Source organism: Streptomyces sp. SAI-135 (assembly GCF_029893805.1).
GTDB lineage: Bacteria > Actinomycetota > Actinomycetes > Streptomycetales > Streptomycetaceae > Streptomyces.
Genome location: NZ_JARXYP010000001.1, coordinates 979,270 through 1,036,224, shown reverse-complemented (window position 1 = coordinate 1,036,224; position 56,955 = coordinate 979,270). Strand labels below are relative to the sequence as shown.

The 56,955-nt window shown below is 67.2% G+C and carries 55 protein-coding genes and 2 pseudogenes (1 of these 57 only partly in view); 31 read left to right on the top strand and 26 right to left on the bottom strand.

Annotated elements, in window-relative coordinates:
• The 5 genes from M2163_RS04575 to M2163_RS04555 all read right to left on the bottom strand — a co-directional run.
• Positions 1-802, bottom strand: partial view of an IS5 family transposase gene (locus M2163_RS04575; RefSeq protein WP_280892845.1) — the 5' portion only. 68 nt of this gene lie to the left of the window's left edge; the window shows 802 of its 870 coding nt (coding positions 1-802); the start codon lies at positions 800-802; its stop codon lies off the left edge, out of view.
• Between the two features lie 258 nt (positions 803-1,060).
• On the bottom strand, positions 1,061-1,912 hold the full coding sequence (locus M2163_RS04570) for an IS5 family transposase (protein WP_280854369.1): 852 nt from the start codon (positions 1,910-1,912) through the stop codon (positions 1,061-1,063).
• 117 nt (positions 1,913-2,029) lie between these two features.
• On the bottom strand, positions 2,030-2,803 hold the full coding sequence (locus tag M2163_RS04565) for an N-acetyltransferase (protein WP_280854370.1): 774 nt from the start codon (positions 2,801-2,803) through the stop codon (positions 2,030-2,032).
• A gap of 276 nt (positions 2,804-3,079) precedes the next feature.
• Positions 3,080-3,196, bottom strand: coding sequence for a WD40 repeat domain-containing protein (locus tag M2163_RS04560; protein WP_280854371.1), 117 nt, complete (start codon positions 3,194-3,196; stop codon positions 3,080-3,082).
• Positions 3,197-3,955: 759 nt separating this feature from the next.
• A complete protein-coding gene (locus M2163_RS04555; RefSeq protein ID WP_280854372.1) occupies positions 3,956-4,510 on the bottom strand; it encodes an RICIN domain-containing protein in 555 nt (184 codons plus the stop codon).
• A gap of 749 nt (positions 4,511-5,259) precedes the next feature.
• Between M2163_RS04555 and M2163_RS04550 the strand changes: the two genes are divergently transcribed.
• A complete protein-coding gene (locus tag M2163_RS04550; protein WP_280854373.1) occupies positions 5,260-6,009 on the top strand; it encodes a transposase in 750 nt (249 codons plus the stop codon).
• Positions 6,010-6,065: 56 nt separating this feature from the next.
• Here the strand turns inward: M2163_RS04550 and M2163_RS04545 are convergent, their stop codons facing one another.
• The 4 genes from M2163_RS04545 to M2163_RS04530 all read right to left on the bottom strand — a co-directional run bounded on the left by M2163_RS04545 (position 6,066) and on the right by M2163_RS04530 (position 9,362).
• Positions 6,066-7,268, bottom strand: a complete 1,203-nt coding sequence (locus M2163_RS04545) for an acyltransferase (RefSeq protein ID WP_280855113.1) — start codon at positions 7,266-7,268, stop codon at positions 6,066-6,068.
• A gap of 322 nt (positions 7,269-7,590) precedes the next feature.
• On the bottom strand, positions 7,591-8,130 hold the full coding sequence (locus M2163_RS04540; protein WP_280893116.1) for an RICIN domain-containing protein: 540 nt from the start codon (positions 8,128-8,130) through the stop codon (positions 7,591-7,593).
• 322 nt (positions 8,131-8,452) lie between these two features.
• Complete coding sequence (locus tag M2163_RS04535) at positions 8,453-9,040, bottom strand: RICIN domain-containing protein (RefSeq protein ID WP_280854375.1); 588 nt, start codon at positions 9,038-9,040, stop codon at positions 8,453-8,455.
• A 145-nt stretch (positions 9,041-9,185) separates the two neighbouring features.
• Positions 9,186-9,362, bottom strand: coding sequence for a hypothetical protein (locus M2163_RS04530; RefSeq protein ID WP_280854376.1), 177 nt, complete (start codon positions 9,360-9,362; stop codon positions 9,186-9,188).
• Positions 9,363-9,695: 333 nt separating this feature from the next.
• On the opposite strand from M2163_RS04530, the pseudogene M2163_RS04525 reads away from it, so the two are divergent.
• Positions 9,696-10,609: pseudogene (locus M2163_RS04525) on the top strand (transposase family protein).
• 242 nt (positions 10,610-10,851) lie between these two features.
• On the opposite strand, the gene M2163_RS04520 reads toward M2163_RS04525, so the two are convergent.
• Entirely contained in the window at positions 10,852-11,322 is a 471-nt protein-coding gene (locus tag M2163_RS04520; protein WP_280854377.1) for an SMI1/KNR4 family protein, read from the bottom strand.
• Between the two features lie 212 nt (positions 11,323-11,534).
• Positions 11,535-11,930, bottom strand: coding sequence for a hypothetical protein (locus M2163_RS04515; protein ID WP_280854378.1), 396 nt, complete (start codon positions 11,928-11,930; stop codon positions 11,535-11,537).
• 933 nt (positions 11,931-12,863) lie between these two features.
• Here M2163_RS04515 and M2163_RS04510 point away from each other — a divergent pair.
• The gene (locus M2163_RS04510; protein WP_280854379.1) at positions 12,864-12,998 is read left to right on the top strand and encodes a hypothetical protein; all 135 of its coding nucleotides are present in this window, start codon (positions 12,864-12,866) and stop codon (positions 12,996-12,998) included.
• A gap of 313 nt (positions 12,999-13,311) precedes the next feature.
• Here M2163_RS04510 and M2163_RS04505 read toward each other — a convergent pair whose 3' ends face one another.
• Entirely contained in the window at positions 13,312-13,644 is a 333-nt protein-coding gene (locus M2163_RS04505; protein ID WP_280854380.1) for a hypothetical protein, read from the bottom strand.
• A gap of 122 nt (positions 13,645-13,766) precedes the next feature.
• The gene (locus tag M2163_RS04500) at positions 13,767-13,910 is read right to left on the bottom strand and encodes a hypothetical protein (protein WP_280855114.1); all 144 of its coding nucleotides are present in this window, start codon (positions 13,908-13,910) and stop codon (positions 13,767-13,769) included.
• A 364-nt stretch (positions 13,911-14,274) separates the two neighbouring features.
• Here M2163_RS04500 and M2163_RS04495 point away from each other — a divergent pair, with 364 nt between their 5' ends.
• The 8 genes from M2163_RS04495 to M2163_RS04460 all read left to right on the top strand — a co-directional run bounded on the left by M2163_RS04495 (position 14,275) and on the right by M2163_RS04460 (position 23,940).
• The gene (locus M2163_RS04495; protein WP_280854381.1) at positions 14,275-14,592 is read left to right on the top strand and encodes a hypothetical protein; all 318 of its coding nucleotides are present in this window, start codon (positions 14,275-14,277) and stop codon (positions 14,590-14,592) included.
• 798 nt (positions 14,593-15,390) lie between these two features.
• Entirely contained in the window at positions 15,391-15,888 is a 498-nt protein-coding gene (locus M2163_RS04490) for a GNAT family N-acetyltransferase (RefSeq protein ID WP_280854382.1), read from the top strand.
• 1,670 nt (positions 15,889-17,558) lie between these two features.
• A complete protein-coding gene (locus tag M2163_RS04485) occupies positions 17,559-18,851 on the top strand; it encodes a helix-turn-helix transcriptional regulator (protein WP_280893115.1) in 1,293 nt (430 codons plus the stop codon).
• Positions 18,852-18,863: 12 nt separating this feature from the next.
• Positions 18,864-19,619, top strand: a complete 756-nt coding sequence (locus tag M2163_RS04480; protein ID WP_280854383.1) for a toll/interleukin-1 receptor domain-containing protein — start codon at positions 18,864-18,866, stop codon at positions 19,617-19,619.
• Positions 19,616-21,613: a hypothetical protein gene (locus tag M2163_RS04475; protein ID WP_280854384.1), complete on the top strand. Its 1,998-nt coding sequence runs from the start codon at positions 19,616-19,618 to the stop codon at positions 21,611-21,613. Before M2163_RS04480 ends, M2163_RS04475 begins: the two co-directional genes overlap by 4 nt.
• Positions 21,610-22,644 carry a hypothetical protein gene (locus tag M2163_RS04470; protein WP_280854385.1) on the top strand — a complete coding sequence of 345 codons (1,035 nt, stop codon included), beginning with the start codon at positions 21,610-21,612 and terminating at the stop codon, positions 22,642-22,644. Before M2163_RS04475 ends, M2163_RS04470 begins: the two co-directional genes overlap by 4 nt.
• A 48-nt stretch (positions 22,645-22,692) precedes the next feature.
• Complete coding sequence (locus M2163_RS04465; RefSeq protein WP_280854386.1) at positions 22,693-23,136, top strand: hypothetical protein; 444 nt, start codon at positions 22,693-22,695, stop codon at positions 23,134-23,136.
• A 246-nt stretch (positions 23,137-23,382) separates the two neighbouring features.
• A complete protein-coding gene (locus tag M2163_RS04460; RefSeq protein ID WP_280854387.1) occupies positions 23,383-23,940 on the top strand; it encodes a hypothetical protein in 558 nt (185 codons plus the stop codon).
• A 342-nt stretch (positions 23,941-24,282) separates the two neighbouring features.
• Here M2163_RS04460 and M2163_RS04455 read toward each other — a convergent pair whose 3' ends face one another.
• Positions 24,283-25,686 (bottom strand): alpha-amylase family glycosyl hydrolase, encoded by a 1,404-nt coding sequence (locus tag M2163_RS04455; RefSeq protein ID WP_280854388.1) that lies wholly within the window; start codon positions 25,684-25,686, stop codon positions 24,283-24,285.
• A gap of 456 nt (positions 25,687-26,142) precedes the next feature.
• On the opposite strand from M2163_RS04455, the gene M2163_RS04450 reads away from it, so the two are divergent.
• Together M2163_RS04450 and M2163_RS04445 are read left to right on the top strand one after the other, a co-directional pair.
• The gene (locus M2163_RS04450) at positions 26,143-27,501 is read left to right on the top strand and encodes a hypothetical protein (protein ID WP_348540993.1); all 1,359 of its coding nucleotides are present in this window, start codon (positions 26,143-26,145) and stop codon (positions 27,499-27,501) included.
• Positions 27,502-27,509: 8 nt separating this feature from the next.
• Positions 27,510-28,118 carry a DUF6262 family protein gene (locus M2163_RS04445; protein ID WP_280855115.1) on the top strand — a complete coding sequence of 203 codons (609 nt, stop codon included), beginning with the start codon at positions 27,510-27,512 and terminating at the stop codon, positions 28,116-28,118.
• 68 nt (positions 28,119-28,186) lie between these two features.
• On the opposite strand, the gene M2163_RS04440 is transcribed toward M2163_RS04445, so the two are convergent.
• Positions 28,187-28,621 carry a MarR family transcriptional regulator gene (locus M2163_RS04440; protein WP_280855117.1) on the bottom strand — a complete coding sequence of 145 codons (435 nt, stop codon included), beginning with the start codon at positions 28,619-28,621 and terminating at the stop codon, positions 28,187-28,189.
• An 87-nt stretch (positions 28,622-28,708) separates the two neighbouring features.
• Here M2163_RS04440 and M2163_RS04435 point away from each other — a divergent pair, with 87 nt between their 5' ends.
• The gene (locus tag M2163_RS04435) at positions 28,709-29,644 is read left to right on the top strand and encodes an alpha/beta hydrolase (protein ID WP_280855118.1); all 936 of its coding nucleotides are present in this window, start codon (positions 28,709-28,711) and stop codon (positions 29,642-29,644) included.
• Between the two features lie 70 nt (positions 29,645-29,714).
• Here M2163_RS04435 and M2163_RS04430 read toward each other — a convergent pair whose 3' ends face one another.
• Complete coding sequence (locus M2163_RS04430; protein ID WP_280855119.1) at positions 29,715-31,121, bottom strand: CRISPR-associated endonuclease Cas3''; 1,407 nt, start codon at positions 31,119-31,121, stop codon at positions 29,715-29,717.
• A 1,593-nt stretch (positions 31,122-32,714) separates the two neighbouring features.
• Here M2163_RS04430 and M2163_RS04425 point away from each other — a divergent pair.
• Positions 32,715-33,455: a class I SAM-dependent methyltransferase gene (locus tag M2163_RS04425; RefSeq protein WP_280893114.1), complete on the top strand. Its 741-nt coding sequence runs from the start codon at positions 32,715-32,717 to the stop codon at positions 33,453-33,455.
• 669 nt (positions 33,456-34,124) lie between these two features.
• Here M2163_RS04425 and M2163_RS04420 read toward each other — a convergent pair.
• Complete coding sequence (locus M2163_RS04420; protein WP_280893112.1) at positions 34,125-34,955, bottom strand: oxidoreductase; 831 nt, start codon at positions 34,953-34,955, stop codon at positions 34,125-34,127.
• A gap of 93 nt (positions 34,956-35,048) precedes the next feature.
• Between M2163_RS04420 and M2163_RS04415 the strand changes: the two genes are divergently transcribed.
• Positions 35,049-35,630: a TetR family transcriptional regulator gene (locus M2163_RS04415; RefSeq protein ID WP_280893111.1), complete on the top strand. Its 582-nt coding sequence runs from the start codon at positions 35,049-35,051 to the stop codon at positions 35,628-35,630.
• A 199-nt stretch (positions 35,631-35,829) separates the two neighbouring features.
• Here M2163_RS04415 and M2163_RS04410 read toward each other — a convergent pair whose 3' ends face one another.
• Positions 35,830-36,186, bottom strand: a complete 357-nt coding sequence (locus M2163_RS04410) for a hypothetical protein (protein ID WP_280893110.1) — start codon at positions 36,184-36,186, stop codon at positions 35,830-35,832.
• A 608-nt stretch (positions 36,187-36,794) separates the two neighbouring features.
• Here M2163_RS04410 and M2163_RS04405 point away from each other — a divergent pair.
• Positions 36,795-36,998, top strand: a complete 204-nt coding sequence (locus M2163_RS04405; protein WP_280854394.1) for a hypothetical protein — start codon at positions 36,795-36,797, stop codon at positions 36,996-36,998.
• A 421-nt stretch (positions 36,999-37,419) separates the two neighbouring features.
• Positions 37,420-38,406 (top strand): hypothetical protein, encoded by a 987-nt coding sequence (locus M2163_RS04400; protein ID WP_280893109.1) that lies wholly within the window; start codon positions 37,420-37,422, stop codon positions 38,404-38,406.
• A 296-nt stretch (positions 38,407-38,702) separates the two neighbouring features.
• Here M2163_RS04400 and M2163_RS04395 read toward each other — a convergent pair whose 3' ends face one another.
• The gene (locus tag M2163_RS04395; RefSeq protein WP_280893147.1) at positions 38,703-39,077 is read right to left on the bottom strand and encodes an FKBP-type peptidyl-prolyl cis-trans isomerase; all 375 of its coding nucleotides are present in this window, start codon (positions 39,075-39,077) and stop codon (positions 38,703-38,705) included.
• A 1,093-nt stretch (positions 39,078-40,170) separates the two neighbouring features.
• On the opposite strand from M2163_RS04395, the gene M2163_RS04390 reads away from it, so the two are divergent.
• The 7 genes from M2163_RS04390 (at position 40,171) to M2163_RS04360 (ending at position 44,469) form a co-directional block, all read left to right on the top strand.
• Positions 40,171-41,349: a serine/threonine-protein kinase gene (locus M2163_RS04390; protein WP_280893108.1), complete on the top strand. Its 1,179-nt coding sequence runs from the start codon at positions 40,171-40,173 to the stop codon at positions 41,347-41,349.
• A gap of 202 nt (positions 41,350-41,551) precedes the next feature.
• The gene (locus M2163_RS04385; protein ID WP_280854397.1) at positions 41,552-41,716 is read left to right on the top strand and encodes a hypothetical protein; all 165 of its coding nucleotides are present in this window, start codon (positions 41,552-41,554) and stop codon (positions 41,714-41,716) included.
• 338 nt (positions 41,717-42,054) lie between these two features.
• Positions 42,055-42,528: an ATP-binding protein gene (locus M2163_RS04380; RefSeq protein WP_280893107.1), complete on the top strand. Its 474-nt coding sequence runs from the start codon at positions 42,055-42,057 to the stop codon at positions 42,526-42,528.
• A 134-nt stretch (positions 42,529-42,662) separates the two neighbouring features.
• Complete coding sequence (locus M2163_RS04375; protein ID WP_280893106.1) at positions 42,663-43,037, top strand: STAS domain-containing protein; 375 nt, start codon at positions 42,663-42,665, stop codon at positions 43,035-43,037.
• Between the two features lie 391 nt (positions 43,038-43,428).
• Entirely contained in the window at positions 43,429-43,719 is a 291-nt protein-coding gene (locus M2163_RS04370) for a hypothetical protein (protein ID WP_280854400.1), read from the top strand.
• Positions 43,720-43,903: 184 nt separating this feature from the next.
• Entirely contained in the window at positions 43,904-44,230 is a 327-nt protein-coding gene (locus tag M2163_RS04365) for an ANTAR domain-containing protein (protein ID WP_280854401.1), read from the top strand.
• Between the two features lie 38 nt (positions 44,231-44,268).
• Positions 44,269-44,469, top strand: a complete 201-nt coding sequence (locus M2163_RS04360; RefSeq protein WP_280854402.1) for a hypothetical protein — start codon at positions 44,269-44,271, stop codon at positions 44,467-44,469.
• Positions 44,470-45,224: 755 nt separating this feature from the next.
• On the opposite strand, the gene M2163_RS04355 is transcribed toward M2163_RS04360, so the two are convergent.
• The 3 genes from M2163_RS04355 to M2163_RS04345 all read right to left on the bottom strand — a co-directional run bounded on the left by M2163_RS04355 (position 45,225) and on the right by M2163_RS04345 (position 47,082).
• On the bottom strand, positions 45,225-45,626 hold the full coding sequence (locus M2163_RS04355) for a hypothetical protein (RefSeq protein WP_280893105.1): 402 nt from the start codon (positions 45,624-45,626) through the stop codon (positions 45,225-45,227).
• Between the two features lie 100 nt (positions 45,627-45,726).
• Complete coding sequence (locus tag M2163_RS04350) at positions 45,727-46,845, bottom strand: hypothetical protein (protein ID WP_280893104.1); 1,119 nt, start codon at positions 46,843-46,845, stop codon at positions 45,727-45,729.
• 54 nt (positions 46,846-46,899) lie between these two features.
• Positions 46,900-47,082 (bottom strand): hypothetical protein, encoded by a 183-nt coding sequence (locus M2163_RS04345; protein ID WP_280893103.1) that lies wholly within the window; start codon positions 47,080-47,082, stop codon positions 46,900-46,902.
• 393 nt (positions 47,083-47,475) lie between these two features.
• Here M2163_RS04345 and M2163_RS04340 point away from each other — a divergent pair, with 393 nt between their 5' ends.
• Complete coding sequence (locus M2163_RS04340) at positions 47,476-48,021, top strand: hypothetical protein (protein WP_280893102.1); 546 nt, start codon at positions 47,476-47,478, stop codon at positions 48,019-48,021.
• On the opposite strand, the gene M2163_RS04335 is transcribed toward M2163_RS04340, so the two are convergent.
• Complete coding sequence (locus tag M2163_RS04335; RefSeq protein ID WP_280855169.1) at positions 48,018-48,176, bottom strand: hypothetical protein; 159 nt, start codon at positions 48,174-48,176, stop codon at positions 48,018-48,020. The two genes, M2163_RS04340 and M2163_RS04335, sit on opposite strands and share 4 nt — an antisense overlap.
• Before the next feature lie 850 nt (positions 48,177-49,026).
• Here M2163_RS04335 and M2163_RS46565 point away from each other — a divergent pair.
• Positions 49,027-49,277, top strand: a pseudogene (locus tag M2163_RS46565) (IS5/IS1182 family transposase); the annotation flags it as partial.
• Between the two features lie 85 nt (positions 49,278-49,362).
• Here M2163_RS46565 and M2163_RS04330 read toward each other — a convergent pair.
• Positions 49,363-50,247: an NAD(P)-binding domain-containing protein gene (locus M2163_RS04330; RefSeq protein ID WP_280893101.1), complete on the bottom strand. Its 885-nt coding sequence runs from the start codon at positions 50,245-50,247 to the stop codon at positions 49,363-49,365.
• Positions 50,248-50,498: 251 nt separating this feature from the next.
• Positions 50,499-51,968, bottom strand: a complete 1,470-nt coding sequence (locus M2163_RS04325; protein WP_280854408.1) for an aldehyde dehydrogenase family protein — start codon at positions 51,966-51,968, stop codon at positions 50,499-50,501.
• 221 nt (positions 51,969-52,189) lie between these two features.
• On the opposite strand from M2163_RS04325, the gene M2163_RS04320 reads away from it, so the two are divergent.
• From M2163_RS04320 to M2163_RS04305, 4 genes are all read left to right on the top strand, one after another.
• On the top strand, positions 52,190-52,681 hold the full coding sequence (locus tag M2163_RS04320; RefSeq protein ID WP_280855121.1) for a carboxymuconolactone decarboxylase family protein: 492 nt from the start codon (positions 52,190-52,192) through the stop codon (positions 52,679-52,681).
• Between the two features lie 29 nt (positions 52,682-52,710).
• A complete protein-coding gene (locus tag M2163_RS04315) occupies positions 52,711-53,511 on the top strand; it encodes an SDR family NAD(P)-dependent oxidoreductase (protein ID WP_280854409.1) in 801 nt (266 codons plus the stop codon).
• Positions 53,502-54,407 carry an amidohydrolase family protein gene (locus tag M2163_RS04310; protein ID WP_280854410.1) on the top strand — a complete coding sequence of 302 codons (906 nt, stop codon included), beginning with the start codon at positions 53,502-53,504 and terminating at the stop codon, positions 54,405-54,407. The genes M2163_RS04315 and M2163_RS04310 overlap by 10 nt, the downstream gene beginning before the upstream one ends.
• A 62-nt stretch (positions 54,408-54,469) precedes the next feature.
• Positions 54,470-55,819 carry an MFS transporter gene (locus M2163_RS04305; protein ID WP_280854411.1) on the top strand — a complete coding sequence of 450 codons (1,350 nt, stop codon included), beginning with the start codon at positions 54,470-54,472 and terminating at the stop codon, positions 55,817-55,819.
• Positions 55,820-55,831: 12 nt separating this feature from the next.
• Here M2163_RS04305 and M2163_RS04300 read toward each other — a convergent pair whose 3' ends face one another.
• A complete protein-coding gene (locus M2163_RS04300; protein WP_280854412.1) occupies positions 55,832-56,623 on the bottom strand; it encodes an IclR family transcriptional regulator C-terminal domain-containing protein in 792 nt (263 codons plus the stop codon).
• Positions 56,624-56,955 lie beyond the last annotated feature (332 nt).

The following is a 56,955-nucleotide window of genomic DNA, read 5'->3' as shown; positions in this document are numbered from 1 at the left end:
GGCGGCGGGCCATGAGATCGGTCATGGCGAGGTGGATCATGGCTTCGGAACGGACGGTCAGGGTCTCGTAGTCGCGGGCGAGACGGCGGTGGAGCATGAGCCAGCCGTAGGTCCGCTCGACGCTCCAGCGCTTCGGGATCGGGGTGAAGCCCCTGGTCCCAGGTGCGCGCGCGGTGATTTCCATGTCGATGCCGAGGGCGGCGGCGTGCTCCACGAGGTGCTGGCGGTAGCCGCCGTCCACCCACACTTTGCGGATGCCAGGGTGGTCGGCGGCGACCTGGTCCAGGAGCCAGGTCCCGGCGACGGAGTCCTGCACGCTCGCCGCGGTGACCAGCACGGCCAGCAGGAGACCGAGGGTGTCGGTGACGATGTTCCGCTTCCTGCCCACGATCTTTTTCCCGGCGTCGATGCCCTGGCTGGAGACATGAACGCTGGTGGAGGTCTTGACGCTCTGGGCGTCGATCACGCAGGCCGACGGCTCGCTGTTCCGTCCTTCCTTCTCCCGTAACAGTTGCCTGAGCAGGCCGTTGAGATGGGCGAACACACCTTCCTGCTGCCACTTGGCGAAGTAGCCATAGACCGTGTTCCAGTGCGGGAAGTCGTGCGGGAGATAGCGCCACTGGATCCCGGTGCGGTCCACATACAAGATCGCGTCCATGATGTCGCGCAGGTCGTGCTCGGGTGGCCGGCCGAAGTCCAGAGCCCGGCCGCGGCGCTCGAAGCGCCAGGCCGAGAGCACCGGCTCGATCAACTCCCAGCGGGCATCGGACAGATCACTCGGATACGGACGTCGCGACGGCATGCTTCCGGCGTATCGCCGCGGATCGGGGGGTTGCCAGGCGCGAAGCAACGGCGCCCGAAGCACACGGCCACGAAGACGGGGGCATCCTGGGATGAGACAGGAACGAGTCGCATCCCGCCCCGCCCGTCACCCCGCAGGGCCCACAGGACCCGACCACACCCACAGCCCCTTCCGCACCGCCACCCCGCACCCCGAGAATCGCCCCATACCTGTTCGAGGCAGATGAAAACGACCTCTTAGAGGGCATCTGATCAGTGTTCACGCTGATGTGAGTGGGATGTCTGTTTCGATTCGCCAGGTTGGTGTGGATTCTCCGGTCAATTCGCGGGACATTTTGTTAGCCATGACCCAGTGGATCATCGTCCGAGATCTCTGCGGGAGGGCTTCGTAGTCCCGGGCCAGGCGGCGATGCTGCATCAGCCAGCCGAAGGTCCGCTCGATGACCCACCGTTTCGGCAGCGGCTCGAACCCCTTGGCCCGGGGCCGCTGCACCACCTCAACGTCGATGCCCAGGCCGGCGCCGTGGTTGAAGATGCTGTTCTGGTAACCACCGTCGGCCCAGACCTTGGTGACGCTGGGATGGGCCGCGGCCAGGTCCTCAAGGAGGAGCTTGCCGCCGGTCGTGTCGTGCACGTTCGCGGCAGTGACCAGGACGGCCAGCACCAGGCCGAGCGTGTCTGTAATCAGATGCCTCTTGCGGCCTTTGATCTTCTTGCCGGCGTCGATGCCCTGACTGCTTTCGGCGACGTTTGCCGAGGTCTTCACGCTCTGCGCGTCGACCACGGCGGCTGTGGGCTCCGCGCGGCGGCCGTGTAATCGGCGAGTCTTGTCGCGTAACAGGTCGTGTACTTGCTGGGTGGTGCCGTCGGCTTCCCACTTCGCGTAGTAGTCGTAGACGGTCTTGTAGGGAGGGAAGTCGTGCGGCAGGTACTCCCATGGGATGCCGGTGCGGTTGACGTAGAGGATCGCGTTGACGATCTCTCGCAGATCATGCACCCGGGCCGCCGTTCCGGGGCCGGTCCGTCTCGCCCGCCAAGCGGTAAAGACCGGTTCGATCAAGGCCCAGCGGGCGTCGGACACGTCACTACGGTACGGACGACGAGCACTCACGCCTGATCCAACGACCACCAACAGCACCAGTCACAAAAACATCCCAGAGCACCAACTACCTACATCAGATGCCCTCTTACCGCGCGCACGGTGATCGCGGCCTGCCCACGGTGTTGATCAGGCCCGCTTCGGGGCGGGTGTCATGCTGTGGCGGACCCATACATTGGGCTCGACATAGACGGCATGGTCGTGCGCGGTAGAGCAGTGGACGGGGACCAGCGCGCCGGGTACCACGACGTCACCGTCGCGGTCGAAGGGGAGCCCAGTCCACTGGCGCCATTCGGCGAGAGATCCGCTGATGGTCATGGAGGCCGCGGCGACCTTTTCGATGACTGCTCCTGTCTTGATGTGCACCCGCAGCCAGGGGTCGGTGGGCAGGCCATCGTCCCGCTGTTGCCCGATGTAGTCGGTCATGGGCAGGGACGGCTGAAGGTGCTTGGCGGTAGGCCGAACCGGAGCCAGCAAGGTGCTGATCCCCTGTCGGCCCACAGCGTCCCGCAGTGCGACGAGCATGTGGTGGGATAGTCCCCGCCCGAGGTAGTCGGTGTCGATGGTGATGTCGAGGGCGCTGGCTGTCGTCGTGGGCTGGTTGCGATGGAGATCCGAGAACGCCCAGACCATCGCCCGGTCCCAGCCCTGGGCAGGGGGTTCTTCGCGGCCGGGCAAGGACGCGTTGAAGGGCGCGCTGCGTCCACGGGCGACGACACGGTCGCCGTCGGTGGCCACGACGCAGTAGTCCGGAAAGTCCTCTGCAACGCGGTTGAACAGGGCGTTGCCGACGGCGTCGTGCAGCATGAACGCGGGCCAGTTCTCCCGGATCTCATAGACGCGGTCGACCAGTTCGGGACGCTCGGCGCAGGTCGTGATGGTGAGGTCGTCGATGTCTGTCACGCAGCCGCAGCGTGCCAGAGGCGTCCCCCGGGGACCACAGCTTTTCGCCAACGAGCTGCCGCGTAACCGCGGTCAAGGCGTGGGGCCGGCACTGACACCATCGGCAAGTTGAACCAACACCGTCTTCGCCCCGCCCCTCCCATCCCGTCTGTCTCGTTGAGCGCCGTTCATGACTGTTCATGCGTGTCTACGCGTAGGGCCCACGAGTGGCCTCCCAAAACCAGGTGAATGAGACGCCGCGGCTGAGGCCGGTGGGGGTGCAGGGACACACCCGCTTTAGCGGGCGGTGATGTCCCAGAGCCGGATAGTTCCCGTCCGGGAGCCGGTGGCCAGCAGACGTACGTCACGGCTGAACGCGGCCGTGGAGACGTCCTCGGTGTCGAGGGACCACAACCACCTGGGGGGCCGTGGGCCGTGTCGCGTCCCAGAGCTCGGCCGGCAGCATCGGGCCGTCCAGATCGTGCTCGTTGTACGCCTGTGTGAGTGTCAGCAAGTGCCGGTCGGGGGTGTACGCCGCGGCCTCCCACACCGCGGGCCCCGCCGCCGTCGGAAGCCGTGGCAATCGTACGGCCGTCCGGTGCGAAGGCGACCGATGTGGCAGCGTCCCTGTGATCGGTGAAGCGGATCAGGAGACGGGGGTAGAACGGCTCGTGGACGTCCCACAGCTGGGCCGTTCCCTCGCTGCCGACCGTGGCAACCGCCGGCCGACCCGGCTGAAGACCACCCCTCGTATGGGACCGGCGTACTCGGAGTACGTGGCCACGGGCTGCTGATCCTCGGTGTCGACAAGTTGCGCAATGCTCCACAGGCCAACACCGTTGTCGCTGGTCGCGGCCGCAAGGGTGTCTCCGCCAGCGACGACCGCGTGGACAACGGCCCTTGTTCAGGTCACCGCGTCGGGCCAACTGTCGCCGGCAGGGAAGGACGGAAGTAGCCTCCACTGAGGGCGTCCCAGGTGTAGCTGCGCACGCCGTCGTTCTTGAGCTGCCCTCGGCTGCGACATGCCGGGTCCGGCGTGGAACAGGCGATGCCCCGGACCGTGAAGGGCCGAGGCATCGTCGCGCATGCATTCCTGGAGCCGCAGTGCTGATCGCGCCTGGAAGCCAAACCCGGTTGGGGCACAGGGCGTCATGGGCGACAGCCACTAAGTCTTCACGACAGAGTATTCCAGCCCTGATTGGCACTGCCGTCACAGACGAACTGGGCGGCCTGCGCGCCGTTGGCGGTGCTGGCCCCCGAAATGCCCAGGCACAGGCCGCTCTTGCGATTGACCATGGCGAAGTAGTTGCCGTCGTACACGCTGTAATCCCTCTTCCAGTCCTGGTTTGCGTCGTTGGACCCGTTTGCCGTGATGGCGGCCGCCCCGGCTAAGACGCTGCCTCCGTCGATGCCGAGGTTCAATCCTGACTTGGCGTTCTCCGAGGTGTAGTAATCGCCGTCCAGGACGGTGTACCAGCGCTGAATGAGCGCGTCGCTGGTTCCGGTGATTCTGGTCTGCTGGACGACCCTGGCGCCGTTGGCCGTACTCGCGGCCTGGAGGACCTTTCCGGACTTGAGATTGATGAGCGCAACGGCTGCTGCGGCCTCGCTGGTCGGCGTCGGATCACCGTTCTGTGCCGACTGCGCGTGAGCGATTGCCGGCCCGGCCGCTATCAGTGTTCCGGTGAGGACCGCTGCCAGCGTGATCTTGACTTGTGTCGCAGACATGACATCTCCGTCCGTGCTAGTTGATGTTGCCGCGAGTACTCAACCAAACACATGGAGCAGTTGCTAGATCGTTCGATCAGTTAGGCTGAAAGCTCTTTCTTGACGTCGGCGTTCCTTCTCGGCTGCAGGCAGATCCCATCAACCGTTACGGAGATCTCTGGCTGCGGCGGCCAGCCCTGTCGCGTGAGGACGGGCAGGGGACGGAAGCGGACGCCCTTGCGTCGGCCTGAAGATTGGCTGCGATCGCCAAATGCGTCTGTTGAGGCGGATGAGGCGAAGTCGCTGTAAGCCCAGGTCAATGGCCCACCGGCGTCGACCGGGTGACGGTATGACAAGCGGTCGAGTCCTTCCCTGTTGCGGGACATGGGCCAGCAATCAGAGGTCACTGCGGTGTTTCATGCAGCCCGTGTTCGCGGCAAGAATTACAAGCGATCTTGCGCGGCGTATGTTCCGCATGCGGTCCGCTAGCACGGCGAGGGCCAGCGTGCTGGATCAAGCCAAGATGACTGCGAGGCCAGCAGCGAAGATCGCTAGCCGATCCATGATGGCGGACGACGGCCGGGCTCATCGACTAGGCGGTTGAGGAGCGACTGAGGATGCCTGGCCCACACGACGGCCTCACGCTTTCGATCATTGAGCTTCTTCGAGTTGGCCACCGATCGGGGGATGAGCCGTGAGCGCAACGAGCGAGGCCCCTGGGCTGTTGATCGAGATGTCTGACGTCTCAATCACGCTGCTCGGGGGCCTCGTTGGTCATCCATCCTGCCGCACTCGACCTGCCGCATGCACTCGTGGAGTGGGTGGCCATGCTGATCGTCACCCGTGAGGGCGACCGGCGCTGCAAGCTCCGTCCGTCCCAGCGCGCGATGGTGGCACTGGTGTACCTGCGCGAACACACCACCCTGGCGAAGATCGCCGCCGGATTCGGGATCAGCGAGTCCACCGCCCACGCCTACACCCGCGCGGTCGTCGACCTGCTCGCGGCACGTGCACCGGGGCTGCTGAAGACGCTGCGCGAGCACGACCCCGACTTCATCCTGCTCGACGGCACCCTCGCCGAATGCGACCGGGTCGGCGACGGCCGGGCCGACTACTCCCACAAACACCGCCGCCACGGCGTGAACGTGCAGGTCGTCACCGACCCCGACGGCCGGCTGCTGTGGCTCTCACCCGCCCTGCCGGGCCGCACGCACGACCTGACCGCTGCCCGCACCCACCGGATCATCAGAATCTGCGAGCGCCAGGGCGTTCCCATCCTGGCTGATCTCGCCTATCAGGGCGCCGGCCTGTGGCTGACCACCGGCATCAAACGCAGGCCCCTACAGGAGCTCACCTCCACCGACAAGACCCGCAATCGGGCACTGGCCGCAGCACGGGCACCCGTCGAACGCGGCGTCGCCAGGCTGAAGTCCTGGCGCATCTTCCACAGATCCCGATGCAGCCCCAACCGCATGACGTCAATCGCCAAGGCCATCCTCACCCTGGAGCAGCAACGCTGAAGAGGCTCATTGTGAGCTGGCCGCCATCAGACGTCACCGTGCCCAGGGCCCGACCTTCATCGTCGGGGGGCCTGGAGACGGCGTGCCAGTCTCCGGCCCCACGCCTGGCCTGGGGCTTCGATGCACCGGTAGGTCAACACGCTCACGGGAAGCAGGACGGCATAGAACGCGATTTCCAACATGAGGTTGTCCCGATCCCAGCGGCCGATCGTGCCATCGGAAATCGCCAGCAGTACAGGGTGCACCAAGTAGACGGAGTAGCTGATCGTTCCCAACCCGATCAGCCACCGCGGAATCCGCCTGCGGCGGAACGCGAGGCCGGCGCCGAACGTGGCCAGAGCCATCAAAAATGCCACGATCCAGCCGCGCCGGGTGAAGTTGGATCCTCCCCCGTAGTGATATGCGCTCCCCACAGCGCAGGCCATCACCACAGCCGCGGCGGCGGCCGCATACCGCCAACTGCTCTGACCGCTCTCGGCCCGGTAGACAGCCGTGCCGAGGAACATCACGGCAAGGATCACCAGCCCCTCCCACGTGGGGATCGTGCCGTTGCATGTGACCAGTACAAGCGCCAGGACGCCTCCCAGCACGGCCCCGAACACTCGGAGGACGGGAGAACGAGTGCTCGCGCAGCAGATGGCGACCGCCATGGCGGTCGCAGCAACGCCTACCAGCGGGCCGACACCTACCGCTCCGGACAGAGCCGAGACGGGTAGCGCAGCACCTGCCGCCACGCTGATGGCGGCCAGTGCCGCCAAGGTGACAGCGTAGGTGGCTGACCGCTGGTGAAGCCGGACCGAGAAAAGAGCGACGACCAGCAGGTAGAAGGCCATCTCATACGAGAGCGTCCACAGGACAAGGACAAGGTTGGGAGTGCCCAGCAGCTCCTGGAACAACGTGACGTGGGCGATGACGGCCGCAGCGGTGCTCTCCCCACTGAAGTCACGGATTTCGGCGATACCGAACAGATGGGCCGCAAGGACGGCCACCGCGACGGCTGCCCACAGCGGGTAGATGCGGAAGCTACGCCCGATCCAGAAGGCCCGGATGCTGCCTCGCCGTTCAAGGGAGGCGGGGATGATGTAGCCGCTCACAAGGAAGAACACCATGATGCCGTACCGGCTGGTGTTGAACTCCGGCATGAGCTCCTGCCGGAATTCGGCCATGAAGGAGTACGAGGAGTGGTCGAAGACCACGACGAGTGCCGCGATGCCGCGCAGGGCGTCCAGCCAACCCAGGCGTGATGTACGAACTGGCATTGCAGCCAGGGGTAACTGCGAAGGCACGGAGGGTGATCGCATCTCTGCCGGAGAAGTTGGGGTGGGAGGCTCCATACCCATGTTCACGTCCGGCACCTCTCGAGTGTTCACCTGAGCGCCTTAGGAATGATCATGCATACGCTGCCGGGAGGAGCGTCCGTGTCATTTGTGCGCGAACTTTTTCAGTGTGAGAGGCGAAGCCCCTGGAGCGGCAAGCTCCAGGGGCTTCGCAACAGCAAGCACCGTCAGGTGGGTTGATCAGCCGAACGGCTCGAACCCATGACGGCCAGGAACACGCGCTGGGTTGGTGATCACCACTTGGTCACACCGCAACCTGTCCCCATCCTTGATTTTGCGAACCATCGCAGGGGAACTGGGCCGCCTGACCGCCATTAGCCGTGCTGGCGCCCGAGATGCCCAGACACAGGCCGCTCTTTTTGTTCTTCAGTGCGAAGATGTTCGTGGGGTAGCCGTCGTAGACGAGCAGCCAGTCCTGATTGGCGTCGCCGGACCCGTTGGCCTGGATGGCCGTTGCGCCGGCTGACGTGCTGGCGCCGTCGATGCCCAGGTTTTTGCCCGAGCCAGCGTTCTCCCAGCTGAGGTAGTTGCCGTCCACGACTGTGGTCCAGAGCTGGATGCTGCTCCTGTTGAGGGGCTGCTGGACGATCCTGGCCCCGTTGGCAGTGCTACCCCCGGAGGGCTGCAGGACCAGCCTGGAGTTGTAGTTCACAAGTGCTCCGGTAGTAGGGGCCCGCAGGCTCGAGACCGGTAAGGACGCCAGGTCGTCGGTCTGTGACAACTGCGGGTGTGCGAAGGCAGGGCTGGCCGACGCCAGCAGTGCTCCGGCCAGAATCCCGGTCATGACAGTCCTGTCTCGTGCTCATATTCCGCTCTCTTGATGTTCGTGTGATTGGTTGAAGTTGTAGATCGCGGTGCTGGATCACCGGCGCCGGTCATCTGGCCAGCGATTGGCCAGCGGCCCATCAGAATGCTCTTGACCAGTCCTTAAAGGTGCTGTCATGGCTAGATGAGCAGGGTAGGAACTGGCAGGTGAGGGCGCGTGATCAGGGGCACTCGCCGTTGGCTGGCCAGTCACAGCAAAACTGCCATGCTGTGAAGGCAGGGACGGCTTGCCCTTCTGTCAGGAAGCTCTGATGGACGGAGCCGGCTCCCCTCGAACCCCGTCAGTGGTTGAAGAGTGCCCAGCCCTGGTTGGCCGAGCCGTCGCACGTGAACTGGGCGGCCTGCGCGCCGTTGGCCGTGCTGGCGCCCGAGATGCCGAGACACAGTCCGCTCTTCATGTTCCTCATGCGGAAGTAATTGGTGGGGTAACCCGAGACCGGTTCGAGGCGCCAGTCCTGGTTGGCATCGCCGGCCCCGTTCGCGATGATGGCCGCGGCGCCAGCGCTTGAGCTGGCGCCATCGATACCGAGGTTTCTGCCCGCGGCCGCGTTCTCGAAGCTGGTGTTCGGACTGTCGTTGATGGGCGTCCAGTTCTGCAGTTCGTTGAGCTGGTTTCCCGGCTGCTGAACGACCTTGGCACCGTTGGCCGTGCTTAAGGCTTGCAGGAACTTCCCGGACTTCAAGTTCCCGATCCCGACGGTGGCGGCCTGAATCTGACGGTGGCCGTCCAGGACCTTCGACAACGGCACCGGCTGCCCCCAACCGTCGCTCTGGGGCGACTGCGTGTCAGCGACGGCAGGTCCGGCCACCGCCATCAGTGCGCCGATCAGACCGACTGCCAGTGCCCTCATGGTGCGTGAGGTGCGCATGGAATGTCCCCTTACGTTGGGTACGGTTGATGTTGCTGTGAGTACTCAACCAGCAGAGGATGATGCTTCGCTAGATCGTTCGGATCTTTGACTGAAAGCGTTTACTTGACGAGATCCTTAGAAGTCTGCTTGCCGCACCTCGGCGTTAAGCGATCTTCGCGGACGCCATCAACACGATCGGCTCCGCCAGACAGGCGCCGCCGATGAACTCCGCCCGACTGAAGGTGACGCTGGCGCTGGTGAAGCCGACCCAGCCGGTAGCGAACTCCGCACGGGTGAAGCGGACCCAGCCGCCGGAGAACACTGCCCCGATGAAGGACACGGTGGCACCCGAGAACACGGCACCGGAGAACTCGACCTTGCGCCGCTGAACTCAGCCTCGCTGAAGGAGACCGTGCCACCGGAGAACAGAGCGCAGGAGAAATCTCCGCCATCGAGGACAACGGAGGTGAAGTCGAAGTTGTGACCCTGCCAGGAGCGCCGGATCGCAGTCCGGCCAAAGGTGTTCGGCAGCCACTGCTCGTTGCTCGTGGCGCAGCGCGGCACCATCCCTTCCACCGAGCTGTGCCGCTGGCCGCGACCTGCTAACGAGTTGGTGCGTGATAGCGGGTGAGGCGTCGCGCCTGGCGGGTGGCATGATCCGACTGTGGCGATCATGGTCGATCGGGCGGTGCTGGCGCATCGGCTGTTCACGGGAGTCTCTCGGCGTCATATAGCCCGCCTGGTTGAGGAGTTGGCGACTCCGTGGCAGGCCGGCCTCGAGGGCCGCCGTCATGCTGCACGCGGTGGAGTCCGGAAGCGGGCCGCGGGTGCCGGCGCCCGCCATCAGCTGGTGTTCGCCGACCGGTTGGTGGCCACACTGATCCATCTGCGGCACGACCTGCCGCACTCGGTGCTGGGCCTGCTGTTCGGCGTCGACCGCTCCACCATCACCAGCGCGATCGGAGAGATACGTCGACTCCTGGCTGAGCGGGGATGCGCGGTCCCCGACCGCCCTGGCCTGCGTCTGCGGACGCTGCCGGATGTGTTCGCCTACGCTCAGGCCGAGGGCATCGAGTTGCGCCTGGACGCCACCGAGATCCAGGTCCGCCGGCCGCTGGCCGGACGTGGTGGCCGGCGCGCGTTCGTCTCCGGCAAGAAGAAGCAGAACACGATGAAGGCCACCGTGATCGCGGACTGGTGTGGCCGCACGTTATGGACCGATGCCCTGCGGCCTGGACGTATGCACGACGCCACGGCCGCCCGCAACGAGGGCATCGCCGTCTGCTTCCAGCACTTCGCCGACGTCGAGGTCCTCCTGGACGACGGTTGCCTCGGCCTGAGCCGCGACCACCGCGGGCAGGCCATCACACCACCCAGAAAACCCCGGCCCGGAGCACTGCCCAGCAGGGTCGAACAGTGGGAACGCGACCGGCCGGGCACTCCTCCGACCGCATCACCGTCGAACACGCCCTCGCCGACCACAAACGCTGGAAACAACTGACGCGCTGGACCCACCGCCGCGACCGTCTGCCCGACACCTACCGCGCCATCGCCGGCCTCGTCTCCGACCGCACCAGCATGACCTGAACACAGTCCACGACCAGGCCAAACACGCCTCACCCGCTATCACGCACCAACTCGTAACTGCGTGACAACGCCGACGGCCACCAGCGGACAACCGCGAACGTGCACGAACGATCAGCGCAGGTGGCGGACACCCCTGCCGAAGAGGGTGCCTCACCCAAGTTGCTTCGGGACGATGAGGTCGTGGGTTCAAGCCCCGCAATCCCGAGAGAGAAGTACCGGCTCAGGGCAGTGGGGCAGCTGGTCTACGAAGTGGGCTGGCTCTCCAGCAGTTTTTCCACCGTCAGGGTTCCTACCTGCGTGCCCGTCAGCCATTCCGCGAGGTTCACGCCCTGGGGCCAGTACTCGCCTTCATGGTTGCACCACATGGCGCCCGCAGGATCGCGGAAGTCGACCAGCGACCAGATGGAGCAGCCCCAGTCGTAGATCAGCACCAAGCCGGCCGGGATGCGGCCGGACGGATCCGGCCCGTCCCGGTACAACTCGGCGATGTCTGCAAAGTCGCCCTGCGCGGCCGCACCGCTCACCCCAAGGATTCCTTCGTTCGGGCCGAATCCCCCGTTGGCGACCTCGACATACAAGCGCCGCAGGAGAGGAGGCAGCGGGAACCCGATGACCTGCTCCGCCGCGGCGACAGCCTCCGGTGTTGCAGGCGGTGGCAACACCTCCGCCCGCGCTACAGTCCGCAACGCCTCGACAACCTCGTCATCAGTCACGGGTTCAGACTCTCAGCCCGAAGTGGTCAGGCGTGTCGAATGTGTACCAGATCCTGCGGAAAGCCACGGGGAACAGCGGGGAAAAAGTCGGCGGCGGCCTGCGCACCGTTCAAGGTCGGCCGCAAGCCAGCGGAGCAGCCGCCGCCAAAGGGCTCAAACTTCCCAAGCTCAGGGGCAGCTTTGCGGCGATGCCACTCCCCGCAGCGAAACTCTCATAACTCGGTTACTACATCGCGCATGCTGCGAGGAAGCCCCTGCCAGTCCTCCATCGCACCCTGTATCAGACGCCGTAGGCGTTCCTTTCCTTCAACTTTGAGTACGTCTCGCAGGCAGGCGCAGTCGGCTAGGTCCCTGGTGCCGACGATACAGATGTAGATACCGGCGATCTGCAAGCCCCGCGCAGCTGCGGAAAGCTTCGCATCAACCGGCAACGGGATCCTCCGGGCCAACTCTTGCGCAAAGACGCGCTCGATCCTGGGTCGCCCCAACAAGCCGAAGAGGCCCCCTGCCGCGCGGCCCACGACCTCATGCAACTGCTCCTTGCCTTTGAGGATGCTGCGAGCCAACTGGGCGAGGTCATCGCAGCCTCTTCGGCGATGGTGCTTCACGAGCGCTTTCCACGTCTCGTCCGAGACGTAGGCCGACGCACGCTCAGCGATGACCGCAGTGCCACCATGTTCAATGACGTCCAGGCATAACCGTGCGGCCTCCTCCGCCCTCTGACGCTCCCGAGTGGCTTGCGTCGGAGGCTGTGGGCGTCGTTGGGACCGTGTGGTGGCCCTGGGCGTCGCCGAACGCCGCGATGCTCGACCCCGGGGTTGGGCCCGTTTCGCAGGTCGTTTACGGGGCGTGGGCACGCGGCCGGCCGGCCGACCGCGATGGTGGTGACATCGCATGTCTGGACCCGTCACTCGGTTCTTGCACAACGTCCCGTCGTCGGTCTGCGCACGGCACCGATACACCATGCCGAAAGTGTCGGTACCCGCCAAGAAGACGGACAAGTATGCCTATTTGGCCAGCCAGGCCTCCCCCGCCCTTCTTACATCCCACCACGCAAGCGAGAAGGGTTGGAATGGCATACGGCCGTCCTACTCGGGTCGTCACGGACGTTCAGGAGACACCTGAAGCTGCCTCCGCAATGGCGGCCGGCCACGCGTGCACCAAGGTGAACGCGACTGCATGCATGCCCTCTCCCCACCACCACAGTTGGAAAGCATGCGCCGTGCTTGAGAGCACAGACTGGCCGCCCCTTCTAGGCCGTGTCTGCCCAGTGACTTCAAGATCTTCCTGAACTCCTTCGGCCCCTGAGTCATCGCCGACGAACTCGTCGTCTTCCACCCACAAGGGCGCACTCCGCTCCTGGATCGCATGCACAAGATCCACGCCACCTGAGCCAAGGCACGGTCTCAACATCCCACCGGCTTCCCATACCCGTCCACACACAGCCCGGCGGTCTCATCTCGTGGGGCTATGACTACGGCGGTGACGAGCACTTCTTCCTCCCGTGCGGCCACCACGCCGACAGCTGAAAGATCGTGACCATGGCCCATGAGGAAGGCTGCGAAGTCTTCGATGGATCGTTCTCCGACTTCGTCATCGCGTTCATGAACCGGTTGCAGGTCATGGACGAAGCCGACGACATCAGTCCCCCGGTCCCAAGCTTCGAGCCGTACTGACTGGGATGATCGTTCGCGTCGTCGCTCCGGCTGCCACCGAGCCCCCAGGCGCGCACCACAGTCCCACGAGACCACCTCACACTTATCCGTCGCGATCGCTGAGCATCGCAAGACTCTGCACCACAACCGCACCAGCTCGAGCGGGGAACAGCGGGGAACCACGGTAAGAGCAGGCGCCCCCGACGAAGCCGTATGTAAGCCGTTCGCCCAGGTCGGCACCCAAACGGCCCCAAATAACCGCAGATTCCCAAGCTGAAAGCGCAGGTTCGGTTGGTTTCTCCAGCGCCTCACCCAAGGTGGTCTCCACGCTCCATCAAGGGATCGCTATCCAGGTGTAGACGGCGCCGCCGAGGCAAACGAGCACACCCAGGCACACCAGCACCCTGGAAACCGGATACATCCAACGGAGTCTCGGCGGCTCGTGGAGAGCTTGTTCGCGTTCGATCAGGCGCAGCGCCTCGATGTCGAGTGTCATGGCCAAGTGGTTTTGAATCCTCTTGATCGCTTCTTCAGCCAAGAGCGCCGAGCCCCGAAGCCGCATGCTCTCTGAATACGCTGCGACGAGGATGACGCCGGCCAGCAAGCTGATCACTCCCGCTGCGCCAGGCATTTCGGCGTTCAAAGCTGCCGCGTAGGCGGTAGCCATGACTGCAAGGCAGACCAGCAGCGCGTTGAGTACCTGGTAAGCCCGGCCTCTGCGGTTCTCAGACCAGCGCCAGGCGTGGTCAAGAGCTAGGGCCAAGGTCTCGTGATCAGTTCCCCGCGGCATCATGAGGGCAAGATGGCAGGCGCCGCCAACGTCGTCCAGAAGACCCCAGGTTCGATGGTCGAGTCGGTGAGCGCCACGCGGGCGTCGTGCTCGGCGATCGGGTGAAAAGTCCCCTCGATCATCAAGCAGTCGCCAAGGTGGATGATCGACGACTCAGGCCCGTTCGGGGTGCGCTTCTGCTGGACGACGAACCGCGGCCGGGACGGTGCGTGCGCGATGCCTATGAAACGCAGGGGCGCGGCACCCCTCGGCAGGTGGCCGCCGCGGCGACGAGCCGGGGCCTGCCCCTCAGCTTGGGCGAGCGCTTCGCGACTGCGTCGCGCTAGGGCCGGAGATAGATCCCGACAACCTCGTGGTCGGTGACCTGCTTGTCGAGGTGCGCCAGGATCGCGCGGAGGCGCGGGGGACCCGAGGGAAAACCACGTTCGATATTAGTGGCGGTCTTTACCGCCTCCACCCTCCACCGAGACCCTTGTTTCCCCTGCCGCGCCGAACCTGGAGCTGTCGATGGCCGACGACCCCCCGCCCGACCCGTCCACCCCGCCTCCCGGGAACCCGCTCGCCGACGGCCTTCACCTGACGTACACCACACGCAGGCTCGGCGAAACCGTAGCGTTACCGTCCGCCATGCTGCTCGGGTGCGGCGTGCTCGTCGTAGCCTTCGCCCTTATCGTTCTCGGAATCGTCTTCCTGGTCACCGGCCTCGGAGGAGCCGACGGCGATCGCATCGGCCTGATCTTGGCCGCAATCGGCACTCTGAGCGGTCTCGCGCAAGTAGTCCTCGCCGCACTGCCCCTCCGTCGACCCTCACGCGACAACTCCTGACGGCGTCGCTGCCCCACCCCGGGGCGGCGCGACATTCATCGCCTACTCCACATCCGGCTTCTTCGGCCGCACAGTCCCAGACCCCCTGTAGCCACGGAAGACGTCCTGGACCGTGGACGGCTTGAACCCCAGAGCTTCCGTATCTGCCGATACGACATGCCCTGGCCGTCGGCCCACAGCTCACGAATCAGCTCGGTGCGCTCGGCCGACCACGTCCGATTCCGGACAACCTGATCAGCCATGATCCGGCTCTACGCTCGCACCCGTCCACGCGATTGGCGGTCTGAGCGACCACAGAACGACGTCTGAGGCTTCAGCAAAGCCGATCCTGGATGGCTGATCCCGCAGCGGCGCAGTGTCTAGGGCGGCTGCGCGTACAGCTCTCGCACGCGAGCAGAGAGACGCTCGTACATCTCGTCAATTGCGTTATCTGCTCTGCTCGTGTCGAGTTGTCCCCCCACGAGGTCAGCGTGCCAGACGAGCACATGCAGTCTTCGCCTTGTACGCCGCGGCTTCAATCAGACCGAGCTCGCAGGCGAGCGTTAGAACGAAGGCGTCGACCGCTTTGAGACCATCCACGCGCAAGCATCGTGCTCCGGCAGCCGTAGCTCGGACTTTCCGGACCCCAGCCGCTGACGATCGCCAATCACACCTGCAGGACTGCTGTCTGCGCATCCAGGTCAGGCAGCGCGCGGTGCGCAGCTCCTTGCGCTGCGCCAGCGGCGGGTACCGTGACCGGAGCGCGTCCCAGCGCATCGGTCTCGCCCAGGGAAACTTGCGATAGTTACGCTGCCTGGCATGCATCCCGTAATCGATGTTCTGGCGTCCTCGGACGTCGACCGCTTGGAACGCCTCTGGAAGCAGTTGCTGGTCCATCACGACCGGGCAGCGGGACACCTGACGAGTCTGGGCGCGGTTCGCCCGCCCGAGGAGTCATGGCGGCTGCGTCGTGGGCAATATCTCGAATGGCTGCGAGAACCGCTCACATCGGTGCTGGTCGCCCACGACGGGGATTTCATAGCTGGCTATGCGGTCGTGCGCGTCGTCCACGCCCCCGGATCGTGGGAGTGGGGAGACCAGGTCGGGGTGTTGGAAACCCTCGTGGTCGATGATGAGGCTCGCGGCACCGGGGTTGGGCAGGCTCTCCTCGGCACCGCGCGCGAGCGTCTCGCGGCGTTGGGCATCCAGATCATGAAAATCTCCGTCATCGCGGGCAACGAGGGCGCCGTTCGCTTCTACCGGCGCGAAGGCGCCGTCGACTTTGTGAGGACGCTAGTCATGCCCGTCTCGGACTGACGACGGACGTTGGCGGCGCCGCGACGACCAAGCAGAAGTCGTCGACAAGGCCTGCTTACGCGGGAACTGATACCTGGTACCCCAACATCCTCCTGGATGCGGATCGACGTCGTCGCCCCTGCGGTATCTTGCGATCAGGCCACCCCCACCAACGACGCAGCCCTACGCGAGGCCCACAGCTCGCGCCCCTCGTCCACACAGTCGAGGACACAGGGAGTGTCAAGGGTGATCCGCATCCCGAAGCAGAGTGCGTCCCACCCCTGATCCTGATGACACCAGCCCCCGCAGGATCAGTTGGCCAACTCGCCCCTGGGTTCGATGATCTCCAGGTTGGTGCCGTCGGGCTCGTGGAAAATACGCGACCCTCGTGCCGAGTGCCGCCTCCGGAGTGACTTCGCCCGCGATGAGCAGGTAGTTGTCGCCCAGGAAGCCATAGCCGGCGTCCTTGGCGAGGGCGCCAACGGCAAGGCGAACCGGCTCTGGTTCATGCATCTGTGCTTCAAAGGTCGGCGACTTCGACGCGGTGTACCAGTGGATGACCCATGTTGATCTTCGCGTACCGAAGCTTCGCGTAGGGCAGCCTCTGCGACCAGGGCCCTCCATTGCGCCGGCAGCCCCGGTGCAGAACCACTTGACGTCCAGCTGAAAGGCGAGCGCCCACCGCCTGGGCGGCTCCCGCCGGACGCGTCCGCACCTCGTGCCCGACGCCACACCAGAGGCGCTCCAGCGGCCGGCCGAGCCGGTCGTAGGAACCGGCCGCGAACAGTGCGCGGGCCGAGGTGAGAGCAGGGTTCGCCACCACCGCCGCTCGGCGGCCCACGCCGTCGTCGGCCGCACCGTCAGCGCAGCACCCAGCACACTGCGCCGCTCTCTCCAAGACCCGCCCTTCATCTCGTGCCCGAGGCTGAACGCCGAGGCGCCGACAGGGCGCACACCGCCCTTCGGTTACACGCCCCCGGCACACTGCACTGCTGCCGATGCCCAGCCGGGCGTTGCCCTCTTCGGAGTGCCGCGCGAGGTACCGGCGTCGGGTGCAGTACGGTCCCTTTTGCCCGGCTCGACAGGACGGCCGCGGCCTGCGGTCCCGCGCTCATTTCGCACGTTGCGCGGGACCGCACTTCTCATTCGCTGTTCTGCCCCCAGCCCCGCCGCCGCTGCGGGGTGCAGCGCAGTACTGGCATCCCCGACGCCCGTTCCACCGACCGACGGCGTGTGAACTCCGGCGGATGAGCACGGTGTACGCCTTGAGGACGGGGACAGCGGGCAATACGCGCGCCGCCACCGTGCGCGGTACCAGTTGGGCGAGTCGGCGGGCGTGGGCCAACGCGCCCGCCGAGCTGATCTGCGGCCAGGGCCGCCAGGAGCACACCGGCGGCTTGCAGTCCGGGTTGTGCTGGACCACCGTCCTTCTGCGAGGGCCGGGCCATAAATCGGCTGGAACGAGGAAGGCAACCTCGGGCTCACATGCGGGACAGCGTCCAGCAACTGCGCACGCTCACCCGTCGTGGGGTGCTTGGTCTGGCGGGGCGCTCTGGTCGCGAGTAGTGCCTCCCGTCTGCGGAGAGGAAACGGGAAACAGTGCCATTTGCCTTGTCCGTCCAGTCACGGATGCCGCACTCTTTCGTGCAGCACCCCTCTTGCACCTGGATGGACGGTCCTGGAGGTCTTCCGTGCTGCAGCCGTCCAGCGAGTTCGGCGAAGAACTGAGGAGGCGGCGCTTGGGCGCCGGGGTGAGTCTCACAGCGCTATCCACCGTCGTGCACTACAGCAAGGCGCAGTTGAGCAAGGTCGAACGAGGCATTAAAGCGCCCAGCCGCGATCTGGCTCGGTTGTGCGACGCCGCCCTCCACGCCAGCGGAGCGCTGATCGCTTTGGTCGCCCCGCCCGTTACCGACGTGCCGAAAGAACCGGCTCCATGTGAAGTCGACGAGGAGGAGTGGGTGATGCGGCTGTCACCAGATGGCTTGGGCCGATTTACGCCCGTGGGCCGGCGACAGGTCGTCAGCGCCGGGGCAGCCTCGTTGATGAGCTGGCGCACGGGCGGCCAGGGCCGTGTATCGCCGAGTGGGGGCGCGGGCATGCTGGATGCATCCCGGTCGCTGTTCACGCACTACCGTCGGCTCGGCCAGAGCGTTGAGCCCGGCTTCCTGCTGCCCGGACTGATAGCGCAGACCCACACTTTGCGGGAGTTGTCCGCGCACGTGGATTCCCGCACCGGCCAGGAGTTGCTGGCGCTGGGCTCCCGGTACGCCGAGTATGTCGGCTGGCTGGTGCAGGAGACGGGTGATGAGCAGGCGGCGCTGTGGTGGACGCAGCGTGCAGTGGATCTTGCCGCAGCCGGTGGCGACCGGGCACTGGCCGGGTATGCGCTGGTCCGGCGGGCCCTGGTCACGCTGTATCAGGACGATGCCGAGCAGACCGTTGCTCTGGCACGTCGGGCGCAGAGTGGGACGCTCCCGCCGCGGATTCGGGGGCTTGCCGCGCAGCGTGAGGCGCAGGGGCACGCTCTCGCCGGCGATGGTGATGCGTGCATGCGTGCTCTGGACCGTGCCCGGACCCTGCTGGCCCGCCAGGAAAGCGAGGGTGACGCTCCGGTGATCGGCAGCATGCATCTGCCTGACTCGGTCGGCATGATCACCGGGTGGTGTCTGTTCGATCTCGGCCAGATGCGGAAGGCAGCCGAGGAATTGGACCGTCAACTCGCGCTGGTATCGCCTGATGCGGTGCGCACGCAGGTGCGCTACGGCATTCGCCGGGCGCTGGCGTATGCGTCGCACGGCGAGATCGACCACGCCTGCGCACTGGCGGCGCAGCTTCTCGATGGGGTGGTGGCCGTGCGGTCCGCGACCGTGACGATCGACCTCCGTCGCCTCTCCCGGGTCCTGGCCCGCCATCGCGGCCACGCCGCGGTGCGCCGACTGGGGCCTCGCTTGGCAGTGCTGTCCCGACTCCCGGTCTCCTGAGAGGAATCTTGCATGCCTGAGGTGTTCATCAACTACCGGACCGGGGACGGCAATGACATCGCTGCCCTGATCGACAACGAGCTTGCCAACCGTTTCGGCAAGGACCGGGCATTTCGCGCCTCGCGGTCCATTCCCCCGGGCTCCACCTACCCCGAGGCGCTCCTGACGAGTGTGCGCCGCAGCGCCCTGGTGCTGGCGGTCATCGGGGCCGACTGGCTGAACTTCCAGTCCAGGTTGCGCGATCCGGAGGACTGGGTCCGCAAGGAGATAGTGGAGGCGTTCGACTGCGGAGTGCCGGTGGTGCCTGTCCTCGCTGGCAGGGGGACGGAACGCCTGCGCAAGGAAAGACTGCCGCAGGAGCTGGCGAGGCTGGCCGACCTGCAGTCCGTGCGGCTGGACACACAGAACGCAGAAGCGGACTTGAAGCGCCTGGGTGATCTGGTGGCCGAGATGGTTCCCGAGCTGTACGACCTCGAGCATGCCGAGGTACCCACGCCTGATGCCGGGTCCGTGTCCAATTCGGTCGGCACTGTCAGCGGAACGGCCGTGCAGAGCAGGGACTTCACCGGAGACGTCGGCAACACCGTGATCAAAGGGTCAACCGGTCCTGTGCATGCAGGCCAGGGAAACATCTACCAGAACTCGCGCCATGTTTCGGGTGATCGGCACTACTCGGGCAATGGCATGACGAACATCGAGGGCGACCAGCACGGTGGTATCCAGCACCGGTTCGCTGATTCGGACCAGCCCGAGGACAACGAGCGGTGAGCAATACATTCACCACGCGCGTCGAGCAGCCCGGCGGCCCGGTGCACGCCGGCTCGGGCGACTTCTACAGCTACACCGTCAACGTGGACCTTGGGTTCCAGGAGTCGCCCGGCCGAAGTCCGCGCCGCATCGCAGATGACCACCTCCGCCTTCTGCGTCAGCAGTTCGTCGATCCCCCCGGGATGGGCATGGCACGCCGTGTGCTCGACGCCAGCAGTACCGTGATCCTGCGCGGCGATCCTGGCAGCGGCAGGACCACAGCAGCCTGCGTCCTGCTGTACGAGGTTCACCAGGGCGTCGGCATCTTCCGCGAGCTTCTGCCCGGCGAGGAGGAGGGGGCCCTCACCGATCCCGGCCTGGTCGGCGTCGGTGACCGGCTGCTGCTGAACCTTGCCGAAGCGGACGTCTCCCAGTGGGCCCAGGCGCGCAGGGATCTGTCTGCACTGCGTAAGACCGTGCAGGAACAGCAGGCGCATCTGGTGGTCGTCATGCCGCACGACGGCACCTTGGAGTCTCACCTCCAGCCCTACCAGGCCGATATCGCGCCCCCACCGGCCATCGAGGTCTTCCGGCGGCACCTGAGGCTCCACCGGATACCGTACGAGGAGTACCGGCTTCCCGCCCCGGCGCTGGATGAATTCCTGGCAGAAGAGCCGTCGATGGAGGAGATCGCGCGCTTCGCCGACCGCGTGCGCCGAGCCCGTGCGGCGCTGCCGGTTCGTGAGGGGTTCGCCACCTGGTGCAAGCAGTCCCGTGACGCACGCACGCAGTGGCGCAAGGAAGTCTGCGAACTCGTCGCGACACGGCGCGCGGCTGCGCAGCGGGCGCTGCTGTTCGCCACGGCCATGCTCCACGGCACGCATGCTGACGTCATTCACCGCAGCGCCGCACTCCTGCTCAGCACCCTCAATACGCCGCGGGACGAGACGCCTCTGCTCGAGGGCAAAGATCTGGCCGAACGCTTGGAGGAGATCGGTGCAGCAGCCGGGCCGGACGGTCGCGTGCGATTCGCCAAGCTGGACTACGACGCCGCGGTGCGCGCCCACTTCTGGGACCACATGCCTGACCTGCGGCACCTGTTCAGCTCCTGGACCGCCCAGAGCACGGAGCTGGATGATCCGCATATCACGTCGGAGTTGCGCAGGACAGTGGTGAGCCGACTCGCCGACCAGTACGTGCGCACTGGTCGAGGAAACGATTTGGCATTCCTGGCGCAGGAGTGGAGCACTACGCCCACGAGCCGTTTCCGGCTGGAGGCCGCTGTAGACGCGCTGGCCTGTGGTCTGAGCGACCCGCGCTACGGCCGAAGTCTGCGGATGCTCGTCTACGACTGGTGTAAGGGCAAGCGGCTGACAGGGAACCTCGCACATATTCTCCTACGCGTTTGCATCGACGTGATCGCGCCCACCCATCCCGACCAGGCCGTGACCCGCCTGCATCACTTGGCCCGCCGGGAACGCGGCGCCACCCCCGCTCTCGATGCGTTGTGCAGCCTTGCCGTGACCAGTGCCCGACTCCGTCGCCGCATGCTCGATCGAGTCACCCGTCATTCAACCGCACCGACCGTCGACGCCCGCCTCTTCCTGCGGATCTGCGACCCCGTAGCACTCACCCACCCAACAGGCGCACAGCGTCCACTCATCGACGAAAGAGGCGTTCAGGACTGCGCGGTGGCAGGCTGGGCGGAGTCGCTCGCCCGGCTGCCGCGGCCGCAATGGCAGCCGTATGCCCAACGATGGCTGCACACGGCCTGCACCGCCGATAACCATCGCGACGTGCTGCTCGCTCTGCTGGTCGATGCCGCAGACCGAAACGGCAGAACCCTGGCAGTGCTGTACTCGGTCGCCCGCGCCGCAGAGCCCACTGCGCCTGGCGGGAGGGCATCCGGGGCCGCAATCACCGAACGTCTGCTCCAGAGGATTTCCACGGCCCAGGGTCTACGCCCGCCGGCCGCACCGACTGAACCCGCACCGCCCAGGGGGGCTGCACGATGACCACCGGCCGCAAGACGACGACCGTTTTCCTCACCGTGCTGTGTGCCCTGCTGCTGTCCATCCTCGGCCTGGTGCAGGAGTGGCCCATCTGGGCGTGGGCCGCACTGGCCCTGGCCCTGGCCGGTATTCCGGCCGCAGCCTTCAAGATCGCCGCGATGCGCCGCGGCTCTCTACCCGCCGATTTCACGAACTTCCTCCCCGCCGCCCCGATCGAGCGCAGGGAACACCACGTCAGTCGCGTCGCACTACCCAGCAAGTGGGACGACTACGACTTCGTTTTCTCCGCCACCGTACGGTGGCACCCCCTCGAAACCCACGGCGACGACCCCGTCCTCAACCCGGCAGGCCTCGCCGTCGAAGCGGTGCTGGACCGCGCCCGCACACTCACCGAGCAGCGGGAGCCCGGACGGGCCTCCCTCGTCCAGCACGAACTGAGCGGTGCCCTCAGCAGAATGCGCCCGGACCACACCGGGCTCCTCCAAGTCATGGCAGAAAACATCACGCTCACCTTGCACGAACCCGACCAGGAACGGCTGACCAAACTCGCTGAGATCCGCAAGGACAAGGCAGTCTGGGAACACCAGCGCACATACGAGCAAAGCAAGCGCGAATACCTGGGCGACGACGTACTCAAGGACACCGGCAGCGCGGTGGTCTGGTGGCTGGCCAAGAACGACAGCCACATAGAGAAGACCGTGGCAGACCTCGGCCTCCTCGCCCAACTCACCTCCGCAGCCAACAACACCGACATCCCCGAGCGGCTTCAAACCCTCATCCTCACGACCAACGCGCCCGCCGCTCCTGCCGAACGGGAACCGACAGCCTCTGACCACTTCGAGGCCTTCCTCACCGGCATGGGCTTCAGCAGCGGAGATGACCGGCGAGGAATGCTCGCCAAGCAGATCGCCGACGTCATCAGAACGCAGGACAAACACGAGACGGCCGATGAACTCCTGCGCCGCTACGACCCGCCAGCAGCCTTCACCGCCCCCGCGGACGACCAACCGGAAGAACCCGACCACCCAAGATGACGCAGACGACCGAATACCCGGAGTCCGAGCTCTACTTGCAGGAGGACCATGGACAACGAATTGGCCGCGCTGACCGCATCGGGAGCATCCACCCTGGTCTCACTCATGGTCACCGATTCCTGGTCGCGCGCCCGCGAACTCCTGCGGCGGTTCCTCTCACGCACCGATCCAGGCGACTTGACGATCACTGACCTGGACGACTCGCGGGCCCGGCTCCTCGCCTCCCCATCCACAGGCCAACCACACGAGGCCCGCGAGACCATCGAACAGTCGGAGGCATACCTACGACATCTGCTGGAAGCCCGCGCCATCTCCCATGCTGAATTGCGAGAACTGCTGACGTCGTTGCAACACCTACAAGGCGCAGCGCCCCGGCCGGGCGCCGTACACAACAACATCAACGGCGGGGTACAGCACGGCCCAGTCATCCAATCAGGCCAGATCACCGGACTCACCCTCCACGCCCACCACCCCGGCCCGTCACACAACTGAACCGCCACGAGAGGCCACCGCCGACGAGCACGGCGCGGTGAAGCTGTGTCTGTGCCTAAATGACGAGGCGTCCACGACCTGTAGGAGACGCCTGCATCGCGTTCCGGACGTGTGGGGAGGCCATCGAGCGCGGCGCTGCCGGCACAACGGCAGGAACATCGTGGTCGGCCCCACGACCGTCACCAAGTTCAACGCCCAGGTCACCGCCACTGATCCGTCCGGCGTGATCGTGGCAGACGTGCAGCTGTGGTACGGCACCTCGCACGACGACCGCACGGCTGGGATCTCCTACGACGCGCCAAACTGCCATGCCGACAGCTCCACCACTACCACCTGCACCATGAACTTCGCGGTCATGGCCGACACCCGCGACATGACCAACCCCTGTCCAACGCAAAGGCCGGCACCTGGCACATCTACGCCAGCGCCTTCTCCACGGACCGCGTCCAGACCACCACCGACTCCTGGGCAACCATCAACTTCCAGCGAAAGTCCCAGCTGACCGCGAACGCGGCCCCCGAGCCCGTGAAGAAGGGCAAGTCCCTCACCGTCACCGGCAAGCTCTCCCGCGCCAACTGGAACACCCACAAGTACGCCGGCTACAGCGGCCAAAGGATGAAACTCCAGTACCGACCCAAGAACAACAGCACCTACACCACCTTCAAGACCGTCACCACCAGCAGCACCGGCGAGTTGAAGACCACCGTCAAAGCCACCGCCGACGGCTACTACCGCTACTCCTTCCCCGGCACCACAACCACCCCGGCCATCAACGCCGCAGGCGACTACGTCGACGTGGCGTAGAGACCGCCGGGCAGGAACACCCCTGTACTTGCCGCGTCGTCCTGCGAACCTCCGCGCGGCAAGTCAGGAGGCATATTGGTCGCGGACGGTGACGTGACCGCCCGGGCACGCGCGTCCTGCCAGCACGGCCACCGCAGTCCGGGTCCGTTCCATGTCCCGGCCCAGGTCGAGGGATTCCAGTGCATCGACGCCCGCTGGACGGCTCCGGTGGACAGTTCGGCCACTGGTGTGCGGTGCTACCAGAGTTCGACGGAGCACGAAGCGCACTTGAGAGGTCCCCGCTGTAGTGCCTGGTACGGTGCATCAACGGGGTGGCGACGTGCCGAACCAGGTACTGGCGCGTCAGTTGCGAGTGAGCCAGGCGTTGGCATTGGGGTCGAGGGGCACGCCGGCCGGTTTGTGGTCGGTGCGGATCACGACGCTCCCGGAGGGAAGCGGGACGGGCGAGGTCCCGAAGTTGGTGATACTCGTCCATCCGTTCGGGCGGGTGAAGGCGAGGACATCGACGCCGCCGTGGTCGAGCCATTCAAGGCGTTCCTCGGTCTGCAGGCTCCGGCGGAGGTGGAGCGCCCGACGGTACAGGGTGAGGGTGGACTGATCGTCGGCGGATTCTGCCTCGACCGAGTATGCGCCGAACCACTCTGGCTGGGGAGGGTGAGTTGCACGGTCGCTGAAGCCGAAGAACGTGCCGCCTTTCGTCCAGGGCAGGGGCACCCTGCATCCATCCCGGCCGGCGACGGCGATCCCGTTCTCGATGATCGCGGACGGGTCTTGGGCGAGCTCCGCCGGGATATCGAACACCTCGGGGAGGCCGAGTTCTTCGCCCTGGTAGAGATAGCTGCTGCCGGGCAGCGCGAGGGCGAGCAGTGTTGCTGCGCGGGCTCGATCGGCGCCGAGCGCTGCGGCCTCGTGGTCTCTCGGGCGTGAGACGCGACCGAGTATGCCCATCGGTCCGGTCACGGCGAAGCGGGTGGCGTGGCGGACGACGTCATGGTTGGAGAACACCCACGTGCTGGTGGTGTCGTGTGCTTCGGCAAGTTGCAGGTTAGTGCGGATGATCGACTCGAACGCGTCCCTGTCCCATCCTGCGGCGAGAAGGTCGAAGTTGAACGATTGGCCGAGCCCCTCCGAGTTTGCGTAGCGACCTTGACGATGGGGTGCCACCCATGCCTCGGCGACCGCGAAGAGGGGCGGATCGTAGGTGTTGAACACCTGACGCCAGCTCGCGTAGATCGCGTCGAGTTCGTCGCGATCGAAGAGCGGATGCTGGCCATCGGGGAACGTGCGGGTCGCGGCGTCGACGAACGGGACCCCGCCGCGAACGTCCTCCCAGGTGGGGTAGGGCTCGCTCATGTCCTTCGCGAGGCCGGAGGCGACATCGACGCGGAACCCGTCGATGCCGCGGTCTCCCCAGAATCGCAGGGTGGTGAGGAAGTCTTCCCGGACCTCAGGGTTGTCCCAATTCCAGTCTGGTTGCTGCGGCGTGAACATGTGATGAGGGTCCTGAAGTCGGCGCAGGCGCCACTCCGCCCGCCATTGCTCATCCACCGCGGCCGACAGCCGCTCAGCCCACTGCTCCAGCCGCTCCCGCGAAGGACCCGGGGCACCATCCGTCTCTGCGCCCTGCGCGGTGTTCCGCCACAGATTGACGGCAAGGCCGATGAGGGAGACTCCGAAGCCGAAAACAGTGGCCAGGATCTTCGATGCGTCGGAATCGTGGATCGCCACGATGACGAGGGTGCCCATGGCCGCTACCGCACCGATCCAAATGCCGTGCCGCCACCACCGCATCACAGGCTCCCGTCGCACTAGCCGCGAACACGGAGAGTATTCAATTGATAACAATTCGCGAATAGGCCACGCCGGGGTCTGGCGAGCTGCGGGCGGTGCCCCCTTCGGCAGCCGTACGTCCTGCGTCGTCACTGCCAGCGGGGGACGTTCGCAACGCCGCAGCTCCAGGTGCCAGCCGCCGTCGGGAATGAGGCGGTCGCCGGCGCCGAGGACCCGGGGACGTGGGGGGGGCTCGCCGACGAGTTGGCGGCGGGGAGAAGCTCTGACCACGGAGGCATCGCCATCCGCGCCCCAACCGTGGGGCACCCTTGCCATACTGGCGGCCGGGGGTGCGGGATGCCAGAACAGCGGCCGTCACGCCAAGAGTTGATCCAGCGCCGCCGGAGCGGTTTCGTTGGCCGACGCGGCGAGATGAGCGCGTTCCGGAACAACCTCGCCCGGGATCCCTCAGGTGACGACTACCAGTTCTTCTTCCATGTCCGGGGCAACGCCGGCGTGGGCAAGACGTCGCTGTTGCGGCAGTGGGAGGCGGTCGCCCGGGAGCAGGGCGCGGCCACGGTCTATCTCGACGACGGCGTGCACAGCGCCGTGGAAGCGATGGCGCAGATCGCCGACCGGCTCGGCCTTCAAGGCCTGCAGCTGCGTGGCTTCGACAAGCTGCTGGCGACGTTGCGCCAGCGCGAGCACGAGGCGCAGTGGGCCCCAGGCACCCAGACATCCGCAGAGGGCAGCAGTGCCGCGGAGCCGCCCGCGGTCTCGCTGCCGTCGTCGGTCGCAGCGCAGGTGGGGTTGGTCGGCCTCGGGATGGTCCCAGTCGTGGGTGCGTTGGCCGGTGCCGTCGATCCGCAGCAGGTCGCCCAGGGCGCGGACCGGCTGCGGGCCGCGCTGGGCGCACGGATGCGATCCCATGACGACGTACGGCTCGTCATGGACCCGGTGCGTGCCCTGACCCCGGTGTTCTTGGAAGACCTGGCGGAGGTGGCGCGGCGGCGGCCGCGGTTGGTGCTGTTCTTCGACGTGTACGAGCACACCGGCCCGGTGCTGGACGAGTGGCTGCGCGACATCGCGTTCGGCGACGTCCACGGCGTCCTTCCGGCGAATGTCCAGATCGTGCTGGCCGGACAGGGCCGGCTGGCCGCCCGGAGCTGGAGTGACTGGCTCGATCTGGTCACGGAAGTGCCGCTGGAGGTGTTCACCGAGGAGGAGGCGCGTGCTCTGCTGGCGCTGCGGGGTGTCACCGACGAGCAGGCCGTCGAGCGGGTCACAGCCATGCAGTTCGACCGGCACGGCCGCCGGATCTGGCGCCAGGCCCAGCTCGTCCTCGACTCCGAGCACGCACGCCGGGCGGTCGGCGAGGTCGCCGTTCCCTACGGATTGTGCACGGAGCCGTCCAACGTCGCCGCCGGCGGCCACGACTGCCCCGTCCGTTTCCGCTGCGTGGGCTGCGGCCACTTCCGCACCGACGTCTCCTATCTGCCAGACCTGGAGTCCTACCTCGCCGACCTGCTGCGCAGTCGCGAACGCCTGGCCGCCTTCAGCGCCGATGACTGGGCCAAGGGCGAGGCCATGCCGTCCGACGAGGAGATTACCCGCGTCCGTCGCCTCATCAGCCGCGTCCGCGCCGACCTCGATGAGCTCACCGACGAGGACCGCGCCCAGATCCAGCAAGCCGTCCAGGTCGTCCGCCGCACCCGCCAGCTCGTCTCTCTCGGCCTGCCCAGAGTCCGTCAGCCCCTGCCTGACCTGCGTCCCGAAAGGCCCACCGCGTGACCAGCCCGATGATCGAGGGGAAACGAGCCGACTCCGCTCGCCGCCGCGAACGTGTCCTCCAGGCCCTGGACGCGGCCCTGCGCAGCGGTCAGGACATCACCGTGTCCGGCCTCGCCCGCACCGCCCGTGTCGACCGCACCTTCCTCTATCGTCACCGCGACCTGCTCGAACGCGTCCACGCCGCGGCAACCACCCCTGCCGAGGCAGGCAGAGCAGCGGCCGTGAGCAGAGCCTCGCTCCAGGCCGACCTCGCCAACGCCCTGGAACGCAACACCCGGCTGACGGCGCGCGTCCGGCAGCTGGAAAAACGCCTGTCCGAGGAGCTGGGCACGACGGTCTGGACGGAATCCGGCCTCGGTGCCCCGGCCGACCTCGACCAGCTTCAGCGCCGCATCACCGTACTGGAACAACAACTTGCCGACGTGCAAGGACAGTTGGATGAACGAACCGAGGAACTGGACGCGGCACGCGCGGCAAACCGTGAACTGACCCGGGCGCTGAACCACACGCCGGAGGGAACGGGCCCGCCTACAGCCCGAAGTGCCCCGCCCTCGATCAGGATGAGAGACCGATCGCGATCAGCACCAGCGGCAGCAGAAAGCGGCCCCAGCGGCTGAGAGCCTTGGCGACGACCGGACGGGCAGCGAAGATCGGAAAGACCACAGCATACAGGCTCATCAGACGATCACTCGCGCATACGACCTGACGCGGGCGAGGCGAGCATCGCGTTGAGGATGCGTTGCAGCTCGACGCGGTCCTGGGGGGTGACCCTCGCCAGCCTGCGGTCGTACTCCGCCGCGAGGGCTGCAAGTGCTCGATCGCGCGCTTTCGTGCCCTCGGCGGTCAGTACGAGCCGGTGACGCCGCAGGTCCGCCTCGTCGATCTCGCGGCGGATGAAGCCCTTGGCGACGAGGTTGCGGACGTAGACCGTCACGCTCGCCTTGGGCAGCAGCAGCGCGGTCGCGATCTCGGCCGGGTACGGCGATGCCTCCACCTCGGCCAGGACGAAGAACTCCTTCGTCTCCAACCCGAGCTCGGCCAGTTCCTCCGTGCAGGCATCCATCACGACTGCCAGCAGCCGCTGGTTCAGCGTCCACAGCTGCGCCCCGTCGACCGACATGCGCTCCCCCGCTTCATATGGTACAGTTTCGTACTAGTTTCAGATCGTACAAGATACCGCCTTGTACTGGACTCCCATGGAACAACAATCTCGCGAAGGAAGCCAGTCGTGATCCAGCACCTCACGATCCCGCGCGGTCCCATCAACCTCGCCGCGGACCTCCACCTGCCCGACAACGCGGGCAGCAGCGCACCGCTGCCCGCCGTGGTGCTCTCCACCCCCGGCAGCAGCGTGAAGGAGCAGATCGGCGCCAACTACGCTTCCCGCCTCGCCGCCCGCGGCATCGCGGCGCTCGTCTTCGACCCCGCCCACCAGGGGCAGAGCGAAGGCGAACCCCGTGACCTCGAAGACCCCTACCGCCGCGGCGAGGACATCTCCTACGCCATCGACGCGCTCACCACGAGCCCTGGCATCGACCCGCAGCGCATCGGCGTCCTCGGCATATGCGCCGGCGGCGGCTATGCCGTGCACACCGCCCGCACGGACCACCGCATCAAGGCGGTCGGCACGGTCGTCCCCGGCAACATGGGTACGACGTGGCGCAGCTGGCAGCCCGACGGCCCGGCCGCAGCACTCGACGCCCTGGCCGACGCGCGCATCGAAGAGACCCGCTCCGGCGAGATGACCCGAGTGAACTGGCTGCCCGACACCCTGGAGGACGCCGCGGCAGCCGGGCTGACCGACATCGACACCACCCAGGCCATCACCTACTACCGCACCGAGCGCGGCAGCAACGAGCACTCCACCAACCGCCGCCTCTCGCGCAGCGACTCCCTCCTGCTGGGCTACGACGCCTTCCACCTCGTCGACCAGCTCATGACCCAGCCACTGCAGGTCATCCTCGCCGGACGCATCGGCAACACGGGCTCCTACGAGACGGGCATGCAGCTGTGGAAGATGGCCCCCAACCCCGTCGACCTCATGGTGATCGACGGCGCCGGCCACTACGAGATGTACGACGAACCCGAATACGTCGACGCCGCCGTCGAACGACTCACCAGCTTCTATGCGAACAACCTGTAAGGCACCCGAACCGGCCGGCCTATGCGGTCACTGCACTGATATAGGGGGCCGGTCTGTCAAGCGGCAGTCTTCAGCGGCGTCCGGGATTCGGGTCTCGGGCGCCGCTGGTGTGCATGGGCCGGTAGGTGCCTGGTGGCGCGCGTGTCGTTCTCGACGCGTGGCCCATGCTGAGGGTGTCCAAGATCGTCTTATGTGAACGACGTGGACACTCTCGCGACACGCACGGCCCCGCAGTGCCACCCGGGCTCCGCGGCAGCCCCGTCAACGAGATGGCCGCCCAACAGCCCCTTCGGGCTACAGCACTACACCTGTCGCAGTGGCTAGACTCTCGATCAATGGCGCTGAGCTGCACCAACGTGAACCACTCACTAACGCCACAGCTCAGAGCCCCAGAGAACATGCGGCGGCCGGATCCACCGCTGCGGGACGGCCCTTGAGGTACTCGGCGGCCGCGGCATGCAGCAGCCGCACCGGCACCTCCGCCCCCGCTTCCTCCAGTAGCTCCCCCCACCGTCTCGAACGCCTGATTACTCGTCACACGCGAGGGCATCGCCACATAAAACCCCCGCAGCGAAAACCTGCGCACCATCGCCGCCGCGGCCTGCAACGCGGCCTTCGTCTTCCCCTCCCCCGTCGGCGCCGCCACCACCACGATCCCCGGCTCCCGCATGCCGGCCACCACCGACTCCACCGCCGCCTGCACCGGGTGCGGGCGCGCCTCGTCCGGGAACAGCGCCGCGAAAGAGGTGTCAGCCAGCGGCTGCCACGGCCGCCACGCCAGCTTCTCCACCTTGCGCGCCTCCGCCACCCGCGCCTGTCCGAGATAGGCGGCAAGATCGACATGTGGGCCTGCGTAGGTTTTCTCCGGCCGTGCCGAAGCGATCCAGTCACTGACCGACGTCAGCCCGGCCAGCGCCACCACCGCCTCAGGACTCAACCGCACATCCCCCCACGGCAGTTCCCCCGGTTCGCCAAGCCCCCACAGCGACACCACCCGGCCCACCAGAGCATCACAGACGGCTGCCCACCAGGCACCCCCGTGATCCCCCACCGCCTCCCGCGCCTGCCGTACCGACGCAGCCGACGGAACCACCCCGTGATGCCCGCCCAGCGCCCACGCAATAGACCGGGCCGTCGCCGGCCCAGCCCCCCACGACCGCAGCAGCCGCACCATCTGCACCGCCGTCAGCACCCCGTGATGACAATCCGTACGCGCCCCCGGATCCCTCCACCGCACCAACCGCTCGATACGAGGACCCTCCACCGGGCCCAACGCCGCCACCGCCACGTCCTGCCGCAACCCCTGAAACGCCGGCGACGCCTTGCCCACATCATGCAGACCACACAACACCGACACCCAACCCGCCGCATCCCCCAACGGACCGAAAGCCCGCTCCAACTCCCCACGCCCATGCGGCCCTACCAGCACCCCCAACAACCCCTCAGCCACCACCGCCGTATCCAACGCATGACACACCAAAGGATGCGAAACCGCACCAGACCCCAACTTCCCCCACACACCACGAACATCCACAACAACCCACCCCCCACAAGCAACAAGACCCGCAGACCGACAAGGCCCGCCCACCACCAGTAACCTGATCACCCACGGGCACCGCACCGCACGCACCTTGACACCAAAACAGCCAAGCCCCAAACAAAGAACAGCAGTTCACCGCTCACAGCCACCCCGACGCCGCCACATACCGCCGACACAGCAGAGCTGATCGTCGAGCGGACAGCCCCCAACCGGACGGCCCTTCCCGCCTGCGCGGGAGTGCTCCCGCCCGAGCACTCGGTCACGGTCGCTGTGCTGTGGTGGTCCCCGCCAACGCGGGGGTGGTCCGCTCTCCCCGTTCATCGAGCTCCCCGCCTAACAGTGGTCCCCGCCAGCGCGGGGTGGTCCGTAGCCGTTGTTCGGAGAAGTTGCCGAACTGGTGGTTCCCGCCAACGCGGTAGTGGTCCGTTCAACTCCCGTACAGCGATCGGGCACCCGCTGTGGTCCTCGCCAGCGCGAGGGTGTTCAGCTCAGGCTGCTTGCGGACGCCGTGACGCGCCCGTGGTACCCGCCGGCACGGGGCATCCCGACCGCGCACCTCGCCCGCGCCCTGCCCGGCCTGCGGCAGCCCGCACCGTCCGACCATGACAGCCCACACCACGCCGCCGCCCGTTGGCAGACCGTAGAACCCGCCATGCAGCCGTTACCGGCCTGCACCACCTGCACCATCCGCCGCAGCCCGCACGCGGCAGCCCCCGCATGGATCCACCCGGCGCCCCACCTGCCCCGGATCATGATCTGCACCCGCCACCAGCAGGCCGCCAGCGACCCCCGGCACCCCGCGCCCCTCGACATCCGAGCTGTCCCCGAACTCACCCGAGCCCACCTTCGCCGCCGCCGCCCGATGGTGGCCTCCCTGAACTGGGCGTCGACGATCACGACGCGCTGGTACGACCACCGTCAGCACCTGCACCACCGCTGGCGGATGCGCCTGCACTGGCTCATCGCCGCCAACCCCCACATCCCTCCTGGCCCGGCCTCCCCCGCCCTGACCTGCCGGGACCTGATCACCTATCCCGAGACCCTCATCGTCGCCGCAGCCCTTGACCGCCTGCCCCCGCACCCCCCGCCTCGCACCCGCCGACCACGACCTGCTCTGGCAACGCCTGACCACACACTGAACCAACCCACGCCCCGACCCTGCCGAAAACAGCCAGTACCTGCCTATAGGCGCGCCAACCACACTGCGCAAAAACCGCCGCCCCACTCAGCTCACTGCGCAGCCACGAACATCCAGCTCAGCCCACGTACCACCCGCCCCCGGCGCCTCAGCCCCGCGTAAGCCTCCTCCGCGGAACAGGCATACCGCTCAGTACAACTGAACACCAGCAGGGCACAACCAAGATCAATAAGCAGGCGCAACAGCTACGCCACACCAGACCATGGCCCCGGGCAACGTTTGTCGACGGTTTCGCCGCAGCGGTTGGCGATCAAACAGCTCGAAAATGTCGATGAGAACTGACAACGCTGCGAGCTCTTTCCGGTGCCAGTGGGAAGGGCATACTGCGGGGTGTGGCGACTTACGACAGCATCGGTTCGACCTACGCTGACACCCGGCGACCGGACCCCCGAATTTCCGCCAGGATCCATCAAGCTCTCGGTGGTGCCGCCACCGTGATCAACGTGGGGGCCGGCACCGGCTCCTACGAACCGCCAGAAACGGTGTTGGCTGTTGAACCCAGCGCAGTGATGATCGCCCAGCGGCCGGCCGAATCCGCGCGGACTCTGGAGGCATCCGCGGAGTCGATCCCTCTTGCTGACGACTCGGCTGATGCGGTGATGGCCCTCCTGACCGTGCACCACTGGAGCGACCTGGAAGCCGGCATCGGGGAACTCCGCCGCATCGCCCGGCAACGGATCGTTATCTTCACCTTCGACCCCGACATCAACCACAGCTTCTGGCTGCTGGACGAGTACCTGCCGGAGGCGGCCGAGTTCGACGACACACGGGCGGTCGCGGTCGACCGCTTGGTCACGCTGTTGGGAGGCGCCCGCATCGAGACGGTCCCCATCCCGTACGACTGCACCGACGGATTCCTCGCCGCTTTCTGGCGGCGCCCCGAGGCATACCTCGATCCGCAGGTCCGGGCCGGTATCTCAATGTTCGCCCAGATCAGCGACGACGTCATCCAGCCTGGCTTGGCCCGGCTGTCCGACGACCTGTCCTCCGGCCGGTGGCACCAACGCCATGCCGACCTGCTCGACCAAGAAGCACTCGATGTCGGCTACCGGCTTCTCGTAGCCGACCTGTAGAACCAGGCGAGCTGTCTGACTGCACACTCAATATCTCTTGGAGGAACCGAACTTGGCTGCCAGGCGCTCCGGGCTTTCCATGCAGTTGTCGACCTCCACCAGCAGCACTGGTACCCCTGCGTCCGGGGCGAGCAGTCCGCGTCGGTCTGGACCGTCGACCGGCCTCGGGTGCCGCCGGAGAGCACGTGCACCACTTCCGTCGACCAGGACGCGGGAGTGCCGATCCCGGCCGGTTCCCGCACGCCGGTTTCTTGATAGGGCCGCTGAGTCCGCCGTAAAAACCCCAAAGAGGCTCCGGCCGGGCAGCCCACCGGGGCCCCGCCCGGCGGAAGTCAGTCGGTGTCCAAGCCCTCAGCCTGAAGTTCGTGCAAAGCTGATGGCTTCGCCGCAAATGATGTAGGTATTCAGCGCGCACAGGTTTGCTGTCTCGAAGGCGGCCACCGGGGTCCTGGGCAAGCACCTGTGACCGGAGGGCTTGCCCTCTCAACCGGGCAAGCTCTCGGCACGCCCGGGCAAGCCTGTGACCAGCCGTGGGCGGGGGTGAGTGGCTGTGGTCACGAGTTGCGACAGCATTTGTTGACGGGTTTGGGAGGCACTTGAGCGGCGACGGCTGTCGAACGGTTCGCGAGTTTCGACAGCACCCTGCGGGCCTTGGCTGTCCCGGATGGTTCAGCGCGGCAGGCCGATGGCTCGGGAGATGACGGTGTCGAAGGCGCGGTCGGGCAGGAGGCTGCGCAGGGCGATGAGGGGGCGGGCGCCGAAGCCGGTGGCGTAGCGGGTCTTGGGGCGGCGGGCGGTGACGGCCTTGGCGATGGCGTCGGCGATGACGGAGGGCGGGGAGTTGCGGTTGGCGTTGGCCTCGGAGCGCAGTGAGGAGGCGACGGCGGCGGCCTGGGTGGCGTATGCGCCGTCGGTGGAGGACTTCTCCAGCTTGTCGGCGGCGATGGCACCCCATTCGGTGGCGATGCCGCCCGGCTCGATGACGACGACGTCGATGCCGAAGGGCTTGGCCTCCAGGCGCAGGCAGTCGCTGAGGGCTTCCAGGGCGAACTTGGTGCCGTGGTACCAGCCGCCGAGCGGGGTGTAGATCTTGCCGCCCATCGAGGTGACGTTGACGACGGTGCCGGAGCGCTGGGCCCGCATGTGGGGCAGCACGAGCTGGGTCAGGCGGATCGCACCGAAGACGTTGACCTCGAACTGGTAGCGGGCCTCGTCCAGGGGCACGTCTTCGAGGGCACCGTAGGAGCCGTAGCCGGCGTTGTTGGCCAGCACGTCGATCCGGCCGGTCTCCGCGATGATCTTGTTGATGCCGGTCTGCATGGAGGCGTCGTCGGTGACGTCCATGGCCAGCGGGCGGATGCCGCGGTCGGCGAGCTTGACCAGGCGGTCGGTGCGGCGGGCGGCCCCGTAGACGGTGTAGCCGAGCTCGTTGAGCTTGAGGGCGGTGGCTTCGCCGATGCCGGAGGAGGCACCGGTGACAAGGGCGGTCTTGGCGGGCATGGTGGCAGTCCTCACAGGTAAGATGAACTGTGGTTCACCATCTATCCTGAACCTTGGTTCATCTTGATGCAAGTGAAAGGGCGGGCAAGTTCCGTGACCCAGGCCAGGGCGCCGCGCGCCGACGCGGTCCGCAACCGACGGAAGATCCTCACCGCCGCCGGTGAGCAGATCACCCAGCACGGCCCCGAGGTCGGCATGGATGAGATAGCCGCCGCTGCGGGCGTGGCCGTGGGCACCCTGTACCGGCACTTCCCCACCAAGACGGATCTGGTCGCCGCCGTCGTCGCCGAGTGCGTCGCCCGTGTCGCCGACGACGCCGAAGCCGTCCTCGCCCGTGTCGACGCCGGAGCCCGGGCCGCGGACGAGCTGACCGCTTTCCTCGGCCGCGTCATCGAGCAGTCCGTAACCGATCGCGCCGTGAAGGCGGCCGCCCAGACGCTGGGCGCGGAGCCGGGCGACCGCGCCGACGAGGACCGCGGCAGCAACGCCGTCGCCGCACTCATCCGGGCTGGCCAGTCCGACGGCGACATCCACCCCGACGTCACGGTCAGTGACATCTACCTGCTGTTCTCCACCGCTCCCACCGACCAACCGCCCGCGGCCCGGGCCCGTTGGCTCGCCCTGGTCACCCCCGGGCTGACCACCGGAGCCCGGCCGGAAGGCAACCGACGCTGAGCAGACCCGGTGCCGCATCAGGTGGTGCTGTCGCTTCTCGTGAACATCGAACACGACCGGTTCATGGTGCTGTCCAAAGTCGCGTACATCCGCTGTCGCAACTCGTGAACAAAGCCAGGTGAGCCAGTGTGCCCGCAGGTTGTGGTCGGGTCCGTGGTCGGGGGTGCGACCACAGCCAGCGGGGGCGTACGCATTCGCGTCAGGGGGCGTCGGGCCCTGGCTCCTGCCGTGCGGGCTCCAACTGTCTCGAGTCGCTGGCCGGCCTTCTGCGCAGAGCCCATCGGCGTCGACGGACGGCGGGCGCCTCCAGCGCGGGTCGCAGTGCCTGGTGGAACGCCTCAAGTGCCCGTACGGGCCGGTCCGCATCGGTGTAGTGCTCGGTGACTGCAATGAACAGTTCATCTGCTGCCTGCGCCAGCCCGGGCTCCGGGCGCCTGAGCAAGGGCGTGACGGCCGCCGCAAGCCAGGTGAGGGGCGCGGTCAGCTTCGAGGCCGACGCCACGCTCTCGCGGTCCCACTGGGAAATGACGCTGGCGACCTCGCCATAGCCGATCATGGTGGCCGGGAATCCCCGACCGTGCTGGCCGCTGGCGCCAAGCCGTCCGGCTCGCACGCACACGCACCGACCTCACGCCCACAGACGCCCCCACCTTCAGACCGCCGTAGCCCGATGGTCGGGGTGTCCATCGCCATGGTCGGGGTTATGGCGCAGCGGGCCGGGGTGACGGAGCTCCGGGAGGCTTCACTCCCATGCCACCGCTCTCAGACAAGTGAAGGCAGCCGGAGTGCGTCGGTCAAGGCCAGCGCAATACACGGTGCGGCCCCGGGCAGTTCACTGACCGGGGCCGCACTCATGCTGTAGGGGTGAAGGGCGGTCGCCTACGCGGCGAAAGGCTCTGCGGGGCTTCAGCCGAACGATCGTCCCCGCAGGCAATAGGTGAGGCCCGGGGACACTGTCCCCTCCACTCCCACGCCCTTCACAACCGGCACAGCCGGTCCAGCATGCCCGACGGAAGTCGCCCGCCTCGATGTCCGTGGTGGCCAACGCGCTGACCTGTCGTGGTCTGCTTCATGGTCGGGGGTACCTCGGGCAGGGTCTGCCCAGATCATCCCGGTCGGAAGGGGCGGCATGGTTGTCACGTTCACAAAGCACGGGGTAACACCATGACAGACCAGCCCGAGAGCCTGGACTACCTGTGGGACGGCACCGAGGACGGCTGGGTCGTCATCACTTCTGACCTCGGGCTCGGAACGATCTACAACACCGAGACGCACATGGCTCTGATCCTTGAGGACGAAGCCGAATACGAGCACGCCATCCGGATGATGCACGAGCACGGTCGCCCGTTCTTGGACTCCATGCCGTAGAGATAGCGGTGGCCGCCTTCACGCCAAGGCGGCCACCGTCGTCAGCTGCCCGGTACAGCCAGCCTGGCAACGTCCGTGGTGCCCGACGCGCCAACGCCCCGCGGGGGCCCTAATGATCTACCTGGGCGCCGCACACGCGGTGGCAACCTACGACCGCGGTGCGCGTAGAGACGCCGCGCGGCATTGGACGCCCTCGGCATCCGCTGGTGAGACATGCTGTGGCCAGAGCGGAAAACTAAGGCCGTCGCCGACTAGCAGGACATCTTCGGCAAGGATCGCGCCGCAGGCACGCGCTCAGCTCCGTTCCCTGGGTCTGGCGTGCTGCGATGTGGGCGGCCCCGCTCGGTCAGATTCCGCGCTGTCCAGCCCCGGAATCTTGTGATGATCTCGGGCAGGATGGAGGCGAAGGGGGAGGATTCTGATGCATATTTCACCGGGGCACCCTGCGGCGCGCCAGGCGGCAGCGGGGCACCGTCGCCGCGAGCAATTGGCGGCTGACGCATTACGTGGTCTTGAGGATGCAGCTGCCCGCCTGGCGTTGCCACGCGCGGAGGTCTCCGATACCGGGACGGCCCTACGCGCGTATCACACCGAGGGAAATGACTTGGCGGAAGGCGCCGTAGTGGCCGCCGTTCTGGTCCTCGGAGTCCTCTTGCCTCCACTTATCTTTGCGGCCGTCTCCGGAACCATGTCCGTGTCGCTCAGCGGCAAGGATCCCGACTCCGCATCCGTCAACGTCTACTTGGCGATGGTGATCCTCACCCTGCCCTGGTATCCCGTGGTCTGGCTGTTTCGGCGGACACGCGTCGGCGGAGTGGCAGTGCGTTATCGACTAACCGTAAGAACCGCGCGGGCGGTGGTCCTGTGCGCCGATATCCAGGAACAGCCCTGCTCCGCGCGCACCTCCCGCTTGCGTAAGCTCGATCGTCAACACCGCCGAATCGAGCGGGACCTGCTGCGGGCACACCGCACTGTCAGGACCATAGCCTGGTCATCGCCGCGTCACGCGTCCGCCCGGCAGCATGCAGCCCACGTCGCTGGTGCGCTTCGGCAAGATCTCGTTCGACTCGACAGCGAACCGGATGTGGCGCTTCGCGACATCGCCCAAAAACTCATCAGCATTGGCGAGCGATACGCCCAAGGGCGAGTTGGTGCGCTGCTCCCCCATGACGCCCTGGCGGATGTCACCCCGCTGTCGATCACCCGAGAGACTCTCAAGGAGTCTTTGCGCCTGGTAGTCGCCATTCTGACGGCACTGGCTGCTGGACTGGCGGTCTATGCCCTGCTGTCGCACCTGGGGGTCCGGGGATTCCTGCGCTCGTGGTGCTCTTTGACTGCGGCACTCATTCCCGGGCTCCTGATCGCCGGCCCACAGCGCGTTATCCCCTATCTGAGCATCAGACCCTGACCTGCGACCAAGGTTCGCCCTGTGCGGGACCTGCGTGGCTTTGTTCACGACAGCGGGCAGCGGATGTTCACGACTTCGAGCAGCAGCAGCGAAGGCCGTTATTCGAATGCTTTCTGTCCAGGCAGCTGGTGCAGGCCACAGCTGGCGTCTGCCAGCCCGACCGAGCCGCGTTACACGCCGCGTAGGGGCGGAGCCGCCCGAGTGCGTCTTCCTTTGGGCCATCGGCCTCCGCAAGGGGGCCGATGGCCCGATGCCGGTGTACCTCGCTCCGCCGCTGCGTTGGCCCTAGCCAGTGATCAGACGGACATAAGATCACAGACGAAGATCAGACTCTCGCCCGGGGCGATCCGGCCGCCACCAGCACCCTCGTCCCCGTAGGCGAGGTACGCCGGGATGGTGAGCTTGCGCCGACCACCGACCTTCATCCCCTGGACCCCCTGGTCCCAGCCGGCGATAACCTGCCCAGCCCCGAGCTGGAACTCGAGCGGCGTGCCGCGGTTCCAGCTGGCGTCGAACTCCTCCCCGCTGCTGTACGCAACACCCACGTAGTGGACCTGGACAAAGTCGCCAGCCTTCGCCTCGGCGCCGTCCCCCTCCCAGAGGTCGACGATCTCCAGCTCGGTGGGCGCCTCACCCTCGGGGGGGTCGATCTCGGGCTTATCGATGTTCATGTTGGCCTCCAACAGTCTGATATCGCTGCCGAAAATCGAGGGCAGCAGATGGGTACCGGTGCGGGTCGACATCGAGCCGGATACAACGCACTGCGCCTGCCCTCCATCCCGAGGGGAACCTCTGGACACCCCCGATCGGTCACGCGCCCGCCCGTCAATTCACCACAACAGACCTTCTACGCACCGCCCTCACCCGGCCAGGCCGTTCGATTCAGACCCGGTTGCAGCGCCTCCCGAACTGGTGAACAAGCGCTGCTCAAACTCGTGATCAAAGCCACCTGGGCAAGGCTGTGACCAGCCATGGACGGGGTGAGCCAGCTTGCCCGCACACCATGGTCGGGTCCGTGGGCGGGGGTGCGACCACGGCCAGCCAAGCAGAGGCCTCACCGCATCCGGGTCAGGAGTGTCGGGCTCCGGCTCCTGCCGTCGTGCGGACTGCCTCGAGTCGCTGACAGGCCTTCTGCGCAGGGCCCATCGGCGTCGACGGACAGCGGGCACTCCAGCGCGGGCCGCCCTGGAATGCTGCGAAGGCCCGCTCGGTCCGGTCCTCCACCCAGCAACAAGCAGAGGCAGACCCGGCACGGGGGGAACCGAGCCTGCCTCTGCATGTCGGCACCCGCGAGCCTCCCCCTGGAGTGCAGGTGCCCTGACCCCGCCCGGGGTCACTCTGTCCAGCGCTGCGCGAGCTCGGGATGTCACACCTGATCGCTGAAGGTTGCGAGACCAACACACATGCGGGCAGCCACACTCCACAGCCTTACAGACGACACACGTGGTACGCACATTCGCGGCGTCGTACCGAAAGGCCCGTGCATCCCGAAGCCGACCGACAAGGCCAAGCCGCCGAAGGAAGCTGCCGGCCGGCACGAGCCGGTGCACGCGTCGCGGCGGCGATCGCGCCGACAGGAATGCACATCGGGTGTGACGCCGTCATGCGGTGGTGCGCTGTAGAAGACGGACCTGTGCCGACGGGGCCCGCACCAGCGCCGACTGGCCGATACCCTGGGCACGCCACACGACAAATGATCATTGATCGTGAGTATTCGGGTTTGTGGCATCAAGGCGTTGTCGTCGTTCGGGGTGGGTGCAACAGGTGCTGCTGGCAGAGCGCTATCGGCTGGAAGAGCCGTTGGGGCGCGGCGCGATGGGTGAGGTGTGGCGAGCCGACGACCAGCTTCTCGGGCGCCCGGTGGCGGTCAAATTGATGCAGGGGGCGGAGGCGGCGGACAGCGAGCGGTTTCGTATGGAGGCGCAGACCTCGGCACGGCTGAACCACCCCAACGTGGTGAGCGTGTACGACTTCGGCTCCCACGACGGCCAGTCTTACCTGGTCATGGAGCTGGTCGACGGCTGGAGCCTGGCCCAGGAACGCTCCCTGCGCGGTGCCTTGGCCCCGCAGGAGGCCGCGGCCGTCGCAGCACAGATGGCCACTGGGCTCGTCGCCGCGCACCAGCAGGGAGTGATCCACCGGGATATCAAGCCCGCCAACGTGATGCTCTCCGCCGACGGTACTGCGAAGATCACCGACTTCGGCATAGCCCGCTTCGCCGATGCGGCTGCCGTCACCCTGACCGCCACCGGCAAGGTCATGGGCACCGGCGACTATCTCGCCCCCGAACGAGCCCTGGGACGTCCGGCCACCCCGGCTTCGGACGTCTACTCGTTGGGCTGCGTCCTGTACGAGCTCCTCACCGGCCGCCCTCCGTTCCGCGGCGCCACCACGCTGGCCGTCGTCCAGCAGCACGTGGACGCCTCCCCGCCCCCGCCCGCCCATCTGCGGCCCGATACGCCACACGCGCTGTCCGACTATGTACTGCGCCTGCTGGCCAAGGACCCAGCTCACCGGCCCACCGCCGAGCAGGCGGCCGACTGGCTGAGTGGGCAGGACTGGACGCCCGCCCCTGCCGCGCCGCACCCCACCGCCGTCCCTCCCCCGATGCCACCGCCTCGTCGTGCTGCGGCCGGCGCCTCACACTCCCGCCCACGCCGCCACCGCAACTGGGCCCCAAAAGTCTTGCTGGGCGGCGCGGCCATCGCACTGTTCGCAGCAGCCGCCATCATTGGCGCCACGGTGAACTCCGGAACCGACAACACTCCCGCCCCCACCACACCCGTCTCCACGACGGCCACCTCAGCCAACCCCTCCGCCACGCGGTCAACCGCAGCTCCGACCATTACGCGGGCCGCGACCACACCAGCACCGGACGGCAACGACGATCGCGAGGACAAAGACGAACGCGGCAAGAGCAAGCACAACAAGTCCGACGACTGAACCACCCGCATAGGGTGCCTGTTGAACCCGGTGGGTTGATCACGCGCATCCGGAGCAGGCCTGGGCCGTCTGCGCCGCGTGCCCTGCCCGCGCGGGTGCGCCATGCCTTGAAGCGGGCGGGGTTCCATCTCGTGGGCGAGGACATGGAGGACGGCAGGCCAGGGATTTCGGTGACGGAGGTGCCGGCCGGGGTGCTGGTGCTATGGACAGCTTCGGACGGGTTCACCTCGCCGGCGAAGGACCAGCCTGGAGCCTCGAACGACAGCTGCAGGCGATCGTGCAAGCCGCGGTTTCAGGGCTGCTGGTGCAGCTCGGATACACCGTCACAGAACCATCAGACAGTGGTGACCTGCTGGTTTTTGGCTGACCCGTAGATGATTCACTGAATGCCTGTGGCTGCCCCGGCACGCCGGGCTCGGCAGCCGGCTCACAGACGGCCCCAAGACCACAAAGATGCCCTCTCCTTGAGATGATTGAGATCGATCAAGCGGCCGGTCCCTCGATGGCCCTTCGAGCGCCCCCTACGCGCCGGACGCGACTCGAGCAGCCGTGCCGGAAGCCGGCTGGGGACCGCTTGTGCGTCACGTCAGCGCACACCCGTCCAGAGTAATGTTCAGGTGATCGCCCATTTGTCGCGCCTGTGTCCGCATTATGGGGGCAAACGGTGTTGGTCGGGTGAAGACTCCAGGGCGCAAGGCGGACCGCATGGTGCAGGCGGAAGAGGGCGAGGGGCGCGAGTCCCAAGCCAGCAGGCAGATATCGGTTTCGGCCGCGTTCGAAGACAGTGCGGAGATCGCCGAGGCCCGGGACCTGGCCCGTTCGTTCCTGACAGATGTACAGGCCGTGCACGGGCTTCCCGTGTCCGCCCGGGCGATGGGCATGGTCCAGCTGGTGGTCAGCGAGCTGGTCACCAACGCCCGCAAATACGCTCCCGGCCCCTGCCTGCTCACGCTGGAGATCAACGACGGAGCTGTCGAGGTGACGGTGTGGGACAGCGAACCGGTCCTGCCGATCGCCCAGGCCGCCGATCCCGACCGGATAGGCCAGCACGGACTGGAGATCGTCATGGCCGTCTGCCGCAGCATTGAGGTACACCGCGAACCCGTAGGAAAAAGGATCAAGGCCGCAGTCGTACTGGCCGACGACCCTGGCGGCAACGTCGCCGGCCGCTTGGTGTGAAAGACGCGGCCAACCCGGACGCCGGTGACCTCCAAGTGCTTCAGCTACGGGCCGAAGAGGACTTTCCCTGCACAGCTTGGGGCCGGCCAGAGGCCGACTGCAGGTGAAGGCGCTGGTATGCCAGGATCACTGGCATGACTGGGGACAAGATGCCAGACACCGAACAAGATCCGCCGGCAGGCCACCTGGCGATCACGGAGACCACCAGCGAGGGCATCCGCATCCTCACGCTCGCCGGTGAGATCGACTACGACACCTGCGGAACGCTGCGCCAAGCGCTCACCATCCCCGTCCCTCAGCCACCTGTCGTGATCGACCTGCGGCGAGTCACCTTCATGGACTCCACCGGCATCAACATCCTCATCGCCGCCCACCACAACGCCACCGCCGCCGGCGGCTGGCTACGCCTGGCCGCACCCACCAACTCCGTCATGCGCACCATCCAGATCGTCGGCCTCGACACCGTCATCGACTGCCATCCCACCCTTCACGAAGCGCTCAGCGCCTGAGCCGTCGAAGGACAGTTGGTGGCCTGCTGCCTCGCGGTAGCAGGGCAGCGGTACCAGGTCGCCGTTCTTCCAGTTCCAGGGCCCGCTGTGCCGGGAGACGTACAGGGCATCCAGCCCCAGTGCCCTCCGGCCGGCCAGGCGGAAAGCCGCACCACGCCAGCCACCCCGGCCCACAGAAGACTCCGAGCACAGGCACGCCAGGGTTGAGCCGTCGGATGAGGCCGACACGGGCCCGGCAGACCAGCGGGTCGCGGTGGAACCGGAAAACCACGAGCCTTCTGACCGGCATGGAGCCATGTTAACCATGCGGAACAAATGCCCACATATCGTTACATATCTTGCGACGCCGAGACCGTGGCGCCCGGCCGGCCACCTCGGATAGACCTTGAGGATGAGCGAACACAATTCACCGGGGCACCTCGCCACGACGGACTGGTTCGTGCGAGCCCGGGTCCGCATCCGCGCAGAACACCACGCCCACTCTCTCGAGCAGACGCTCAGAATCTTCCGTCCCGGAGAGGAGCTGGAGATGGTCCAGTGGGGGCGTGCAGGCCAGGAAGTGGATACGGACGCCTGGTGGACCACCAGCCACTACATCCCCACAGCTCACATCATCCCCTCGCACAAGATCGAGGTCCTTGAAGTGCTGGAAGAACGACGCCTGCCGGGAGCCGGCATGTAGAACCGGCATACCGGTCACCGCGTTGCAGGATGGGTGCTTCCGCGATCGCGTCGCTTGGACCGCCGGCAGGCTGGTGAGGCTGCACCGAGCGGCACGCGATTGCGCGGCGCCACAGGCCCGACAGCGTCGCACGCCGAGCGCAGGTGGAGTTGAGGCCGCAGGCGTCAGTTTGCACGATGGTCACGTGACCTCTTCCCGCGACGACACCCCCGACCGTGAGCTCATCGCCAAGCTGGAGGAACAATGCGCACAGCTGAACGAGGCCATGGCCTCTCGAACGGTGGAGGACCAGGCGGTCGGCCTGGTAGTCGCCCTGGGCCGCGTGAGCTCGGGCCAGGGATGGATCGTGCTCGAGGACATCTCCCAGCGCACCGGCCTGTCCCTGCGCCAGGTCGCCGAACTGATCGTGGCCTGGGGGCACAGCGGCGATATCCCTGAAGACATCCGCGCCGTACTTGAGGATGCCCTCGACCGGCGTGGCCCCAGGCAGACCCCTGGCCATGGTGCGTAGCTCGCCGCGGCCTGTTGGCGTTTCGTACAGGGACGCCGTTGCTGACCGCTCTCCCGCCGATCACCGAACCGGACCCGTCCGCGCTGGTCTGTCCTGGCGACAAGGCCGGCCCCTGCGTCGCGTGCCAGCGCAAAACCCACAAGTACGGCAGCGGCGGCATCCCGCTGTGCCAGTGGTGCATGGAGTCGGTGAAGGCCGGCTGGGGACCGGCCGTGCGCTTCGTCAGCACGCGCCCGTAGGAGAAGCAGCCACCGCCAGCTCCTCACGTACGACGAAGGCTGACCATGGCCGCATGTTCCTGGCCGGCCAGCAGGGGCAGCGCCGCCGCGATCGCTTCATGCTGGCGGAAGCCGCAGCAGCTCAGGGCGGGCTGGGCGGCTGAGCCCTCGCGTCCAGAGTGCACAGGGGACGACTTCCCTCGGAGGCATTCGGATGATCCAGCAGACGACTCCGGAGCCGCTTATCACGCTGCCCGACCCGACGAGGCCTCGCGGCGGCAACAAGTTCGCATGCGAGCCCGGCCGCGAGAAGTACGACGTAGTCCCGTTTGGCGAGCGGTCGTGGTGAAAGTCCTGCCGCGGCCGCGTCCCGCGATAGAACTCAGCGGGGAGCAGGACGCGGGCAGGGCCTGCTGCTACTGCGCCACGCCGCTGACGTCCGGCGCGGTGTCGGCGGGAATCTCCTACGGGAGCATCGGCGTCCACGTCGTCGACATCGAGGTGTATGCGTGCCCTTATGCGCCTACAGTGCATACCCTCGTTGCATCAGCAGCATGCGCCCCGCGCTGCACACAAACGTCTGTGCGCGCTGGTGAGCAGGGCACGAACGCTGAACGTACGGTTCGGTCAGGCACGCACGAGAGGCCCGGCGGCTGCCAGGAACGCTTCCTGGGACCGGGTCGCCGACATGGGACGCCACGACGACGATGCCGTCGGTCTCGTGGACGAGACCGACGACATCAAGGAGTGGTCCGGCGAGCTCGGCAGTGCTGCTCTCAGCAGTGCCGCAGACCGCGCGCGCTCGGATCGGCGTCGAACGAGGACGGTGTGTTGACCCAGTCCGCCGGGACGTAGCCCCACCCGTCGTAGCCAGGAGCGGTCCAGTCACCCTTGGTGTGGTACCAGGTGGTGTTGCCACCGCCGTGCAGTCCGCCATAGGTCCAGCAGTCGAACCAGCTGAAGGTGGAATAGAGCTGCCCCGTTATGTTCGCTTCGTGGTAGGCGCCCGAGCGCAGAATGGCGGGGGCTCCGTTCCCGCACCACAGCCGGCCGTCGCTCGCCCGGACTCCGCACTCGGCGCTGGCAGCGGCACTGGCCGAAGGGGCGGCGATCACACCGCCCGCCGTCAGGGCGAGGGCTGCCATCCAGAGGGAGAGACACTTCCTGGTCCTGGTCATCCACCTGTCCTTTTCTCATTGTTTTTCGAGTTCGGCCGAAAGGTGCCGGGTGCCTGCCCAGCTCTTCCCGCAGGCCCTTCGCCGCACCGTGATGCACTGCTCAGCACTGCGCGACGCCGGGCAGTTGGTTGTCCGGACTGCTCATGTAGATGTTGCTGACATAGCCCCCGTACTGAGGCAGGTAGGCCCACCACTCGTTGGTGTAGGGCGGGACCGAGACGGTCTCCCCTCGCGTCTGGCAGCCGACCAGCACCTCGACCCCGGCGGGGAGCTGGAGGAGCGGGTCGCGGGTGGTGTTGGGCTCGGGGCGGACGTTGACACCGGAGCTCCAGGTGCCGAACCACGTGCCCGCCGGTCGTACGCCACCGGGAACGTTCAGCGAACGGGTCAGCCTGCCCAGGTCGGTGTACGCCTTGCCGTACGAGGTGCCGACGTCGTGCAGGGTGTAGACGGCCACGATGGAGCGGTCACCGGCACCCACCGTCCCGGTCGTGTGCAGCGCCGGTTTCGTCAGGTCGACGGACGCTGCCTTGCCGTTGAGGGCCGACGTGGCGGGGCGGCACGTACCTTGCTCGATGTCACCGAAACCCGACCAGCCCTGTTTCACGGCCCACGGCTTGTTGAAGGCGCCCGCGATACCGAAGTGCTGGTCGAAGTGGTCGGTGGCGGAGCAGCGTGTGGACTGCTTCAGATTGCCCATGATCAGTTCGCGGACGCGGGCGGGCGCCGTGTCCAGCAGGTAACGGTAGATCTTCACCGTGTCCGCGGCCGTCAAGGCTGTGTAGCCCCACATGCCGTCCTGGTTGGCGGGCGGTGGGGTCGTGTTGCTGGAGAGGGACAGCTCACGGGCCATCCGGGTGACGATCGAGCCCTCGCCGTTGCGCACCCAGAATTCGCTGGCCGCGTCGTCGTCGCTGCTGCGCAGCATGGAGTTCCACTTGGCCTGGTCACCGGACGGGATCTGGTAGTCCGGGCCGCGGTTCCAGAGGTAGTCCAGCGCGATCAGCAGTTTGACCACGGAGGCCGACCGGAACTGCATGTTCGGGTTCAGCTGCTCGGTGAAGGTGCCGGTCTGCCGGTCGAAGACGGCGACTCCCGCCGTCACACCGGCCGGCACGGTGACACCGGCCGCGTCACGTGGCGCGGACGACGCCGCGTCGGTCGCCGCGTTCGTTGCCGCGGTGGCCGAAGGGCTGAGCAGGGCGGTCGTCACGGCCATGACCACGGCACACAGCACTGCTACGGAACGCCATCTGCTCCATCGGAACATGGCTCAGTACCGCTTTGTACGGTCGAGGACGTTGCCGCCGCACACCGGCGCAGCGCGGGACATCCGCCCGTCGGGATTGTCGCCGGTGCCGTGGCCCACGGCGGCCGAGTGGGCCGCGTCCGGTGCGATGGGCGACAGGCCGCCAGCCGCCGCGCCGAGCAACCGCAGTGAACGCGAGGTGCGCATGGTGAGTTCCCCGTCTCTGTCGGTGGTGGTTCGGCCGGGTGGGCCGCGCCTGCCGAGAAGACTCACCTGGGCCGCGTTGCGGCGACAATCGGTTTCGGCGTACGCCGAAAGTCCTCGGCGGGATATTCGATCCGCCACCGGGTTGGCAGGGGGTCCGGCCGTTCCATTCGCGCAAGTCGGCGGCGCCAACCTCTACCAGTACGCCCTGTCCTCCCCCACCACCTACACCGACCCCACCGGCAACAACCCACAGGAACGAGGGCTGCAGGTAAGGCAGTTGGAGGAAGCCGGCGTTCACGACCGGGCTTCGGGGGGGGGGAGGGAGATCTGTATCTGCGGCAGCGGGACGATCTGACCCGGGAGTGTGAGCGGCTGCGCGAGAGGGTCGAGACCTTGACGGCCGCGGTCGAGGAAGCGGTCCGCGAACGCAATGCGGTGCAGCGCCGGTGTGTTGAATTGGAGGCGGAGCTTGCCGCGGCGCAGGACCTGGCGGAGCGTGAGGAACTGCGGCGGCAGCAGGCGGAGGAACGGCTGCGGCTGGCCAAGGCGGCTGGTGTGACCGAACAGCGGCTTGCTGACCTTGAACGTGCTCAGAGGGAGTCTGAGCAGGGACGTCTCGCGGCCGCGCGGGATGCCGCGGCGCGGCTGGAGGACGCAGAAGCGAAAGCCCGGGAGATCATCGAAGCGGCCAGCAGCCGGGTCACCCGGATCCGGCCTTCGGTGGTGAGCCGGTCCGCAGCTCTGCGGCTGCTGCGGGATGTGGCGGTCGACATCGCTGAGCGGCGCCTGCCGATGCTGGAGCCGTACGAGCGCATCGAGCTCTCCGGCGCTCCCGAGGCCGGGATCCACGGCCGCGCGGTCACCGACCTCGTGCACCTGCTCGCCGAGCTGCTGAGGATGCGGACGTGCTCGATGTCGTCGGTGTACTGGCGTAACTAGGGGCCGGCCATGGTGCCGGGGATGAGGACGCCGGCCTCGGGGTCGACAGACAGGACGACCAGGGCACGGTCCAGGGCGTGGAGCTCCGCCTCGCTGGTGATGTTCTCCAGCTGCTTGGCGGATACGGGCGCGGCGGGGGCCGTGCTGAGGGCCATCAGGCGACTGCCGGCCGTTGGGTGGTGAGGCGGGCGAGACGGCAGGAGTGGATGAGCAGGGGCTGTTCACCGAGGGGTGCCTGCTTGGGCTGCGCGCCAAGCTGTGTACCGACGTCGACGCCCTCGACAGGTGCTTGCCGCCGCAGGCCGCCGCACTGGTCGGAAGGTCGCCGGGGTGATGGGGGTGCCGTAGCCCGGCGCCCGCGTGACGGTGGGGTTTTGCCGTCGTTGGACGGTACGCCCCCGACGGGGCCCCGGGCCGTTTCTCCGGGGTCCTGTTCGGGGCCGCATGACCCACGGCAGCGCCTCGGCGACTGGGCTGCCGCGGTCGGCTGCCTAGCCGATCTTGTGAGGGCCATGACCGACGACGTTGCTGGCGCGGTCCCCTTCGATGTCCCTGGCCGTGCTGGGGTGTTCCGTGTCCCTGCGTTGGGTGGGGAAACGACTTTGTCGCTGATGGGCCGATGCGGACGCCGACCAGCCGCTGGAGTATCTCGAGTTGCGGGCCGTGCCTGAGGTGATGGCGGCGCAGCGGCGGTGGGCGGGGGGTGGTGCGGCGGGCGGTGCGGCGAGCGGTGCGGGCGGGGGCGGGAGCCGCGGCAGGTGTTCGTGCTGGCGCATGCGGTGGTGTGCCGGTGGTGGGAGCAGCCCTGTGCTGGGAGCGGGAGACGATCTGGCCGCGGCGCCTTCATCAGGTGGCGGGCGGCAGTGCCGGGGCTGATGTGACGGGTTGGCGGGTGGTGGGGCGCGACGCGGTCGTTTTTCCCGAAGTGGTGGCCGTCGCGGACGCGCTGCTGGATCCGGTCATGGCGGAACTGGTGGGGGACGAGGGCCCTGCCGGGCAGCCGCCCTCGACCACGGCGCCCGCCTCGGCATCGACGTCCACCCCGTCCACCGCCCACCCGGCAGCCGCGGGTTCACCATCGTCCCAAGACGATGGGCCATCTCGCGCAGTATCGGCTGGCTCATGCATCACCGATGCCTCGCCAGCGACTACGAACGCCATCCGCACCGCTCCGAAGCCATGATCCACATCGCAAGATCGGCCTCATGGCCCGCAGACGCACCGGCGAAGCCATCCCCCACTGGCGCGGAACCTGACCCGGGACCAAAACATGGATCACCGGACCAAACGCTCAGTCAGGAATGACGCAGAAGGGGAGGCCGGGCGCAGGTCCTGCCGATCTCAGTCCCGCTCGCCGTCCTGCGGCCGTGTCCACAGCTCGGCGATCACCGCGTAGTCGTCACGTCCGTTGAACCGGCCGACGGCGTTCTCGAAGGCGGTGTGGGTCGCGCCGATCGAGTAGAGCGGGACGCGCCACTCGGCTGCCATCGCCAGGGCCAGCAACGAGTCCTTGCGCGCCGCTTCCAGCGACATGCCGCCGGCGTAGTCTCGGGCGGGGACACGCTCGCCGATGCGGTGGAGCAGCGGTCGAAGCAGGCCCGCCTCTTCGCCGCGGAGCATCTCGACCAGCATCTCCTCGGTGATGCCATAGGGCAGGCCCATGGCCCGCGCTTCCGAAAGCGTCACCATGGTCGCGTGTGCGACGGCGTTGTGGATGACCTTCATGGCCATGGCGGCCCGGGGGCGACCGAGCCAGGTCACCTTGGCGCTGAGGGCGTTGATGATCTGTACGACCAGTTCGCCCGCGGAATGCTCGTCGGCGCCGACGAGCATCGTCGACGTACCGGCGGCCATGGCCGGGACGCCTGAGATGATCGCCGCGTCGATCACCCGGATTCCCTTGGGCTCCAGGTAGGCCTCCATCGCGGCGATGTCGTTAGGGCTCACGGTGCTTGTCTCGATGACGACGGACCCCTTCTCCAGCAGCTCGGCGAGCCGGCGCGCCGTGTCGAGGGAGATGTCGGAGCGCGGCAGGCAGAGCACGACGACGTCGCAGCCGGACAGGTCGGACAGCTCCGCGGTCGGCTGCAGGCCCTCTGCCGCGGCGTTCGCCCGCGCCGCCTCGCTGACGTCGAAGCAGGGGCCGGGCCGTACGGTGGCGGCACGCCGTGCGACCTGCAGGCCCATGTTGCCCAAGCCGCAGACGCCGATGGTCACTTCACTCATGATTCAGTCCTTCTCTCGGTACATCACTGGGACGGGGGTTTCGGTGCGTCCTGTCACGGGCGCCCGCGGGAGGCCGCGGCTGCTGAAAGGTGGCGTCGCGAACCGCAGGGAGCACCCGCCGCTCTGCGCCCGGTCGTCGTGAGAGCCTGCGCCCGGATGCGGACGGGACCTCGAAACACGCCCTGGGCCGAACGGACATCGCCGCGATGCGAAGCGACGCGGTACGGGGATGCTGTTGCTGATCGTCGCCGTCAGTACTCGTTGCTGACGAATACGGTCGTCATGAAGTCCCGCACGCCCTCGACACCGCCCTCGCGCCCGTAGCCGGAGTCATGGACGCCGCCGAACGGCGTCTCGGGGAACGAGGCATTCCAGTTGTTCAGCACGATGTTGCCCGCCCGGAGGTGGGTGGCGAGGTACTCGGCTGTCGGGCCGGACGCGGTGAAAGCGTAGGCGGCCAGGCCGACACTGACGGAGTTGGCCGCTGCCACGGCTTCCTCAAGGGCCGTGTACGACTCCACTGTGGCGAGCGGGCCGAACGGCTCGACGGACCGGACGCGGGCATCCGCGGGGACCCCGGTGAGGACTGTGGGTGCGAGGAACAGGCTCCCGTCCTGGAGCCGCTCGCCTCCGGCGGCCAGGTGGGCGCCGCGCTCGACGGCGTCCGCGATCAGCCCCTCGATGTGCGCGCACTGCTTCTCGTTCTGCATCGGTCCGATGGCGGTCCCGTCCGCGAAAGGATCTCCGACGGTCATCCGAGAGGTTTCCGCGACGAACTCGGCGACAAAGCGGTCGTGGATGTCCTGGTGTACGAGGAACCGGGTCGGAGAGATGCATGTCTGGCCCACATTGCGGAACTTGGCACGAGCCGCGCCGCGCGCGACCTTCGCCACGTCCGTGTCCCTGTGCACGACCACCGGGGCATGTCCACCGAGTTCCAGGATCTGCGGCTTGAGGTGTCCGGCCGCCTGGGCGGCGAGTGTGCGGCCGAGCCCGACCGAGCCGGTCACGGTGATCATCCGGATTTCGTCGCTGGGGATCAGCACGTCGCTGATGTCGGGACCGTGGCCGGACACCATCTGCACCAACCCGGCGGGTGCGCCCGCCGCGTCCAGCGCTTCCAGCAGGAACAAGCCCGTCGAAGGCGCCTGCTCCGAGAGCTTGAGGACGAGGCTGCACCCCGCCGCCAGGGCTCCGGACACCTTGCGGGACGGCGTGTTCAGCGGAGCGTTCCAGCTGGACACCGCGTACACCGGGCCGACCGGCCTGAGCCGCGCCTCCAGGTGCAGGCCGGGCCGGCGACCCGGGATGATCCGGCCGTAGGCGCGCAGTGCCTCGTCGGCGGCCCATTCGAGCAGCGACGCGGACAGGTTCACCTCGGTGAGCGCTTCACCGAACGGCTTGCCCAGCTCCAGCGCGATGCGGGTGGCACCCTCGTCCTTGTTCTCACGCAGCCACCGGGCAGCGGAGTGCAGCACCTCTCGACGCGCGTACACGCTCAGGGCCGACCAGGTCTCGAACGCTTCGCGGGTGGCTGCGAGAGCGTCTTTGAGGTCCGTCGCCGTCGCCAGAGGCAGCGCGCCCAGCGTGGCGCCGGTGGTCGGATTGACCACGGAGAACGTCTCGCGGCCCCCGCCGGTGCGCCGCTGCCCTGCGATGGCCAGGTACGGGGCCGGGTAGCGGTCGAGGTGCTTGCGGGTGGACGAGGTGTCGACCGACATGTCGACCTTTCCGGATCGTCGAGACCGGGTCTCGTGTCCTTCTCGGTGCTGCGGGCCCGCCGTTCGCAGCGGGCTCACAGCGACTTGATGATGTACGCATTGCGTACACACGTACGCTTGACGTACATACTGTTGCCTGTCAGCATCGTCGTGTCAAGCGTGGGCGGAACCAGGCCGTACCAGCACGAACCCTGACGGATGGAGCGGTTGTTGTGACGCGGATGGCAGAGCCGATGGCCGATGGGGAGATCGCGGACCGGATCCGCGCGCGGCGTGGCGGCGACCTGCGCGCGCTGGACCAGGCCCTGCTGTACTCCCCCCAGATCGCCCTGGGCTGGAACGAACTGCTCGGCGCGGTGCGCGAGCGGTCGACCCTGCCCGGCGATCTGCGCGAGCTGGCCATCCTCATCGTGGCGCGGATCAACGACGCACCGTACGAGTGGCGTGCTCATGCCCCCCTCGCGCTCGGCGAGGGACTCACCGTCGAACAGGTGGAATGGCTGCGCGAACCCGTCGGCCCCACCCCGTTGACCGCGCTGCAGACGGCGGCGGTGGAGTTCACTGAAACGCTGACGCGGGACTGCCGCGTTCCCCATGACATGTTCGAGCAGGTCCGCGCCCGGCTGGGAGACCGGGGCGTCGTGGAACTCGCGCTGACCGTCAGCGCTTACAACATGGTCTCGCGGTTCCTCAACGCGATGGCGATCGCATGACTGGCAGGACGGAAAGACAGGAGCAGGGTATGAGCGGACGTCTCCACGACAAGGTGGCGATCGTCTTCGGCGCCGGCGGAGAGGCCACGGGTCTGGGCAACGGCAGCTCATGTGCGTCGCTGTTCGCCCGGGAGGGCGCACGCGTGGTGGCGGCGGACATCGACGCCACGGCACTGGGCACCACCGAGCAGCGGATCAAGGAGTCGGGCGGCACGGTGCTGCCGATCGTGTGCGACGCGCTCGACGCCGTATCCGTGCAGGAGGTGGTGGACACCGCGGTACGTACCTACGGCCGCGTCGATGTGCTGGTCAACGTGGTGGGCGGGTCACGCAAGGGCGGGGCGGCCGAGCTCCCGCCCGAGGAATGGCAGCGACAACTCGACTTCAACCTCGGCAGTGTCTACCGCACCTGCCGGGCTGTACTCCCCGTGATGACCGAGCAGGGCTCCGGCTCGATCGTCAACTACGCCTCGACCTCCGGGATCCGGTACACGGGCTCCCCCCAGGTCGCCTACGCCTCGGCCAAAGCAGGCGTGATCTCCTTCACTCGTGTGACGGCGGTGCAGTACGCGGCACACGGCATCCGCTGCAACACGGTGATCCCCGGACAGCTGCACACCCCGCTCGTCGAGTCCCGGCTCGCAGCCCAGCGGACCGGCGGGGACGTCACGCGACTGCTCGCCGAGCGCGCGGCGCGCATCCCGCTGCCCTGGGCCGGGGACGGCCGGGACACCGCCTACGCGGCGCTGTTCCTGGCTTCCGACGAGTCCCGGTTCGTCACCGCCACGGAGATCGTGGTGGACGGAGGGATGAGCGCCCGATGCGACTGAACGATCACGACGTCGTCGACCTGGGCCCGCACGAGGTGTCGCTGCCGCCGGACCCGGAACCGCGACGCCCCACGCTCGCCCTCCCGCCCGGCGCATGGGACATGCACTGCCATGTGATCGGGCCAGTATCGCGCTTTCCCTATGCGCGGGGCGCCCGCTCCACTCCGCCGGACGCGACCGCCGAGGACCTGGGACGACTGCATGCCGCGCTGGGCATAGAACGGACCCTCATCGTGCAGTCCGTGGCGCACGGCTCGGACCACCGTGTGCTGCTGGACGCCCTGCGCAAGGGCGAGGGCCGCCACCGCGGTGTCGCCCTGCTGACCCCCGAGGTGACCGAGGCGGAACTCGACGTACTGCACGAGGCCGGTGTACGCGGGATGCGGGTGCACTTCCTGCCTGAGCTGGCCGACGTGCCCACCCCGGCCGAACTCGACCGGCTCGCGGCGATCGCGCGAGCCCGCGACTGGCACATCGAGCTGCACCTCATGGGCGCCGACGTACTCGACCACGAGGACGTGATCGCGTCGCTCGGTGCCCGCGTCGTGATCGACCACATGGCCCGCTTCGACCTCGCCTCCAGCGCGGCGGACGCTCGCCTCGCCGCGCTGCTACGGCTGCTCGACGCCGGCCACGTCTGGGTCAAGCTCAGCGGAATCGACCGGCTGAGCATCGAACCGCCACCATTCACCGATGCCGTCGGCGTCGCCAGAACCCTCACGGCACACGCTCCTGAGCGAACGCTCTGGGGCACCGACTTTCCCCACCCGCAAAGCCGCGGATGGACTCCTTCCGATGCCTACCGCGCCGAACTGATCGAGCAGTTCGCGCCCACCGAGGGCGACCGCAGACGCCTTCTCGTCGAAAATCCCCTGACCTTCCTGAACGCCACCTGATTCAAGTCCCACCATCACGAGCCGCATCGTCCGGCAGTTCAGGACCCCAGAGAGGAATGGCAATGGAGCCGACCGTCAACAACGTCATGAGCCCAGGCAGTGATACCGGGACGGCTGTCCCGCCGGGGCCGGGGAGGATCGTACGGCAGAAACCGGCCAAGACCCTGACCGCCGCGATCTGCGGCACCGTCGTCGAGTACTACGACTTCGGGATCTACGGCTATATGGCCACCATGCTGGGGGCCCTGTTCTTCGTCTCCTCAGACCCGAACGCCGAGCTTCTCGGCACCTTCGCGACGTTCGCGGTGGCGTTCTTCCTCCGGCTCCCCGGTGGTGTCTTCTTCGGTCACATGGGCGACCGCTACGGCCGCAAGCGCGCACTGTCGTGGACCATCCTGCTCATGGTGCTGTCGACCGCACTGATCGGCGTCCTGCCGACACACGTGACGCTCGGCATCTGGGCCACAGTCCTGCTGGTCCTCACCCGCTGCCTGCAAGGGTTTGCCGCGGGCGGAGAACTCTCGGGCGCCAACGCTTTCGTCGCCGAGTCGGCGCCGGCGCACCGCCGAGCCACGTTCACCTCCCTGGTGAACACCGGCACCTACCTCGGCTCGATCCTCGCATCCCTCGTCGCGTTGGCCGCGACCAGCTGGTTTCCCGCCGAGACCATCACCGACTGGGCCTGGCGGCTCCCGTTCCTGCTGTCCCTGCCGATCGGCGTCGTCGGGCTGTGGATCCGGAGTCAGCTTGAGGACACCCCCGAGTTCCAGCGGACCCAGGACAACGGCGAAACCGCGGATCTCCCCATCAAGGAGCTGTTCCGCACATCCGGCACCACGATCGTGAGGATCGCCTGTCTTGGCGCGGTGATCACCGGCGGGTACTACCTCTCCAGCGTGTACGCGGCGACCTACCTGCAGACCGTGGGCGGGCACTCGCCGCGGACGGCCTTCCTGTCCACCAGTCTCGCCCTCGTCGTCGGCTGTCTGTGCATGCCGATCTCCGGCATGCTCTCGGACCGCTTCGGCCGCAAACCCGTCCTCGCGATCGGCAGCGTGGCCTCCGGCGTGGCGGCGTACCCGATGTTCGCGCTGATGGCCCAGGAGGCGGTGTGGCCGGCCATCACCGCACAGTGCGTCCTGATGGCCCTCGTGTCACTGGTCAACGGATCCGCGTTCACCACCTTCGCCGAGATGCTGAAGACCTCGGTGCGCTACAGCGGCATCGCCTTCGGGAACAACATCTCGAACTCGCTGCTCGGCGGCACTGCACCGTTCATCGCGACATGGCTGATCACGGTCTCCGACAACAACCTGTCGCCCACGTTCTACTTCATTTTCTGTGCGGCGGTGAGCACCATAGCGGCACTCACCCTTCGTGAGACCAAGGGCATCGACCTGCACCACGACTGATCCAGCCGTCGGCTACGGGGTGGGATCCGCACGGTAGCCGAGCGTTGCCGAGATCGCACCGGCGGTTCTGACGACCGCCGGTGCGTATTTCTCCACCAGCGTCTGCTGCGACACCCGTACGGAGTTGGCCGTGACGTTGATCGCCGCGACCGAATAGCCGTCGGCGCCGAGGACCGGCGCCGCTGCCGAGCGGACCCCCAGCTCCCGCTCACCGTTCGCCGTCGCGTAACCACGCCGGCGGATTCGCGTGAACTCCGCGTCCATCTCACTCGCTTCGGTGATGGTGTTCTCGGTGAGCGCGGGAAACGGCCCGGACGCCAGGAACCGCTCGACGGTCTCCGGGCGACTGGTTGCGAGCAAGGCCTTGCCCAGGGACGTGGCGTGGGCGGGCAGCCGCGAGCCCACGTTGAGGGCGAGGAGTCCTTCCCGGACGGGAACTCGAATCACGTAGACCACCTCATCGCCGTCCAAAGTGGCGAGCGAACACGACTCCTGCAGGGTGGTGGCCAGCTCCCGCAGATGCGGTTGCGCCGTCTCCCAGAACGGCAAGGTCGACAAGTATCCGAACCCGAGCCGCATCACCTTCGGGCTCAACCAGTACTCACGCCCGTCCGTGTACATGAACCCCTGGTCGACGAAGGTGAGCAGGATCCGCCGGGCGCTCGGTCGGGTCATGCCGGTCAGCTCTGCCGCACGAGAAACCGTCACCCGCGGAATGTCGTCGGAGAACACCTGAAGCAAGGTCAGCGACTTCACGACGGATGTGATGACATGGGGCGACGCAGTCTCGCGTTCTTCTGACATCCGATGGGCACCTTCTGTCGTACAGCAGCCACAGGAAGCGACTTGAGCTGGGCATCAGCCTAATCGATGGACCGTGCGAGCACGCCGAGCCGTGCGACACGACGACATGCCACGAGGCTGGACCGAAGGTGCCCCTCATACGTGCCGCAGACGTGAGGACAAGAAGACGGGGACGCAGGCAGCCCCGGTCGGTGCTGTTTCAGACCCGGCACCCACACGATCACTGAGAAGCGACTCCCAAACCGGGCACCCTGGCTGTTGGTCCAACCCTTGGCCGAGTCACGCTCGTTGTGGTGATCGGCCGGTGGCCAGCGCTTACGAGTTGGTGCGTG

What these genes read in the sequence shown, in the direction of transcription:
- M2163_RS04535 (WP_280854375.1), bottom strand. Translation starts at nt 9,040, where the DNA reads ATGCGCACCTCACGCACCATGAGGGCACTGGCAGTCGGTCTGATCGGC.
- M2163_RS04330 (WP_280893101.1), bottom strand. Translation starts at nt 50,247, where the DNA reads ATGAGTGAAGTGACCATCGGCGTCTGCGGCTTGGGCAACATGGGCCTG.
- M2163_RS04450 (WP_348540993.1), top strand. Translation starts at nt 26,143, where the DNA reads ATGAGCGCGTTCCGGAACAACCTCGCCCGGGATCCCTCAGGTGACGAC.
- M2163_RS04345 (WP_280893103.1), bottom strand. Translation starts at nt 47,082, where the DNA reads ATGCGCACCTCGCGTTCACTGCGGTTGCTCGGCGCGGCGGCTGGCGGC.
- M2163_RS04480 (WP_280854383.1), top strand. Translation starts at nt 18,864, where the DNA reads ATGCCTGAGGTGTTCATCAACTACCGGACCGGGGACGGCAATGACATC.
- M2163_RS04310 (WP_280854410.1), top strand. Translation starts at nt 53,502, where the DNA reads ATGCGACTGAACGATCACGACGTCGTCGACCTGGGCCCGCACGAGGTG.
- M2163_RS04370 (WP_280854400.1), top strand. Translation starts at nt 43,429, where the DNA reads ATGAGCGAACACAATTCACCGGGGCACCTCGCCACGACGGACTGGTTC.
- M2163_RS04320 (WP_280855121.1), top strand. Translation starts at nt 52,190, where the DNA reads ATGGCAGAGCCGATGGCCGATGGGGAGATCGCGGACCGGATCCGCGCG.
- M2163_RS04380 (WP_280893107.1), top strand. Translation starts at nt 42,055, where the DNA reads ATGGTGCAGGCGGAAGAGGGCGAGGGGCGCGAGTCCCAAGCCAGCAGG.
- M2163_RS04440 (WP_280855117.1), bottom strand. Translation starts at nt 28,621, where the DNA reads ATGTCGGTCGACGGGGCGCAGCTGTGGACGCTGAACCAGCGGCTGCTG.
- M2163_RS04305 (WP_280854411.1), top strand. Translation starts at nt 54,470, where the DNA reads ATGGAGCCGACCGTCAACAACGTCATGAGCCCAGGCAGTGATACCGGG.
- M2163_RS04405 (WP_280854394.1), top strand. Translation starts at nt 36,795, where the DNA reads ATGACAGACCAGCCCGAGAGCCTGGACTACCTGTGGGACGGCACCGAG.
- M2163_RS04400 (WP_280893109.1), top strand. Translation starts at nt 37,420, where the DNA reads ATGCATATTTCACCGGGGCACCCTGCGGCGCGCCAGGCGGCAGCGGGG.
- M2163_RS04395 (WP_280893147.1), bottom strand. Translation starts at nt 39,077, where the DNA reads ATGAACATCGATAAGCCCGAGATCGACCCCCCCGAGGGTGAGGCGCCC.
- M2163_RS04420 (WP_280893112.1), bottom strand. Translation starts at nt 34,955, where the DNA reads ATGCCCGCCAAGACCGCCCTTGTCACCGGTGCCTCCTCCGGCATCGGC.
- M2163_RS04350 (WP_280893104.1), bottom strand. Translation starts at nt 46,845, where the DNA reads ATGGCCGTGACGACCGCCCTGCTCAGCCCTTCGGCCACCGCGGCAACG.
- M2163_RS04335 (WP_280855169.1), bottom strand. Translation starts at nt 48,176, where the DNA reads ATGGCCCTCAGCACGGCCCCCGCCGCGCCCGTATCCGCCAAGCAGCTG.
- M2163_RS04490 (WP_280854382.1), top strand. Translation starts at nt 15,391, where the DNA reads ATGCATCCCGTAATCGATGTTCTGGCGTCCTCGGACGTCGACCGCTTG.
- M2163_RS04545 (WP_280855113.1), bottom strand. Translation starts at nt 7,268, where the DNA reads ATGCCAGTTCGTACATCACGCCTGGGTTGGCTGGACGCCCTGCGCGGC.
- M2163_RS04300 (WP_280854412.1), bottom strand. Translation starts at nt 56,623, where the DNA reads ATGTCAGAAGAACGCGAGACTGCGTCGCCCCATGTCATCACATCCGTC.
- M2163_RS04410 (WP_280893110.1), bottom strand. Translation starts at nt 36,186, where the DNA reads ATGATCGGCTATGGCGAGGTCGCCAGCGTCATTTCCCAGTGGGACCGC.
- M2163_RS04455 (WP_280854388.1), bottom strand. Translation starts at nt 25,686, where the DNA reads ATGGGCACCCTCGTCATCGTGGCGATCCACGATTCCGACGCATCGAAG.
- M2163_RS04470 (WP_280854385.1), top strand. Translation starts at nt 21,610, where the DNA reads ATGACCACCGGCCGCAAGACGACGACCGTTTTCCTCACCGTGCTGTGT.
- M2163_RS04385 (WP_280854397.1), top strand. Translation starts at nt 41,552, where the DNA reads ATGGACAGCTTCGGACGGGTTCACCTCGCCGGCGAAGGACCAGCCTGG.
- M2163_RS04355 (WP_280893105.1), bottom strand. Translation starts at nt 45,626, where the DNA reads ATGACCAGGACCAGGAAGTGTCTCTCCCTCTGGATGGCAGCCCTCGCC.
- M2163_RS04495 (WP_280854381.1), top strand. Translation starts at nt 14,275, where the DNA reads ATGGCCGACGACCCCCCGCCCGACCCGTCCACCCCGCCTCCCGGGAAC.
- M2163_RS04315 (WP_280854409.1), top strand. Translation starts at nt 52,711, where the DNA reads ATGAGCGGACGTCTCCACGACAAGGTGGCGATCGTCTTCGGCGCCGGC.
- M2163_RS04510 (WP_280854379.1), top strand. Translation starts at nt 12,864, where the DNA reads ATGGCCCATGAGGAAGGCTGCGAAGTCTTCGATGGATCGTTCTCCGAC.
- M2163_RS04465 (WP_280854386.1), top strand. Translation starts at nt 22,693, where the DNA reads ATGGACAACGAATTGGCCGCGCTGACCGCATCGGGAGCATCCACCCTG.
- M2163_RS04325 (WP_280854408.1), bottom strand. Translation starts at nt 51,968, where the DNA reads ATGTCGGTCGACACCTCGTCCACCCGCAAGCACCTCGACCGCTACCCG.
- M2163_RS04445 (WP_280855115.1), top strand. Translation starts at nt 27,510, where the DNA reads ATGATCGAGGGGAAACGAGCCGACTCCGCTCGCCGCCGCGAACGTGTC.
- M2163_RS04375 (WP_280893106.1), top strand. Translation starts at nt 42,663, where the DNA reads ATGACTGGGGACAAGATGCCAGACACCGAACAAGATCCGCCGGCAGGC.
- M2163_RS04505 (WP_280854380.1), bottom strand. Translation starts at nt 13,644, where the DNA reads ATGGCTACCGCCTACGCGGCAGCTTTGAACGCCGAAATGCCTGGCGCA.
- M2163_RS04555 (WP_280854372.1), bottom strand. Translation starts at nt 4,510, where the DNA reads ATGTCTGCGACACAAGTCAAGATCACGCTGGCAGCGGTCCTCACCGGA.
- M2163_RS04540 (WP_280893116.1), bottom strand. Translation starts at nt 8,130, where the DNA reads ATGACCGGGATTCTGGCCGGAGCACTGCTGGCGTCGGCCAGCCCTGCC.